Source organism: Sutcliffiella halmapala (assembly GCF_050107295.1).
In the GTDB taxonomy this organism is placed as follows: Bacteria; Bacillota; Bacilli; order Bacillales; family Bacillaceae_I; genus Sutcliffiella_A; species Sutcliffiella_A halmapala_A.
Map to the genome: position 1 here is coordinate 1 of NZ_JBNIKR010000009.1, position 56,109 is coordinate 56,109.

Below are 56,109 nucleotides of genomic sequence, written 5' to 3' on the forward strand. Positions count from 1 at the left end.
ACTATTCAACAAGAATTGGAAGAATCACAGCACCAATGCCAAACAGTCCAGCAGGAATTATTTAACTCAAACGAGCAATGCCAAACACTCCAACAAGAATTAGAAGATGCTAAACAACAATGCCAAACCTTGCAGAACGATTTAGATGACTCAAAACAGCAATATCAAGCCGTCCAGCAGGAATTAGTTTACTCAAACGAGCAATGCGAAACACTCCAACATCAATTAGATGAAGCAAAACTTCAATGCAAAACAGTGCAACTAGAATTGGATGACTCCCAGCAGCAACTCCACACAGTTCAACGAGAGCTTGTAAAATCGGAAGAGGGTCTGTCAAAATTATCAAAAGAAAATCTGGAATTAGTGCAGGAAGCAAAGAATCAAAAAGGCATTATTGCAGATCTTGAAAGCCACCTCATCCAGTCCAACCGAAAAGTAGTGGATTTAGGAAAAGAAAATGAACAGCTGCGAGAGGGAATGCAGACGGTAGTTTCCGTGAATGAAAATCTGGAGCGGGAGAATGTGGAATTTAGAAAGAAAGTAACACAGTTGGAAGAAGATTTGAAGGGTGCCCGTGAAGAAAACTCCATAGTGCATGAAGAAATGAGTAATTTGCGTGCGTTTGTCGGAAATCTCGAAAAGAAGGCAAATATTTTTTTCCCTAATCATACGGTGGTGGCAGAATGGAAGGAAGAGAAAGCCCAAGCGACATCTGATAAGCCTTCCAATAGTGAGGAACCAAAAATTCAAAGCTGGTTCTATAATAATGTGAAAAAAGAAATATAAAAGAAAAAATTGCTTCAATGAATTTGTGCAATGGCGGAAGACAAAATGGTCATCTCTGCATAATATGATATAAGTTGATTCATATTTATGACCAAGATGGAGGTTTGCGCTATGAATTATTATCACTATTCCAAGTCTCAGCCCCAAACAAGGAATATCTCTCCTAATGTAATTGTTTCCACATCTTCTTCGCCAAGAAAAAAAGTAAAGAAAACCTCTGGGTGCGGGTGCGGAAAGAAAAAAATAATAACGACTGATTAAGCTTTTTATTATAGAATCTCACTTCCTGACATAACCATGTATGGGAAGGGGGGTTTTTATTTTGGATGAATGGTATTGGTTCCTTTTATTGGGGCTTGCAAGTTTTCGTTTGACCCGGCTGATCATTACCGATAAAATAACCTATTTTTTAAGGAAGCCTTTTATTGAAGAAGTGGAAGAAGAGAATGAAAATGGTGAAATGGAAACGTATGTCCTCATAAAGGGAAAAGGGTTGCGTGGTTGGTTCGGAGAGCTCTTAAGCTGTCATTGGTGTACGGGAATATGGGTGGCAGCTGGCCTTTTTTTCTTCTTCTACCTGTACCCATTCGCAGGAAAGCCAATGCTAGTTATTTTAGCTGCAGCAGGTCTGGCAGGAATCATTGAAAGTATCGTAAATCGAATAATCTCTTGATCAAAGCGGCCATCTAAGAATGGCCGCTTTTGTTTTATTACATAATTTTCATCAGGATAAGAATATTAAAGGATAGAGTACTTTATAGGAAGGTGAAAAGATGAGATATTGGAAAGCTGTTTTTGTACTACTTTTTTTACTTCAGATTGTCAGTGCCTGTGGCGGAGGAGATTTTGATGAAAGGGTGAAAGATGCCGTAACACAGACCTCTACAAAGAAAAAAGAGAAATCCGAAAAGGAAAAAAGGGCAGAAGAAATTGCAATTGATTTCAAAGAAGTAAAGGGTGCGGTTGCATATGATGCTGAGGATGAGCTGCTTGTCGCTTTTCATGTTACCCAATATCAGAAGTTCTTCACAGAACAGATTGAAGCTAAGGTGAAAAAGGCCTTGGAAAAAGAGTTTCCGGATGAGAATGTGATTGTTTCCCATGATCTGAAAATACGTCTGGAAATAGAAAGATTGCGTAAGGACATCAAGGAAAAAAATCTCACCAAAAAAGAAATTAATAAGCGAATCAAAAAAATTGATGATCTTCGAAAAGAGAAAGCATAGAAAGGGTGGATACCTTTTGAGTAAAAAAAATAATCAGCCAACACCCGAGCAGAAAGAATACCAGCAATTTGAACAGCAAAGGGAACTAAAAAGACCGGTCTGGAAGAATTGCCTCATCGCCTTTTTGGTTGGAGGAATCTTTTGTATCGTAGGACAGGCTATTCAGCTTTGTTATATCCATTTCTTGAATTTTACAGAAGTTACAGCAGGGAATCCGACAGTCGCTACGATGATTTTCCTTTCCATGCTGTTAACAGGCTTTGGTGTATATGATCGAATTGCCCAATTTGGCGGGGCTGGCAGTGCTGTTCCTGTCACAGGGTTTGGTAATGCTGTAATCTCTGCTTGTATTGAACACCGCACAGAGGGATTTGTTCTAGGAGTAGGTTCCAATATGTTTAAGCTAGCAGGATCTGTGATTCTGTTCGGTGTGTTTTCCGCATTTGTTGTTGCACTTATTAAAACGGTCATCATGCAGATAGGAGGTTTCTGATGCTAAAAGGAAAACAATCTTGGACATTTGCAAATAAGCCGGTTATTCTCTCAGGAGCGGCAGTTGGCGGTCCTTTTGAGGCAAATGGTCTGCTTGCCGATGATTTTGATTTATTACACAAAGATCTTTGGCTGGAAGAAGATAGTTATGAAAAGGCGCATAAGGTACTGCTGGAGGATGCATGCAACAGGGCGGTGCAAAAAGCAAATCTGGAGTTGGAGAATGTGCAATTCATACTGGCTGGTGACCTAATCAATCAGATGACTCCGACGAACTTTGCTGCTGAAACTTTGGGTACTCCCTATTTAGGTGTATTTGGAGCCTGTTCAACATCGATGGAAGGTCTGGCGCTGGCAAGCTTTCTTGTGAACTATGGTGGAGCGCAGTACTGTCTGACAGGGGCATCCAGCCATAATACGGCAGTAGAAAAGCAGTTCCGTTACCCGACGGAATATGGAGGACAGAAACCTCCGACAGCACAATGGACGGTAACCGGAGCAGGTGTAGGGCTTATTGGGAATGTAGGCGTAGGACCGCATGTGACAGCTGCAACAATCGGTAAAGTGATAAATATGGGTTTAACGGACCCGTTCAATATGGGTGGTGCCATGGCTCCGGCGGCAGTTGATACATTAAAAGCGCATTTTAAGGACCTTGGAAGAGATCCCTCCTACTATGATTTGATCGTAACTGGGGATCTTGGAGAGATCGGAAGACAGGTATCGCTTGATCTCTTGCGTGAGGGTGGATTCTCGATTAATGAGCAGCAATATCAGGATGCAGGGTTGTTGATTTATAAAAAAGATCAGCCAGTGCTAGCAGGAGGAAGTGGGGCAGGCTGCTCAGCTACCGTTTTTTATGGACACCTCCTAAATGAAATGAAGAAAGGAAACATAAAGCGGCTTCTGATGGTCGCCACTGGGGCATTATTATCTCCTTTATCCTTTCAACAAAAAGAATCCATTCCTTGTATTGCACACGCTGTATCAATTGAGATGGGAGGAAATTAGCATGCTGCTATCGTTTTTTTGGGCGTTTGTCGTCGGAGGGCTCATTTGTGTCATTGGTCAAATCATGTTTGATGTATTCAAGCTTACCCCTGGCCACACCTTGAGTGCATTGGTTGTAGCAGGGGCGATTCTTGACGGAATGGGTCTATATGAACCATTGATCGCATTTGCAGGTGCAGGGGCGACGGTCCCTATTACAAGTTTTGGGAATTCATTGGTTCATGGAGCATTGGAGGAGGCATCCAAGCATGGGCTGGTTGGAGTGCTGACCGGAATGTTCGAAGTGACGAGTTCAGGTATCTCAGCAGCCATTGTCTTCGGATTTATTGGAGCATTACTCTTCAAGCCGAAAGGATAAGGGACATGGAAGAAAAATTAATTTTAAGCTATAATCTTGCTTCATTAAAGATGGTACGCAGCAGTCTTCATGTTTTTGCCATGGAAGCGGAGGATGAGGGGGCACAGCAGAGCTACCACGAATCCATGATGAAAATCGATGAACTTGTTTCTACCATCAACATGAAACTGAAAAATCAAAACCAATCGACACAAGGAAATTAAAAAAGGGGCTGGCGCGATATGCCGCAATGGACAGAGATTGCGATTCGTTCTTTCTCCATCATTATAGGACTTTTTATCATAACCAAGTTATTAGGGAAAAAGCAGCTTTCGAAGCTTTCCTTTTTTGAATATATTGTAGGTATAACGATAGGGGATATAGCAGGCACATTGTCCATGGATCCCGATCTCCAAGTGGTGAATGGGATTACCAGTATTCTTATATGGTCACTGTTTCCCTTGGTCATTTCTCAGATTTCTCTCAGGTCAAAAAGATTTCGGGATATTATTGAAGGAAATGCTACCGTTTTTATAGAAAATGGGAAAATCCTAGAACAAAATTTGAGAAAAGAAAAATATTCGATTGATGAATTGATGGAACAGCTGCGGAAGAAGGATATATTCAACATTGATTATATTGAGTTTGCTACCTTGGAATCAAACGGCGATCTAAGTGTTCTTTTAAAGAAGGAACACCAGCCGATAACCTATGGGGACATTTATTCGGACAAGCCGCATATTACCGAACCGCAGACAGTGATAATGGACGGTGATATACTCGACGAGCCGCTTGCCAAGATCGGGTTAAATCGAGGATGGCTAAAGGCTCAGTTGGAAAAAGAACAGGTGCTGCTGGAATCGGTTTTTTTAGCGCAGGTTGATTCTAAAGGGAGAATCAGTCTGGATTTGTATAATGACAAATTGACACCGAAAAAAATGAAAGAAAGACAGCTGGTGCTTTTGACTCTTGAAAAGTGCGAGGCTGACTTTTCCTACTTAGCAAAGATTACTCCCACCCATACTGAAAAGGGGTTATATGAAGATATTTCTGGACAGCTGGCGAGTATTAAAGATAGATTGAGCCCTTTATTAAAGGATTGAAGGACCATCTTTTCAACCTTTTACATAGACTATTTTGAGGTGAAAACATGGGAGATTTTGATTTCGGTGAAGAACAACTGAAGTTTATGTTTGAACGGTGGAAGGTGATGGAAAACCTGAAAGAGACGGAAAAACTCGGCAAGGATCATATTGCAAGTGCCGAAGATTTTATAATGAATGCGCAATGGTTGGAGGCTAGATTGAACAAATACATGGGAAATCTGGAAAAATGGATGGAAGGTTCACGAAGCAAATTGGATGGAATGGACCAAACGGATTAGCTTGGAAGCGGATGAAGTAAGGATCTTCCTTATTTATCATCGGCTTTTTTTATTTGAATATTCTATTCAGATGTGCCCAAACCGAATGGGAAAATACACATATAATAATAGGGAATCTTCATTAAGGAGGTGCGAGATTATGGGTTACTATGGTGGCTATCCTTATGGCGTAGGGGGAGCTGGATATCCTGGTTATGGCTATGGCTGTGGCGGCAATACTGGCGGTACATTCGTTCTGATTGTCGTTCTATTCATTCTTTTAATTATCGTTGGTGCTTCTAAATTCTATTGATAAATAGAAAAGAATGAAGAAAAGCGCGGATAACCGTGCTTTTTTTCATGTAGGGCGCTGAATTGAAACTGTATCCAAGTAACAATCCCATTCTTTTACACATACAATGAGGTATATCCGAGAGGAGGATGTATAGTGGACAATAATTTATTCAAAGGCATAGAGAAGAAAACCGGGGTAAATATGAAGGATGTATTTGAACTCGCAAATTCGATGCAAAATGCAAACTTCAAGGATGAGCAGACCGTACGTAATCTTGTCAGCCGTGTAGCCACCCTTGCCAATAAAAAGGTACCTAAGGAACTCGAAGATAAGATTGTAAATACATTGATTAATGGAAATAAGCCTGTGGACATGGGAACCATTTCTAAAATGTTAAATGAAAAGAAAAAATAGCTTTTAAAAAATCTGGCTCTCCACCGAGTGCCAGATTTTTTAAAGTTAGACTGTTTCCAAATCGCTTAATACCAAATTTCTGTCTCCAGCTTTTTCAATATGTGCAGACGCTTCATGCGCCAGGCGCAAATAGTCTTCTTTCAGTTCTATCTCGCCGCCTACACTATAGGCACGGGCCATGGCTTCATAAGCAAATGCCAAATCAAAGTCCTGTATCTTATGCTCCAGGCAAATGGCCAAATTGCGTTTTGCGTGATACAGGGAAGGCTCTGGGCGTTTCAAAACAGCATATACCCTTGAAATCTGCCATTCTCCACGAGAAAAATGTACAGGTTCCCCGATCTCATTCCAATGATAGCGTGATGCGTGTGCTTTATGTACCATCAAAAAATCTTCCTCTTCCGTACGAGATTCCTTCTCCATCAGGTCCCATACTTGATTAAAGAGGGCTATAGCAGTTTTACGATGGAATTGTGTCCATTGTTCTATGTCTTGAAGTGTTTTTGTCATAATATTCCCCTTCATTTTTAATAGTCTGTATATTTAAATAGTATCATGTATCAGGTCGCTACGTTATATTAATTTGGGATTTTTGAATGTAATTTAATGGTCTGTCTTTTTGCAATCTCTTCCTCCAAAAGCTGAATGAAGTGAAAATCTAGATTTTTCTTTCTTGCATTTTCATATGCAAATAATAATGATTCATCTGTCAATTCCGTAATGGCACAATTAGATCTAATGGATTGCATCGTTAGATCATTCTCCTTTCTTGCTTCAAAAACAGCCTGAATTTGCAGTTCCGTTCTTCTCATAAGTGGTACATACCCCAATTTGAATATTTTAAACGTTATAAAGCACACCAGGAAAATAAAAAAAGCAATCCCAACTTGAAGGGATTGCTTGGTGATTTATAGAATATCTTTAATGAATCGTGACATATAGGTTTTTTTTCCTCTTCTGTTTTCAGGGATGGAAAGAAACAATGCTTCTTGTGCACGTGTCATGGCAACATAAAGCAATCTGCGCTCTTCTTCAAGGGCCAGGTGTTCTCCATTACGAAATGCCTCCAAGGAAAAATCATGTGGGAGGCTCCCATCTACTGCACTTAGAATATACACATGATTATACTCCAACCCCTTTGAACGATGGATGGTCGAGAGATGAATAGCATTGCCGTACTTTTTGCTCAGCTTTTTCATCTCATCCGTTTTGGCGATCATATCATCGACATGCTCCAGGAAAGCGGAAATGGAATTGAATTTCTTTGCAACAACCTTTAGGTCACGAATATCATCCGAGCCCTTTTCAAGAGCATTGCCTTCATTCCCGCGTTTCTTAATATAGTCATCAAAGCCCATGTCTTTTTCAATCATTTCAAGTGCCACAAGTGGCGTCACCGTTTTCAAAGTTGAAAACAGTGGTACGATCCTTTTGATTTTCTTTAGTTGAAATGGCTGAAGATTAGATAATTTACTCATTGTTTTTACCAGACTGCAATCCTCAAGAATACTTAATGCTTTTGCATCCTGAAGGCTTGATTGCCTTAAGAATAGAGCAGGCAGTATATCAGAAAATGCCTGTACATCGTTCGGATCCCGGCTTAGACGGAGAAAACCAAGGATGGCTTTTACAATGCGGCGCTTATAGAAACTCTCATAATCCTGATCCAATGTAAACGGCAGGCCTGACTGGGAAAGGCGTTCGAAAATCGCTCTCGCTGCACTATGTGTTCGATACAATACCGCAAAATCACGTGGCTGTTTTCCCCTTTCGATCTGCTCCTTCATATCCTGTACAATCAAGGTTGCTTCTTCTTCTTCATCATAGGGAAAGAACAGCACAGGCCAGGTCTGATTGTCATATTGAGCAACCATTCTTTTTTGCTTTCGACTTTTATTCTTTTGGATAACCAGGTTTGCTGCTGAAACGATGCTGTGGGAGGAGCGGTAATTTTGAGATAGAGTGACCACTTTGGTGTTGGGGAAATCAAGGTGATAATTCAGGATGAAGTCTGGATTACTACCTCTAAAAGCATAAATGCTTTGATCATCATCCCCAACTGCACAGATGTTTCCTACAGGTGCGAGAAGCTTGATGGTTTCATATTGCACTTTGTTGATGTCCTGAAATTCATCAATCAGAAAGTAGCGGAAGCGTTCCTGATATCTGGTTAAAAGTGCGGGATTCTCCAATAAAAGCTCATAGCAGCCAATAAGCATATCATCAAAGTCAAACAATTGCTTCTCTTTTTTCCAATCCTCATAATCGTTGTACAAGCTAGCAATTTGTTCTTCAACCTGATTGCTTGGTGTAATCATTTTCGGTGTCAGCATATTGTTTTTCCAAAATCCGATCTGCTGAATTGCCTGATCAAAAGGGAAATCCTTTTCATCCAGTCCGATTTTCCTCCCCGCTGATTTCAGAAACTGTTCCTTTTGCCAGTCCCACTTGATGAGGTTATCCCCATTCCAGCGAGCGGGGTGATGATGGGCCAGCATTTTATAGAAGATACTATGAAAGGTACCTGCAACAAGGGTGGAAAAAACCCTTGCATGCTGATCTTCATACATTTGCAATCTTTCCTTCATTTCGTTAGCGGCTTTTGCTGTAAATGTAATCAGCATTATGGAGCGGGGATCTATCCCTATTTCCTGTACCATATAGGCCACCCGGGTTGTAAGAACACGAGTTTTGCCGCTGCCAGCCCCAGCAAGAACAAGAAGCGGCCCATCAATGGAGGTTACCGCTTCCTGTTGGGCAAAATCAAGGAAAATATTTTTCTTCTTAATTTGTTGGAAAAACCCACCTAAAGTAGAAAGGGGAGCCGAATTTTCTTTAATAAAGATAGGCAGCTTGGAAAGCAGCTTAGGATTTTTCCATTTTACTTGTTTGACAGCATTTGTACCGGAATCGGTCGATATTGATCTGGATTTTGGAATACGGAATCCATTACGCTCTACATAGACTTCTTCTTGGGTATTGGATTGCGGTACTGTCTCCAGTTCTTCTAGTGGCATTTCATGGACAATGGATGTATGTATATGGTGGAAATGAGGTTCATTTCGAAGACCGAGATAGAGTTTGACGCCTTCTCCACAGACCGTACATTGGAGCTCGCCTTTAACACCTGCTTCAAATATTTCCTGATAGCGTTCTCTCGTCATTTTTTCTAAATGTATGGATCGTTCATTCCAAATGGCAGACTTCATTTGTAAAACTCCTTTAACAGTCAATCCTTCTCATAGTAACACATAATATATCAATAAGACATGTGGCATTAATAGTTTGTTAATTTCTAAAAAAGGGGAAAATGAAGAAAGGAGTGATGGTTCATGGGCTATGTTTTGCCTGTTCAAATGGATGCATATACGCAATATGCGAATAGAATAAATACAACTAGGGAATCGATCAAATTGGATCCGGTAATAAGACCTGCATTCTACCGAGTTGATTCCCAGTACTCTTGGGAGGATATCCAGAAAAACATCAGAACCAGCTTGTACAGAGGAAAAAAGGGCGAAAAAGCTGCTTCACATATTTCTGAGCACTTATTGGCCGAATTAACAGGAAAGGGAAGGTATGTAAACGAATCTATATAGAAGGACATTTTTAAAGGGAAGTGCTTGATGTGGATTTTCAATGGATAACAGGATCAGTTGGTTATTTCCAAGGTGCAGTGAATATTGGATATATCAAAGTTTCCTCTCAAGAGGGGCTGTTGGTGGATGCTGGGCTTGACGAACAGGCGATGAAAAAAGTGTTGAGGTACCTTGGTGAACAAGAGTTGCCTTTGACACATCTATTCATTACACATGCTCACGCGGATCATTACGGAGGCGCCGCCTATCTTCAACAAAAACAGGTGATTCACACATATGCCCCCAATCTGGAATCGGCTATTTTAGAGAACCCGATACTAGAGCCACTATATTTATTTCATGGAGTTTATCCATTGCCTCATTGGAGAAACAAATTCCTGGAAGGGAAGCCTGTCAGAGTGGATACCATTTTAATGGAAGAGGAGAACCTGAAAGTGGGGGAGGTCTGCTTCCAAACCATTGCCTTGCCAGGTCACAGCTATAATCAGTTTGGAGTTATAGCTGAAGAGATCCTTTTTGCCGCAGACGGATACTTTGGAAAAGAATCATTGGACAAGCACGGGATTCCTTATATCGTGGATGCATCACGTACTTTGGAGAGTCTGGAGAAAATAAAAAGCCTTCCGTGCAAGGGAGCGATACCAGGACACGGAAGCTTTGAAGAGGACTATGTAAAGACGATTGAAGAAAATATCAGCGTACATAAGGAAATCGAACAATTAGTAGAAGAAAATGTTAGAGCAAGTAAAAGCGGAATCACTCTGGAAGATCTTGTTGCAGTCTGTTGCAGCAATAAATCGGTAGTCATTAAAAATGCACCTTCCTACATGCTTTTTCGAACAGCTGTAACAGCATATCTTACAAAATTAATCAGTGAACAAAAGGTTGATCTTGCAGTGAAAAATAATCAGTTGGTGGTCGAGTTGCTCTCCATGTAAGGGATTACATATAATGGCATCCCCCTTTCCCATTCAGCAAAGATCAACTCTTGTGGAGTGTGGTATCCCAGCTTCTTGATTTCTGATAATAGCCATTGCTCTGTAAGATTGATCTCTTTCAGGTTATCCGATAAGATACGGCCGTCGGTAATGAGTGGGATGGAAAGCGTGACTTCTTTGCTTTGCACATTCAAATCCCTGTTAATAGGGGTTTCATATCCATACTTTTTAAGGACGCTGACTGTACCATCGGTTTCCAGAATTGCATATTCCACTTCCCTTAGAGAGAATGCCCCTTTGGAACGTAGAAGGTGGCGAAGCTGATCAATATCAAGTTTCGCTTTTTTCAGTTCTTTTTTATTTATCTGGCCTTTATGGATGACAATGGAAGGCCGGCCTTCCAGCCATGACCTTGTGCGTCCCCATTTTTGTGTAATCATTTCCAGTAAATATATGAGTAGTCCCCATAGTATTACGGTAAAAAGTATTTTTACAACCCCAATATCTTCATCATATAAGGCGTTTCCGACAAGTTCCCCTAAAACTAAGGCTGAAATAAAATCAAATGGGGTAATCTGGGTAATCTGCGTTTTCCCCAGGAGCTGGGTAAGGGCAAATAGTGCACAAAACCCTATAATCAACTCTACAGTGATTCGTCCATATTCCATCATAATTTGGCAGTCATCCTTCACTTGTTTTCCTCCTAGTAGTGTACTCAAGTTAGGGAGAATTATGAAAAAAAGGCGAACACCCAGATTTGATGGGAGTTCGCCTTTTAACATTTAAATGGTTTTCTTCATAGTCACATGAGGTATTCCTGCGTCCAGGAAAATATAAGAAACCGTATGATAGCCGAGCTTGGAGTAAAAGCCTTCAGCATGAGTCTGAGCATTTAATTTCAGGGAAGTGACTCCTTTTGAATGGGCATATTCTTCAATGAATTTCATGATTTGTCGACCGGAACCTCTGGCAATACGGTGGGAAGGAAGTACGCAGATTCGTTCCACTTTGCCGATGTCTTCGATTACCCGAAAGCGTCCGGCTCCAACTGCCTGATCTTCATCATACAGGACGAAATGGGCAGCTTCGGCTTCAAAATCATCAATTTCTTCTTCTATTGGTACTAATTGCTCTTCTACAAAAACGATTTTTCGAACGGAATAAGCATCCTCGAGCTGTTGTTCATTTTCCACTAATTGTACGTGCAAGGTTTAGCAGTCCTTTCCAAAACGAAATGTTTCATAAACTGTCCACATGCCATCCTCAAGCTGGTAAAGCAAATGGAAGCGATCCACGATTTCTTCATGCTCAATGTCTGTCATTTTTAATGCACCAAGTACATCAGAATGTTCATCATCGGATAATTTTTGACCAATGGTTATATGCGGCACAAAAGAGAATTCACGGTTATCATTGAAATAGCCGGTTCCATTGTGCAGCTTTTCATGTAGGGAAATCAGCTCTTGATTCGGATCAACTTTTAGATAGATGACGTTATTAACAGGCGCAAAGGAGCTTACCTTATAGATATTCAAAGGGATTGGAGCAGTTTCTTTTGCGATGGAAGAAAGCTCATCAGTAACAGATTTCATGTCGTTTTCATCAATTTCAAACGCAGTCTTCAAAGTGACATGTGGCGGAATTAACGCATAATGCGCATCATACCGTTTTCGATAAGAATTTACAAAGTCCTGTAGTTTTTTTGTTGGAAAAATAGCGATTCCATATTTCATCCAATATCCCTCCTACTTATGTATTGTTTATAAGAAAAATGAATATTTCTTTTCCTTATTTTATCGTAATCTTACGTAAATAGATAGAAAAGAATTCTGATAGTTATGAAAGCATTTTTGGCAGTGCTTGTCTCAGATCTGGCTGCCAATAAGTCCAAGTATGCGTCCCTTCGAATTCCTCGTAGAATACGGAGAAGTTCTTCTCCTTCATTCGTTCATGAAGTGTACGGTTTGGGCCGATAAAATCTTTCTTTTTGCCATCGGTGGTAGGCACTTCCGTTTCCTTTGTTCCAACCACATGATACAAGGAAAGGAAGGATGTCTGATGGAAATCCTCGACCTTATTCAATACTGTTTCATCTACATATGGTGACTGCATGATGACTTTACCAAATGTATGTGGATAGGAAAGGGCAGTCAAGAGTGAAACGGTAGCACCTAAGGAATCACCGATTAACGCACGTCCCATCCCCATTTGATAAGTCGGATATTCGCGATCGATAAATGGTGTCAGTTCGTGGGCAAGGAATCGGACATATGCGCTCTGCTTGCTGCCTTCTGGATGATACTTTTCTCTTCGATCCAACACATCCTTATATGGTATCCCGATGATAATGGTGTTTTGAATTTCTTTTTTTTCTAAAAGCTGATCAGCAATTGTTCCTATTCTGCCCAATGTGAAGTAGTCTTTTCCGTCCTGGGCAATAAGGACATTGTATTTATAGAGCGGCGAATAGTTCGCAGGTGTGTAAACCATTAAGGTCATTTCTTCTTGCAGTTCATTGCTATATAGTTTCAATTCTTCGATTTTTCCTGATTGTTTTTTCATCAATTTAGCCTCCTATGATGTCTTATTCCACTCTGGTAAGCGCTTTAGTCATAATCATATCATATCTTCCTAAAAAAGTAGGTATCCTGCGCACATGACTTTATTTGAAAAAAGATAAAAATAATTTGATTTTTTGCTGTCAATATATTGACGAAAAATTCATACGTTATATAATAGTTCTTATTCCAATTAATCCGATTAGTATTATAAGAATTAAAATGAAGCAGGTGATACTTTTGTTTTTACAACTTTCTGATATAACGAAGCAATATGTACAAAACAATGTGGAAAACACCGTCCTTTCCTCCATCAATGTAAATATAGATGAAGGGGAATTTGTTTCCATACTAGGGCCTTCAGGCTGTGGCAAATCCACTTTACTTTCCATGGTGGCTGGGTTACTGAAGCCGACCAACGGTGAAATCCGATTACATGACTCGGTAATTACAAAGCCTGGTAAGGATAGGGGAATGGTGTTCCAACAAGCAGCCTTATTTCCATGGATGACGGTCGAGGAAAATGTCCTCTTTGCCATCAGAGATATGAAGAATAAAGAAGAAAGATTGAAGCGTGCCGGTCATTATCTGAAAATGGTCCAGCTTGGAAGCAACCTCACACAGTATCCTCACGAGCTTTCCGGTGGAATGCAGCAAAGAGTATCGATTGCACGTGCCCTTGCCATGGATCCCACTGTATTACTGATGGATGAACCTTTTGGAGCCCTGGATGAACAAACAAGAATGCGATTGCAGCAAGAGTTGGAAACCATTTGGTTACAAACCAAAAAGACGATTCTATTTGTGACTCACAGCATTCATGAATCCATCAAGCTTTCTGACAGAATCCTTGTCATGGGAACAAGACCTGGAACGATTATAGCAGATATCAAAGTGGGTTTGCCACGTCCCAGAATGAGAACTAGTGAAGCAGTAACCGAACTGGAGCTGGAAATCAGCAGAATGCTTGAGAAAGAGATAGATAAAGTCGTGAAAGAGGAGTTAAAGCAATGAAACCAGGAGTGAAGCGCCTTATATTTTTTGCAACCCTATTTATAGTCTGGGAGCTTGCAGTGAGAATAATCGGCTGGTCACCGGATCTCATGCCAAAGCCGACCAATGTTGCGGATGCACTAATATCTGGATTTGCCGATAAAACATTGATCTATGACCTATTGGCAAGCTTTAAACGATTGGCTGTAGGTCTCGCTATCGCTTTGGTTATTGGGACCCTGCTGGGGATTTGGCTTGCTAAATCCAAAACTGCGGATGAAACCCTTGGGACGCTCGTGCTAGCACTGCAAAGTGTACCGAGCATTGTATGGCTGCCACTTGCCATCATCTGGTTCGGTTTTAATGAAACAGCCATCATTTTCATTGTCACACTGGGTGGTACTTTGGTGATGACGATTAATATGAGAATGGGAATAAAGAGTGTACCTCCTCTTTATATAAAGGCTGCTTCCACCATGGGAGCATCTGGGATTGAAATGTTCTGGAAAATCATTCTGCCTGCATCCGTCCCATATGCGGTGACTGGTGCACGACTCGCCTGGGCATTCGCATGGAGAGCATTGATGGCCGCAGAGCTTCTGAGTATGGGACCAGGGCTTGGCTACACGTTAAAATATGCCGCAGACTTCGGACAGATGAGCCTTGTGTTTGGTGTCATCATCATTATTTGTGTCATTGGTTCCATTGTTGATTTAGTCATCTTCCAGCGCTTCGAAAAAAATGTCATTCGTCGCTGGGGCTTGGATTCATAAATAGAGAATAAACGAGGGAGGAAAGAAGAATGAAAAAAAGTTGGTTGGCAGTCAGTGCACTATTAATGCTTTTGATGGGGGTTCTAAGCGGTTGTGGTTCAAGCAGCGGTTCTGGGGATGGCAAGGAAAAAGTAGTAATCGGATATTTTCCTAACATCGATCATGTTCCGGCAATGGTTGCAAGAGAAAAAGCCCTATATGAAAAAGCTTTGGGTGACGAATATACAGTGGAATATAAAACATTCCCTGATGGTGGAGCATTTATGACAGCATTGAAAACGGGCGATATCGATGGCGGTCTCGTTGGTCCGGCACCGGTCATGAATAACTATACAAGTGGAGCGGATGTGAAGATTGTTGCTGGCGCTTCCTCAGGTGGTACGGTCATTATTGCCAGCAAAGAAAGTGGCATTACTTCTGTTGAAGAGCTTGATGGAGCAACGTTCATTACTCCGGGAATAGGCTGTACACATGATGTGCAAATGGAAACATTTCTGCAAGACTTTGGACTTTCATCTGCACGGATCGGTGGTACATTGAAGCATGTAACCGGTAATCCTGCACAATATGCGGGCATGTTCGAATCGAAGAAGGTGGATGCTGCAGCTGTACCGGAACCTTGGGCTTCAGTCCTATCCATTGAGTATGGAGCAAAGATCCTTGTGGACAGTAATGAAATATCTTTTGGAACCACTCTTCCTAATACAATTTTTGTAACGACGGGCAAACTGATTGATGAAAAGAAGGAACTTGTGGAGAAGCTGGTGGCAGCTCATCAAGATTCGGTTGACTTTATCTCAGAAAATCCGGAAGAATCAAAGGAGATAGCGATTAATTCCATCAAGGAATCAACCAATCAGGAGCTTTCCAAAGAGGTTGTAGACTCAGCATGGGAAAGAATCCGTTTTACAAATGAAGTGGATGCGGAAGTAATCCAGGAGTTTGCAAACTCTTCCTTTGACCTGAAATTTCTTAAAGAAAAACCAGATTTTAAAGATCTTATCGATACACAATTCATTAACTAGCACATAAGTGGGGTGTCGGGCTATAATAGTCTCGACACTTTTTCTTTAGTTAACTAGGGGGTCTTACTATGAAACAATTTTTTGCAACATGTATTTTTATATTATCCATTCTATTGCTTGGTGCATGCAGTGCAGATAAGGAAATAAATTTGGATGAAGAGTTTTCCATGGAGCTTGAAGTAAGTAAGCTTACAGGAAAAAACCAGGACGAAGAGGCATTTGCGACTTCTGATAAGAAAGGGGAATATTGGCTGGCCAACTTCATCTTCACAAACTGTGATACGGTATGCCCTCCAATGACAGCGAATATGGCGAGAGTACAACGCCAATTGGAAGAGGAAGGACTTGATATCTCTATCGTTTCCTTTAGTATCGATCCGGATGTAGATACTCCAGCAGCGTTAAAGGCATATGGAGATCAGGTGGAAGCGGATTATAGCAGTTGGGACTTTGTTACGGGATACTCGCAGGAGGATATTGAAAGGTTTGCAAATGTCTCCTTTATGGTACCTGCAGCCAAGGATGAGTCCTCAGACCAGTATATGCACAGTACAGGGATTTTTCTTGTAGACAAAGAAGGTTATGTACGGGAACAATACAGCGGAATGGATGTACCATTTGAAGAAATCATAGAGGACCTAAAAAAAGTAAGAGAATAAAGCTTCAATAGTATAGTATGGAAGGAATAAATATGGACGTTGTCGAACACTCATAGTGGATATGGGTGTTTTTATTTGGAGGATAAAAAATTAATTTGGAGCATAGACAAATGAATATCAAACAAAGAAACTTCTTAACACAAAAGGAATATCAGGATGTAGTCCAGCTTTTGAAAGAATGCGAGAAACATGATGGCTATACCGTAAGTGCAAGCATTAATCTATCGATGCTGCAAAAAGCGGAAGGAAGTCATTTGGACCTATTATTGAGCTATGATGAGAAAGGATCAAAGGTAATAGGATTTTTAGGAGTATATTCCTTTTTAGTCAAAACGAAGGTGGAACTTGCAGGGATGATCCATCCAGATCATCGAAAAGCTGGAAGATTTACAGAGATGTTGAATAAAGCCCTTGAAATTTGCAAAGAGCGTGATGCTGATGAAATCCTGTACGTCTGTCCGGGGACTTCGGCAGAAGCAAAAAGCTTGATGAACAAAATAGAGGCAACGTATAGCTTTTCTGAATATACGATGGAATACTCCAAGAAAGCAGAGAATGGAGATGAAAATCCAATTCTGCAACAGAAGATAGAATTCCTTTTGGCCGAGGAAAAGGATGTTGAGATTATTGGCAACTTGTTGAGCGACGGTTTTCATTTTGAACATGCCAACGACAGTGTTACCCCATTACTAGAAAGAAATCGAACACAGGAAGGATTTGAACTTTATCTCATAAAATATGAGGGGAAAGATATTGCAACGTTGACCATTTCTAATGAAGAAAGCTCGATGTATATTAGTGCTTTTACTGTCACTCCGTTAAAACGCGGAAAGGGAATTGGGAGGGAGATTCTTAGGAGAGCAATCAAAATGATAGAGAACAATTATCCCGGTAAAAAGATAAGGTTGGATGTGGACGTAAAAAATATCAATGCCCTAAAGCTGTATGAAGGAGTCGGATTCCAGAAAATAAGCGGCTACGACTACTTTTTAAATAGGGGTGAAAAGTAAGGGGTTTCATTATAAATTTGAAGAGGTGGCAGCATTGGCTACCTCTTGTTCTTGCATCATTTAGTATGGGTTTTTATATTGTTTTTTCCTGGGTGTTTAAGTGGAGCTTCTGCTTTGGAAGGTATTGATCAACCAGTTGATCAAGCTTTTGGATTTTTTTTAGTGCTGTAATCTTATCAATTTGTTTGTAGTGGTGATTTCCACCTTGTTCTTCATCCATCTCATCGGCTAGCTTGACAACCTTTTGAAGAGGGCTTCGCTTAATATCGGATTCCGGAAGATAGGAGTCGGTATGAAGCAGGATGGCTACGGAAATCTGTTTTGCGTTTTGGGGGTTCTCTCCTAAACGGATTAACAGCTTATGAGCTCGTTCTGCCCCTTTGATGGCATGGATATCATTTTCGCGATAAAGCTCATAGTCCCATTTTCCTTGGCGATACCATTCATAATGCCCTATATCATGTAAAAGAGCCGCCTTTGTGGCCAGGTCGACACTGACATTGTATTTGAACGCCAAATGAAATGCATGGTTGGCCACCTCGAGTGCATGCGCCACCCCGGAACGCTGCAGGAATTTCTGTGTAATTGGGTGTAAAAAAAGATCTGTTAAAGTTACTTCTCTCATTAAATCTCCTCTCCTTTATAGTAAAAGTGAAAAATATATTACTGTATAGAATACCACATTGGACAAAACTAAAACAATAGGACAAAAGTGGAAATTATAATGAGATATAGTTTCTTTTGTTCTTTACGGGAACAAAAGATAGAATGTTTTCCAAAAGAAACGTCCGCTTCGTTTTACGCAAATAGCAATAAGCGAAGACTGTATTTCCATTTACATGTAATACGGATATTTCCCGTTGTGTAATCTGGCCGTTTTTTGCAAGGTAGATCATTTCAATCGGCATCTGGCGTTGAGAATAAAGGGATAGTAATCTGTGCATTCAACCCGAACTCCTTTCAATTACCATTATATGCGAACATATGTTTTGTATGCAAGGTAAAACGCGAACGTATATTCTGTTTTATTCTTGGGGGTCGAGCATATACTATATAGAAGGAGTTTATTTTTCATTTTGCAGAAGGAGAGGAAGATATGAAAATTTCTACTATCTTAAAGTGGGTAACGGGGGGCTTGGAAGCCTTTCTTGCCATTCCGGTCATTGGAGGTTTAACCGTCGTCTCTTTTTTGTATGCTCCGCTTGGCATACTTCTTGTTCTACATATCGTGACGCTTGTTTTCAGTAGTAAAGAAGGCGAAAAAAGGCACGGGAGTATATGGGGTATTATCACTTCGTGTTTGGGCTGGGTCCCTATTCTTGGCTGGGCACTGCATACGGTGACTGCGATCCTGTTGATGGTGGATGCTTACGGGGCAGGGAAGAGGGAAAAAGAAGCAAATCATATTTAATGGTGGAAGCCGCTCTCCATTTAAGAGCGGTTATTAATTTTTGCAAGAATAAATAAAAAATCCTTTACAAAGAAACCTGTCCTATCTATAATTAAACTTACATCTTATAAATTGCGATCTGATAGTTCAGCGGGAGAATACTACCTTGACAGGGTAGGGGTCGGGGGTTCGAATCCCTCTCAGATCATCCGATAAAAAAGCTGCAATCCCTTGATTATTAAGGGGCTGCAGCTTTTTTGTCACGCTTTGAATTTAAATACAATAAATGCTTCAGTAGAAAGGGAGCGTCAGAAAAAGACGTACTAGATATAATACAGATTAAGCATATTTTCATCAGAAAAATTGGGAAAGTTGGCCCCATTCAAACAAAGACTTTCGCTAAGTTGAGAGAAATGGCTTCATTACATTATCAATAATTCAATACGTTAACTTCACTTTGTTATTAAATATTTGGTTTTTGTTTCTCAAAATAAAGTGTTGACCATTAAAATCAATTACAACTTCTTCGCTATAAAGATCTTCGAAATTTTTGGCAATTAAAAATTTTAATGCTCCTGTATCTTCTATTTTCTCAAATATATATGCATCTCTTCTAGGGATTACTTTCATTTCATATATATTATTTACAATATCACAATCTCCTAGTTCAAACGATAATTGGATCATGTAATTATTATCTACTTTGTGTAATGCTTCCTTTGCACTCTCTGTAACTATAAAATTCATTCTAAATCTATCCCTTCATTTTTTATTAAGAATTATCTAGATTTCCCCCCTGGATAAATAAGGTACTAGCCTTTCAGGTTTTAGAAATAGAAAGGTTGGTGCCAAACATTCCTTACGATTGTTCTCTGTAGAAGGTTCTCCCAAAATTAATATTCGATGTTGCTCCTTCATCATTTCCTTAAATTCGTTTTTCTCCCAAAGTGTTAATACTGCTTCTATGCCTAATAGCTCCACTAAATTTGCTACAACTCTATAACCAAAAAATTATCCTAATCGCATGTACATAAAGTGATTGCCACCGTTTAACGAAACCATTCTCCATATACTTGTTAATCAAAAGCCTATGAAACCGCACAATTGTTTGGCATCAAAAACTGGCGGATATTGATTGATTTGTTGCACCCATCATTTTCATAGATAAACGAGAGGGGGTAACAATTAATGCTGATAGTATAAATAGGAAAAAATCGAATGTTCTTTTTAGGTGTGTACGGCATAATGGTAAGCCTATAACGAACAACGCTATAGGCTTTTGGAATAAAAGTGATGAGTTTGATAAAGTTTGTACATTGTTACTTTTGTGAGAATAAAAATACAATATTTCGTCTAGTTAAAATCTTTAATTCGAGATATATTACCTAAAAAAAATTCTACCAATTGTAATGTTGATAAAAATAAGTATCTACATCATAACCATATTTTGCTGCGATTGTATGAAAGGAGTCGTTCGAATTTACTATGATTACATTAGTTCCGACCTCTACCCTCTCGTATAACCATTCCACATCTTCGTTATGCATTCTAATGCATCCCAAACTTGCATACTTACCAATTGAATCAGGATTATTATTTCCATGAATGGCATAAGTAGTTCCATAGGTATCATTTACTTCCAGACCTAACCACCTATTACCTAATGGGTTTCTTGGATCTCCACCGGGAATATTTTTTTTATAATATGGCCTATTTTTTATTTTATTTACAATAGGATAGATACCCTCAGGTGTGAACGATTCTGCTTTTCCGGTGGCAACTGCGAAGACTCTCACTAGTCTATAATCATCGTAAAAAGCCAACGTATTTGTGGCTTTATTAATAATGATAACTTGATTATTGACTGATGTAATGCTATCAGCATTTACAGTATGGTTGTATAAAAACAAAAAAATAAATGTTAAACAAATATAGACGGACTTTCTCATTTTGAACCTCCTGTTAATTGATTGAAAGTTTTTAAGACTGTGGCGCCTGCTTCATTTTATTAAATTTTTCTCTAAAACGCTAAGGTAATTAAAGGAATGAGATGAAAAATTCGAAATGCAATAATTAATTGAATCTTAAAAGCCAAAAATGTCAATACTCCATTTATGCTTTCCCTTTTAAAAAAGCTATAAAAATTCAGATATATCTAACAAATGGAGATTACACCATGAATTATAAATTGGTTATCCCTGTATGGGCTATTGGTTCCTTTTTGATAGTTCTTAATACTACAATGTTTAATGTATCGGTTCCAAGCATTATACACGACCTGAATATAACTTCCGAGAAAGCTTCTTGGATTGTTTCATCATATTCAATTGGATTTGCAGCGTCCTCGATTATATTTAGTCGTCTGTCAGATTTCATCCCAATACGAAAACTAATGTTGTATGGAATCATAACTCTAGGAATTTCATCAATTTTAGGCTTTATTGTCAATGGATTTAATTTACTCCTTATAGCTCGTGTTTTTCAATCGATAGGAGCTGGCTCAATACCCGGGCTAGGAATGGTTCTTTCAGCAAGATATGTCCCAGTTAAACAAAGAGGACAAGCGATATCTATACTTGCTTCAGCTAGTGCCTTAGCTTTTGGATTAGGCCCTTTATTTGGTGGGAGCATAACAGAATTTTTTGGATGGCGAACTCTGTTTCTAGTTACATGTATGATAATACCTATAGGTTCGTTCCTATATATGCTACTACCTGAAGAGAGTACAAGAAGAAATTACTTTGATGCATTCGGCGCTATAATCCTAGTTTTGAGTATGGTTAATTTGTTACTTACTTTTGCAACATTTCATTGGATGTTTCTTCTTATCAGTTCAATTTCTATTTTAGCTCTATATTTTCGTTTGTGTACCACGCAAAACCCATTTATACCACCAAAACTTTTCCAGAATACCAAATATTTTAAATTAATTACTATTGCGTTTTTTTCGTTCATTCTTAATATGGCGATGTTGTTTCTTATGCCATTAATTTTGACAAACTGGTATGGGAAGTCTCCTTTAATGGTAGGATTATATATTTTTCCAGGAGCAACGTTATCATCCATATTAGTGGTTTTTATAGGACGATTAATAGATAAATACAATAATTTAAGGTTTCTAATTATAGGACATTTTATTATTACCTTGGCACTTTTTATAGTCAGTGTCTGGATCGGGAATTCTCCATTAGTTGTTTCTATGGCATATTTACTTTTTGCACCATCATTGTCTACGATAACTGCGTCCCTGGCAAATGAGATTTCTCAAATTTTACCGGACAACTTGATTGGTTCCGGTTTGGGGCTCTCCTTGTTAATGCAGTATACAGGAGGTTCTTTGGGAGTTGCATTATGTGGCCAATTATTGGTTTGGATAAATGATTCGGGGATTCTTTATACCTATCAACAAATTTTCCATTTTCTATTAATTATATCGATTTTTCCTATCATCTTACTTGCAAATTATAATAAAACAAGAAACTAAAATAAAAAATTGGAAATAATATTATATTATTAATTATATAAAAACGGTTGACTATTGGAATTTTCATGAATATTATTATATTTAATTAAAAACATTTGAATTAAAAGTATTCAGGAAAAACTTTTTGGGAGGAGTACAAGTACACTTTTACGTTGAATTATTATAAATGTAAAAATTTTAATGGGGGTTAAGTTATGAGGAAAAGAAAGAAAACATATAAAGAGTTATTGGAAGAAAACAAGGTACAGATTTCAAATGACTCAATTAAAATGGAAGAAATTTCAAAAGTGATTGATGAAAGAAGAATGAAAGAATCGATTTTTCTCCAAAAAGATATCGAAAACGCGATTAAAGCGTGACTTTAGATAAACATCAAGAATTTTATCAATGAACAAAACCACGATCATTTTTATAAATACCGTTAGAATCAGCTTTTCCGTATCGTAATCATTGGATTAGTGTCAAGAAGGTTGATAGGTAGTAGCTGATTTTATCTAGGCATGGATATCCAAATGATTAAATATAAACTATTGAATACTTAACATATTTAGGGATACAATAGTCTGATTTCGAATTAATTTGCATATAAAAAGCCAAATTAAATTAATAATTAGGCTTTTTATTTTGAATAATATTTGATTAGGAAAGTGAATAAATTACTTTATTATGTTAAATTCCTCTAACAGAAGTTCCTCTGTTTGTGGCATTGTTAATCCCAAATGCCAACATCCCATACCGGCAAGTCCATATTCACGCACTAATTTAAATTTGCTAAGTAAACTTCTTGGATCTTCGAACCACACCTCATGTTGTAAACCTTCTTTATCTATATATCTAAACCATGGTGCAGCGGCAGCTTCGTCATAATGAACTTCGCTTCGATAACCTGTATAAAGATCAATTGCCTTTTGTGTTGAGTATGCTTTACCTTTTTTATTTTCCCCTGTAATTGTCCAATCGTAAGCATATTGAGGGATGCCTAACATAATTTTTGATTTAGGAACAACTGAAATCGCATAATCCAAGGTGGCTCTTACTTTGTTTATTGGGGCAATAGGTCCTGATGGTCCACCTGGCCAGTGCCAATCGTATGTCATCAAGAAAATTTTATCTAGATATTTCCCTAGTTCTGCAAAGTCATATGCTACTGAATGAGAGGGACTATGATCTCCTTCTTTAGGTGGGACAGCCATCATTACTTCCATTCCTGACGGATGTAAACGTTCGGTCAGCTCTTTGATAAACAAGTTAAGATTGTTTCGATCTGCTTTTCTAACCTGTTCGAAGTCAATTACTACCCCTTTATAGTCATGACTGTCAAGAAGAGAATAGATATTATTGATTAATTTTTTCCTAAGCCACGACTCACTTATCATTCCGTGTGTTAAATCAGGATCAAATCCTTTTTCACTCAAATTAGTAAGTGTTGCAAACGGTGTAAGGTTTTCTTTCCAAGCAGTTATATGCGCCTGATTTTCATTTTCTTCTATTATATTTCCAGAGTAATCGAAGCGATATTCAAAAACAAAAATACCTGATAGGGTGCGTTTATAATTTGCCAGCATCCAAGAATTGGTGTGCTTGTCTTTTGGTACAAAGTACGTTCCTGTCCAAACACTCATTTTTTTAGGTTTAGGTATAAGTAATTTTTGTCCGGATTTAAGTACTCTCGTATTTAAATTATTTACACTCATTAATCTTTTTTCACTTATCGTATGACGAGTTGCAATATTCCAAATACTATCCCCTGGTTGAACAAAATAGGTAGACCCAGGTATTAATATTGATTGTCCTAATACTAATTGAGAATTATTGGATAGTCCATTCAGCTTTGCTAGTTCATCTTTATTTACTTTATATTGATCAGAAATTTTAAACAAACTATCACCCTGCTTAACCTCATGAATAACTTGTGCATTTCCAAGTTTAGTGTTGGGTGAGAATGCTAATAAAAACATTAATACAAGAAATACTCTTTTGTACATATTTCTACCTCCTAATTATGATGAAATTAGTATCATACCAGGACTGATATTTTGATTCAGGAAATTTAGACCAAATAATTTTGTGTTAAAAAATATGAATGGCTTTATTTTATTTATTTTATTGTTGGGCAATATAACCTTATGAAATTTACTAAGGTGGGCTTTGGGAATGTGGTCGAGTATTTTTGGTAATAAACAAAAAAAAGAGGTAAAACAGTTAAAAACAGTCCTTGAAGAATCAAAAAAATCAAGCGATTTCACTTGTTTTTCTCCATCCAATATGGAAGATAAAATTTTCATTTCTTATTTTACCTCATTAGTTGATTCTGAAAAATTCCAAAGAGTTTTACTCCCATATATAAAAGCAAATATAGACAAAATAAATTCCTTAGAAAAAGTAAAGTCATCTCTACCATTTGAAAATATGGTTATTACTGAAGATGCTACTGTTATCAATGATAAATTGAATAGAGGATATATATTCATTCAAATCAAACAACAAGATAACAAAGGTTTATTGGTGAACCTAAGATTGTCCGAATCTGGATATAGGTTATCAAATGATACGGAAAATGAGTTTAGTGTAGTGGGTCCAAAAGTTGGATTTATAGAGAATTTAGAAACGAATATTTTTCTTTTAAGACAAAAATTTGTCGCTTCTAAGCTTGTTTTTGAAGAAGTGACAATTGGCAGGAAATCAAAAACAAGGGTTATGATTGTGTATATTGATGGGTTAACTAATCCTACTTACATAGAAACAGTGAGACAAAGATTATCCGAAATCGATTTCGGTGTTGTTTTTGATAGTTCCCTGCTTGACCAGATCATTACAGACAATTCCTTTACGCCTTTCCCTTTGCTGTTAACAACAGAAAGGGTAGATCGGACAACTTATGCTTTAGAATCTGGTCAAGTGGCTATCATGTGTGATGGTTCTCCATATGTAGTAACAGGTCCCTCAACTTTGTTGGATTTTTTTATATCACCTGAAGATTATTATTTGCCTTGGATTACAGGATCCTTTTTTCGGATCATTAGAATTTTCGGAGTTATTTTTTCTCTTTTTTCCACACCGGCCTATGTGGCTTTACTTTCGTTTCATTATGAGGTAATTCCTCAAGACTTATTGGGACCCATTATCAGCTCAAGAGCTAATGTACCGTTCCCCCCGGTTTTAGAAGTAATATTTTTGGAATTGACTATTGAATTCTTAAGGGAAGCTGGCGCTAGATTACCGACAAAAATAGGTCAAACTTTGGGGATTGTTGGGGGCATTGTTATTGGACAGGCATCAGTTGAAGCAGCACTTACAAGTAATATTTTATTAATCGTCGTATCCCTTTCTGCATTAGCTTCATTTACAACACCTATTTTCAAAATGTCAAATACGATAAGACTTATAAGATTCCCCTTCATTGTACTCGCCTCAATCTGGGGTGGATTCGGCATACTAATAGGTATTGTTATTATGTTATCTCATCTACTAAAATTGAAATCCTTTGGTAATCCTTATATGGTTCCTCTTTACCCATTTAGAGTGAAGGATTTCACAGATTCTTTTGTCAGATCTTCGTATGAAAAATCAACCAAACTACCAGGTTTTCTTAGGACTTTAAGAAAGACACGATATCAATCCAAGAAAAAGCAGGACATAAAAGAGGGGATAGATCATGAATAAAACTAAACAAAAAAGAAGGATGTTTCTTTATTCATTAACTCTAGTTTTATTTGTATTAATTACAGGCTGTTCAAGGTATAAAGTGGTAGATCAAATTAATATAGTGGACATTATGGGTTTTGGCTATAACGGTGTCGAGGGCAATCTTTTAGGATCTGTTCTGGTGCATGAATATCGAGAAGGGCAAGAAAAAGATTATGTCAAGCTAATTTCTTCTAGTGGGAATAATGCTACAGAATCCTTAACAAATATTAATCAAAAATCACCATACATACTAGAAATTGCTAAAACTCGAGTGTTGGTACTTGGAAAAGAATATACTAAAGAAGTTGGCATTAAAGATATAGTTAGTTCTATTTGTAGAAATGCGAAAATTGGATCGAGAGTGAAAATTGTCATTTCCGATGAACCATTACCATTACTTTTTCAAAAATTGGCAAAAGAAGAAGGAGATTATCTACCTAATTTAATCGAACAAAACATGGTTTATCATAATTTTCCTTATTCGAATTTGCATATTTTTCTTTATGACTTTTACGGTAAAGGAAGGAATGCAATCATCCCATATATAAACTTATCAAAGGATGGTGAGATAATAATTGAAAAAATGGCTGTTATTGGCTCCGATAGTAAGTTGAAAATGATTTTGGACAGAGAACATACCACACTCATGAAACTCTATATAGATAAGTCAAAAGAAATGTTTTTTACAATACCGATTGAAAAGAATAACCAAAAAGGAACAATTACGATAAAAAGTGTTTATGGCCGATCAAGAATCATTCCTAATGTTTCTGATAGTTCTATAGAATATTTTTTAGGATTAAAAAGTGTACTAGTTGATTATCCTACATGGATAAACTTAGGAAATGAGTTTCCTTTCCTGGAAAAGGAAACTGAGAAATATATTGATAACAAGGTTCAAGACCTTTTCAACCAATTCAAAGAAAACGATGTTGACCCACTAGGGATAGGCGACGATTTCCGAAGTCAAGATAAGCATTGGAAAGAAGAGGATTTTTATAAGTCAGTCTACCCATTCGTAACAATGAAAACGAATATAACTTCATCTATTTTTCAATCTGGTGTTGGGGATGATGGAAATGAGTAGAGCACAAACAGATGTCAGAGAAAATTCATTACTCTCTCCGTTTTTTATCTTTTTTTTGATTCATTCTTCCCAAACAGGGATAGGTATGCTAAGTTTTCAACGGGATATTGCAAAATATGCAGAACAAGACGCTTGGATATCTGTATTAGTAGTAGGATTTACGCTACATATTATTCTTTTCCTGATGTTTAAACTCCTTGACCAATCTCCAAATAAGAATCTAATTTCTCTTCACACGGAGTATTTTGGGAAAATTATTGGTAACGCTCTTTCTGTTGTGTTTTTAGTATATTTTTTGCTATTGATGACAACGGTTGTTCATTCCTATGTAGAGATTATAAATGTGTGGGCTTTTAATACAGTTAGACCATGGGAGTTTACATTAATTATTTCAATAGTAATTTTTTTAATTGTTTCAGGTGGATTTAGGGTAATAACAGGAATTGCATTTTGGAGTATTTTTATTCCAATCATACTTTTTTTTGTTTTAGGATTTACGTTAAAATTCAGTCATTTTTCCAATCTGCTACCTTTATTTGGACACAATATAAAGGATATTCTAAAGTCATCAAAAGAAGCTACAGTAAGTTTTCTAGGTTTTGAAACATTGTTTTTGTTCTATCCTTTTGTTAGAAAACCATCAAAGACAAAAATGTGGGCTCATGGAGGCTTACTATTTACAACCTTTTTATATGTGTTAATAACTATTATTACTTTTGCTTTTTTCAGCGGTGGACAATTGGCACATATTATATGGCCAACATTAGTAATGACAAAAATAGTCCAAGTTCCTTTTATCGATAGATTTGAATATATTTTTATCTTTTGTTGGTTACTAGTCGTTTTACCCCCGATTTGTTTGTGCATTTGGTCTATCTCTCGTGGTATGAAAGAAATGTTTAATTTAAAACCAAGTTATACATTAATTGGAATCCTTATTCTGCTGAATTTAACAACAATAGTATTAAACGAGCGAGATTCTTTCGAAATGATAAAGACTTTAGCTTCATTAAGTGGTTTTTACATACTTCTGTTATACATACCAATTTTGTATTTGTTTGTATTAATTGTAAATAAATTTTTCAGAAGGAAAGCGAATTAATTTTCCGAAAAAATCTTGCCGGGTGAAGCCCTTCTGTAAATTAAGTATAATCATTTCATAGTCAATAGGTGCAAAATTGGGCAGATTCCACCATATATTATTATGGCGATCTGTCCTTCAAGGATGGAGTCTCCATTCTATAACAACGAGCTAGCAGTCGTAATAGGATATAGCTTCCCATCAAAAGCAAATGAAACCCTACCTGTTTCTTCAGAAACCACGAGCACAAGAGCATCGCTTTTTTCTGCTAACCCCAAAGCCGCACGGTGACGAGTTCCCAGTTTTTTTTCTCCTATAACCCTGTTGGTTAAAGGGAGAACGTTTGCTGCTGACAAAATTAGATTGGAACGAACAAGTACGGCACCATCATGAAGAGGATTTCCGGGATAGAAAATTGATTCCAACAAAGAATGTGATAATGTTGCACCTATAGGAGTTCCCGGACGGATTAAAGAATCGAGTGGATTTTCACGTTCAATCACAATCAAAGCACCATGTCTTTGATTTGAAAGATGTTGTATACAAGTTGATAAATCTAAATATTTATCGGTATATGGGGATAAATAACAATTCATATAAAATGACGCAGCAAACGTTTCAATTTGTTCAAATCTTTCCTTTATACTCTCAAGTCTTCCTAACAAACAATAGTTTTCATTTTCTAATGAGTCTAATCCAATATTAATTTCAGCCGAAATCTTGTGTAACCCTTCTTTCAATTTTTGTTTAAGTGGTGAAAAGTCACAATCTTTCTGATTCATAATTAGCCTCCCAATCAGTAAACTTTATTCAGTTATTCGGGAATTGTAAATTCCTTGTCCAATCATTTTTACAGTATACCTATTCTGCTTTGAAAACCTTCCCACTTTCGTGAATTTCTCGTAAATTCAAATTGAGCGAACGAATTTGTTGTTTAGAAATGGTTTACTTTATTATTTGTAGCAGCTATTTCAGTTAGTCTTGAATAATTATACATATTTGAATTTTTATTCCTTTACAGTAAACCAGACCTAAAATGTTTGATAGTTAAACTCGACAATAATATAACAATTGTTGTTGACAATGAGGAATATAAGAAGTAATATTATCTCGTATTCAAGATATTTTAATTTATTATTCTTGAATTAAGTATTTTTCGGGGAGGTGGTTATGATAAAAAGAAGCTGTTCAAACCAACCATTCTTATTGCTTATGCAAACGGCTAGAGTAATTCAAGAACAAATCAGGGATGATATGACCAAATTCAACTTAAGTATTACAGACTTTTCGGTTTTAGAAGTCCTTTTTCATAAAGGTAAACAAACGATACAGCAAATTGGTAAAAGCATATTAATATCCAGTGGTTCAATGACTTATGTTATTGATAAATTGGAACAGAAAGGTTTATTAAAAAGAAATGCGTGTCCTGATGACCGTCGAGTTATACATGTGACCCTATCAGATACAGGACTCGAATTGATGAATGTAATTATGCCGAAACATAAAAAATTTGTGGATGATACTTTTGATTCATTAGATATTAATGAATTAGATACCTTGGTGTTACTTTTGAAAAAGTTAAAAGAAGAAGTGGTAAAATAATTTTTTATATTAACATATCTTGAAATCGAGATAAAATATGGATTTGGAGGAATTTACTATGATAGATATTGGATTATTAATCATTAGACTGGTAATTGGTGCTTTATTCATTGGTCACGGTGCTCAAAAATTGTTTGGATGGTTCGGTGGTTATGGATTAAAAGGGACTGGAGGTTGGTTTGAGTCAATTGGCATGAAGCCAGGTGTAACTATGGCTCTATTCGCGGGATTAACAGAACTAATTGGAGGATTATTGTTTGCTCTTGGACTTTTAACACCAATTGCTGGAATTATGATAGCAGTAACTATGTTAATTGCTATTGTAAAAGTACATGCTCCAAACGGCTTATGGGCAACATCAAATGGATATGAATATAATCTAACGTTACTTGTAGTGGCTGTAGGTATAGCTCTAATAGGTGCTGGTCAATACAGTCTTGATACTTTTTTATTCTAAAATATCTCGGAATAAAGAATCTCTCATGAAATAGAAAGATTTTCTACATCAGCTTTTAATTCACAACATACAAAATATGTAACCGTAACTGACCCAATTACATTTAACAAAGAGAAAATAAGATAAGCGGATAATGGGCAAAATAAATATGCTTTATGCTGGCTCTAAGGAAAAGTTAAAGTTCAAAGACCACTGGTTCCCCTAAACCAAAAGTGAATTTTTTACCTATATTTAACTTAAAATAGTAAGAAAAATAGGAGTGAAAATAAAATTGAGTAAAAATACAATGGGAATTCACCATATCACTGCGATCGTGGGTCATCCTCAGGAGAATGTTGATTTTTATGCAGGTGTGTTAGGGCTACGATTATTAAAGAAAACGGTTAATTTCGATGATCCAGGGACTTACCATCTTTATTTTGGTGATGAGGGGGGTAAACCAGGAACAATCATTACATTTTTCCCATGGGCTGGTGCGCGTCAAGGCGTTATAGGAGATGGTCAAGTAGGAGTTACATCTTTCGTTGTTCCAAAAGGTTCAATGGATTTTTGGAAAAAAAGGTTAGAAATATTCAAAGTAACATTTACTCAAATGGAAAGATTTGATGAACAATACTTGGAATTTGACGATCCACATGGGCTTCACTTGGAAATTGTTGAAAGGGAAGAAGGAGAAGCTAATACATGGAACTTTGGAGGATTAACTCCTGAAGTTGCGATTAAAGGATTTGGAGGTGCGACTTTATTATCTATTCAGCCAGATAAAACGGCGGAATTATTAGAAAAAGTAATGGGTCTTGAACTCATTGCAAAAGAAGGAGATTTTATTAGATTTCGATCTTCATCTGAGATTGGAAATATAATTGATTTAAAACAGACCCCTATTGGACGTGGGCAAATGGGTGTCGGAACAGTACATCACATTGCATGGCGAGCTATTGATGACCAAGATCAATTGGATTGGCAAAAATATATTTCAGAGAATGGCTATCAGGTAACTCCTGTACAAGATAGAAACTACTTTAATGCCATTTACTTTAGAGAACATGGGGAAATACTTTTTGAAATTGCAACTGATCCTCCAGGTTTTGCCCATGATGAATCTTTAGCGACAATGGGAGAAAAGTTAATGTTACCACAACAGTATGAACAATTTAGAGGGAAAATTGAAAGGAATTTAATACCGGTTAAGGTAAGAGAGTTGAACGAATATTTTAAAAAGGAATGATTACATTGCTATCAATTGATCCTGCCAATAATACTGAAAGAGAAAACTATAAGTTTCTTATAGGTAGCATTATTCCTAGACCTATTGCTTTTGTCACAACACTTTCAGAGGATGGCACTTTGAATGGTGCGCCATTTAGTTACTTTAATATAGTATCGTCAAATCCCCCGTTGATTTCATTATCTATTCAACGCCAAGAGGGGAGACAAAAGGATACAGCGAGAAACATTATTGATTCAAAAGAATTTGTTATTCATATAGTAGATGAACAAAATGTTGAGAAAGTAAATAAGACTGCTGCCAATCTTCCGTCATATCAAAGTGAAATAGAGTTAGGGAAATTTACTCCAGTAGAAAGTGAGAAAGTTTCAGTTCAAGGAGTAAGTGAAGCTAAAATTCGAATGGAATGTGTCCTAGAACAGTCTTTAGAATTGGGTGGTTTGGATGCACCAGGATGTGATTTTATCATTGGAAAAGTTGTTCAATTTCATATTGAAAATAACATTTATGAAAAAGGAAGAATTGACCCAAAGGGCTTAGCAGCTGTAAGTCGATTAGCAGGTGTAAATTACGCGAAAATAGGTGAGATTTTTTCCATAGAACGACCAAATTAATAGCTTGAAGAAATATTAAGAAAGGAGGATAAAAAATGCAAAAAACAATTGGTATCCATCATATTACAGCAATGGTGAACGATGCCCAAAGGAATATTGATTTTTATACAGGGGTCCTTGGGTTAAGACTTGTAAAAAAGACGATAAACTTTGATCGCCCAGAAGTGTATCATCTTTATTTCGGTAATGAAAATGGAGATCCTGGAACTGTAATTACTTTTTTTCCATGGGCTAAACAGTTAAAAGGTCGAATTGGAACTGGTCAGGTCGGAGTTATTAGTTTTGTGATTCCAATTGGGGCCCTTCCATTTTGGGAACATCGTTTACAAAAATTCGGCGTAGATTTCCAGACTTCTAAAAGGTTTGGTGAAATAAATATCATGTTTAATGACCCTGATGGGCTTCAGCTTGAGCTAGTAGAACGAAATGAGGGACCAATAAACAGTTGGTCATTTGGGAGAATTCAAGCAGAGAATGCGATTAAAGGGTTTGGTGGAGCTACATTATTTTCAGCCCAACCTAATAAAACAGCAGATGTTTTAGAAAATATTTTAGGACTTGAATGTATAGGCGATGAAGAGGGGGTTCTTCGCTTTAGAGCTGAGGAAAATGTAGGTAATATCATTGACATTAAGTTATCTCCGTCGGTTCGTGGGCTAATGGGAGCTGGAACCGTACATCATATAGCATGGCGGTCAAAGGATGAAGAAGATCTTGTAAGATGGGAGTCTCTTCTTAAAGAAAAGGAATATTATCCGACTGAAATTCATGACCGAAACTATTTCAAAGCTGTGTATTTCCATGAACAGGGAGGGATACTCTTCGAAATAGCTACTGACCCGCCGGGTTTTTCAGTTGACGAACCTATCAATGAACTTGGAAATAAACTTATGTTACCTTCGTGGCTAGAGTCAAAACGACAAGAATTAGAAGAAATCTTACCTAGTGTAGAAGTGCGTGTTCTGGAGGGGGATAAATAATGAAACATATTTTTAATAAGGGAAAAGATTTAACTAAGCCAACATTATTATTACTTCACGGTACTGGTGGAAATGAATTAGACTTGTTACCTCTTGCTGGAAGTATTGACGATGAAGCAACTGTGTTAAGCGTTCGAGGAAATGTATTAGAAAATGGAATGCCACGATTCTTTCGTAGAATAGCTGAAGGTGTGTTTGATGAAGAAGACCTTATTTTCCGTACGAAGGAATTAAATGACTTTCTTGATGAAGCAGCAGAAAAGTATGATTTCGACCGAGATAATATTATTGCCATTGGGTATTCCAACGGGGCTAATATTGCTGCAAGTTTATTATTTCACTACCAACATGCATTAAAAGGTGCCATTCTTCACCATCCAATGGTACCAAGAAAAGGAATTGAACTACCTGACTTGTCAGGAAAATCAGTTTTTATTGCAGCTGGGACAAATGATCCCATCTGCTCACCGATGGAATCTTCTGAACTACAATCGTTATTAGAAAAAGCACACGCAAATGTTGAAGTTCATTGGGAAAATAGGGGTCATCAGTTGACAAGAGAAGAAGTTGAAGTTGCTGCAAAGTGGTATCGTAACATATAGTAAAATATTTTAAAAAACTAGATTAAATATTAAATTAAAAGTCTATGGAGGTTAAATCGGTTATGTTAAAAAATGAATTAGGGGCACTTATTTTACGTGTAACATTAGGAGTATTATTCTTTATCCATGGGTTAGTGAAATTTCAAGGTGGGATTGAAAATATCGTAGGATGGTTTGATAGTATAGGTTTACCAGGTTTTCTGGCATACGGAGTTGCTTTGCTTGAGATGGTAGGCGGTATTGCCTTGATTATTGGATTGGCTACAAGACTTGTTTCTGGACTATTTGGATTATTAATGATTGGAGCAACTTTAAAAGTCAAACTTTCAGTTGGCTTATTAGGGAATGGTCAAATGGCAGGGTATGAATTAGATTTGGCATTTTTGGCTATGGCAGCTTATCTTGTGATCAATGGAAGCAAATTGTTTTCATTGAGTCAATATATTTTCAGCAAGGACAAAGCTATCTCAAAATCTATATAAAATAGGAAAATTTTAATTAATCAACAACAGTGAAGTTTATTTATCTCGGGTTAATAATATTTTAAATAAGGAAATTATGAATCCTAAATAAGCTCAGTGAGAATAAATAATTTAGCTATTAACATAATTCCATTAAGAACCCTTTGGCAACTTAATATATGGTTATGATAACCTTTTTAGGGAATTATATACAAGGATTCTTTGGAAGGGGTGGTTTTATAGACTGAAGAGTAAAAAATTAAGAAAATATTAAGAATTGGTGGTGTTGATCAATGGGTATTTTAAGTAAACTATTTGGAAATTCATCTATAAAGGAGACGGAAAATATGTCAAATGTAAAATTAGCGGTTATTTATTACAGTTCATCAGGTACAAATTACCAATTATCTCAGTGGGCAGAGCAAGGTGCAAAAGAAATTGGTGCTGAAGTAAAAGTATTAAAAGTTCCTGAAACAGCTCCACAAGCAGCAATTGATTCTAACCCAGTATGGAAAGCACACGTAGAAGCTACAAAAGATGTACCAGAGGTAAAACTAGAAGACCTAGAATGGGCAGATGCGATTATTTTCAGCATACCAACTCGATTTGGAAATATGCCATCACAAATGAAGCAATTCCTTGATACAACAGGAGGGTTATGGTTTAACGGAAAACTTGCTAACAAAGTAGTAAGTGCAATGACCTCAGCTCAAAATTCTCATGGTGGTCAAGAAGCAACTATTTTATCACTTTATACAACAATGTATCATTGGGGTGCAATTGTTGCAGCTCCTGGTTATACAGATCCTGTAACGTTTGGAGCAGGTGGTAATCCATATGGAACAAGTGTAACGGTTGGTCAAGATGGAAAAATGATTGAAGACGTCCAAGCAGCAGTTAAACATCAGGCTAAACGTACAGTGACTGTTGCAGAATGGGTAAAGAAAGGAAATCAATAACTAATAAAGAGGCTGGGACAAAAGTGTTTTAGTCTAAGAAAAACCCGAACTAATTTGAGTTTTAAGGTCAAATTAGTTCGGTTTTTTAAATGTGTTCAAATATACGTTTAGTTTTTAGGTTACTCCAGCGGTTGATTGGAGTTCAAGACGAAGATTCCTGCTGGAGAAGTGGCCAATGTGAGACCCCGCAAGCGAAGCCGAGGAGGCTTACGGGCCACCCGCGGAAAGCGAAGTCTTGCACGGAAATCAATAGCAGTTTTTAGACCCAATACTTAAATTGTTCGTCTTTTGTAAGAGTTTTTATAGTCCCATCCTCTTTTGGTTATTATTTAAATTTATTACTATAATCTTTATTAGGATAATGGAAATTGATTAGGTAATTATAATATTACATAAATCGTTTGGGAGGGATGTTTTTATGGAGAAGAAAATGTTAAATGCCCTTTTTACTTTATGCATTGTTTCCTTACCATTTTTATTCAAGGGATCAAAAATGAGAGAAAATCTAGTTGTTTTCTTTTCAAAAGGGGTTCTGGCAACACTATTAGATGCTTATGTTGTTGGTTCCAAAAGAGTTGAATATCCAGTCCGTCCTTTTCCTAAAATTTTCAAAACAAACATTATTTATGATATGTTGTTTTTCCCACTATTAAGTGTCATTTGGGTTAAACAATCTTATAATGATAATTTAGGGAACATTCTATTGAAAAGCTTGACATGGAGTATCCCTATGAGCGTCGGTCAATGGTATTTTGAAAAAAATTCTAGATTATTCAATTGGAAAAAATGGTCCCCATTACATACTTTTGTAAGTGTTAGTTTTACTTTATTTACGATAAGAGGATTTGTTTCATTGATGAGGAGATTGGATCATTTTAATGACGCGTAGCAAAAACAATATTTAACCCTTAACTAAAGGTAGAAAATATGAAAAGACACTAAAAGTTAGATGCATTTCTTTGGAGCATTGCCATACCTGGTTTTACTCATTTAAAATGGCCAGTTATTAAAAGGAATTTATTTTTATTCTTTTAGAATTCATGATTAATGTTATGAGTTCATTTAACCAAGCTATTATGTTTAGTTTTCATGGAGAAATCTCCTAGGCTGGTAGGAAGATTGATTTCCAATGGCTTATGTTTTATCCATGTGTTTATATGTATGATGCTTATAAATTTGCAGAAGGGAAAAATTCTCTATTATCATTTCTCCCATTTGCTTATTTTATATACTTAAAAATTGGTAATTTTTATATGGTAAGAGCCTATTGACAAGTTTATTTGAAAAAGATTTAATAGTAACAGACCGATTGTTCTTTTTCGGGAGGTATATTATTATGAACAAAGGAGATCGAACTAAAAAATATATTATTGAACAATCATCTTCCTTATTTAATAAACAAGGTTACAAATCAACTTCTATTTCAGATATTATGACCGCCACAAGTCTTAAAAAAGGGGGTATTTATAATCATTTTGAAAATAAGGACCGTTTAGCTAAAGAATCATTTAACTTCTCATTAAATACACTTAAACAACAGTATAAAGATGCTGTATCAGTAAGTGCATCTGCTTATAAACAGTTACATGCATTTTTATCAGTTTTTAAAACTTTATCAAATGATGAAGTGATTGTGGGTGGTTGTCCATTAATGAATGCTGCAATTGAAGCAGATGATTCAAAGGTAGAGTTTGAAGATGCAATCAAAGAAGGCTTTACCGATTTTATTGCATTTTTAACTAGGATTATTGAGCATGGTAAAAGTGAAAAAGAAATAAAAAGTGAAATTGAATCAGAACAAATAGCCGTGTTCATTCTCTCATCTATTGAAGGTGCTTTAGCACTAACTCGATTATATAAGGATACGAAATACTTGGATATGGTGGATAAACAAATTATTGAATTACTCTTTAGTAATAAATGATCATTTTTTGCGAAAAAACAGACCGATTGTTCCTTTTTGCGTGTGATTTCATTGTGTATGTGAGTTCTTTTCTTTAAATTGAAGTATCTTTTGTGGATTCAATAATTATTGTTTACTGAAAGGAGAATAATAATGGAGAATACCATTAAATTAAATTCAAAACTAGAAATTTCAGTACCACCTATTGCAAAATTAATAGGATTTTATCCCATTGAAATTCGAACAGGCGAAGCTATTTTTGAACTTGAAACAAAAGAATATCATTATAACCCAATGGGAACGGTTCATGGAGGAATCCTTTGTGATCTTGCAGATGCAGCTATGGGAATTGCTTATGCCACAACATTACAAGAAAATGAAAGCTTTACAACAATTGAATTAAAAATCAACTACTTAAAGCCTGTATGGAAAACTAAGTTAAAAGCTCATGCAGTTGTAACGAAAAATGGAAATAATATTGGCTTTATTGAATGTAATCTTATAGATGAAAAAGAGTCATTAGTTGCTAAAGCCAGTTCTACTTGCATGACATTAAAAGGAGAAAAAACAAGTAATCGATCTTTTAAATAAAATTACATGAATGTTTGGAGGCTTTAAATGAATCGTAGAGTCGTTATTACAGGATATGGCGCCATCACACCATTAGGAAATGATGTCGAGACATTATGGAATAACATAAAGAACTCAAAATCTGGTATTAAAAATATTGAATATGAAGGTTATGAAGACATAAATACTAAAATCGGAGGAAGGATTGATGATTTTTCACCTGAAAAGTATTTAGATAAAAAAGAGTTAAATAAGCTTGATAAATTTGTCCAATATGCCTACGCCGCTGCAAAACAAGCTTTAGATCAATCTAGATTAAACATTGAGAGTGAAGATGAAAATCGCCTAGGGGTATTCATCGGTTCTGGAATTGGAGGATTAAATACAGTTCTAGAGAATCATCAAACCTTATTAGAAAAAGGGGCAAGAAAAGTATCTCCATTTATGGCTCCAATGATGATTATTAATATGGCTGTTGGAATTGTATCGATAAAAACGGGATTTAGAGGTACAAGTTTTTCACCGGTATCCGCATGTGCAACTGGTAATCATGCGATAGGTGAAGCATTTTTGAATATCCGCCATGGTTATTCCGATGCCATTTTAGCAGGTGGAACAGAAGCGTCGATCAATCCATTATCCTTCGCGGGTTTCTCTAGAATGAAAGCAATGTCAACGAATAATGATTCACCAATCACAGCGAGTCGTCCATTCGATAAGGCACGAGACGGTTTCGTAATGTCTGAAGGATCTGGAATTTTGTTACTTGGGGAATATGAACATGCGAAAAATAGAGGAGCAACAATATTGGGAGAAATTATTGGGTATGGATCAACAACAGATTCCTATCATATTACTTCACCAGATTATAATGGTGCAGTTCGAGCAATGAAGCTGGCGATTGAAATGGCGAACATAGAAACAACAGCCATTGATTATATAAATGCGCATGGTACGAGTACACAAGAAGGCGATAAATCAGAGACAAAAGCGATTAAAAATGTATTTGGTGAGCATGCCTACAAGCTGAAAATTAGTTCAACAAAATCAATGACGGGACATTTATTCGGTGCAGCAGGTGGAGTTGAATCCATTATCACTCTTAAAAGCATTTCAGAAAATTTGATTCCCGCAACAATTAATTATGAATATCCTGATGAGGAATGTGACCTTGATTATGTACCAAACAATCCAATTAATGCGGAAGTAAATTACGCGGTTTCCAATGGATTTGGTTTTGGGGGACATAATGCTGTTTTAGTATTTAAGAAATTTAATGAAAATCGATAAAAAGTTAAGTAGGGGGATATATTAGACGCTAGATTTCATATTAAAGAATGCAAATTGCAATAAAAAATTAATTCGAATGATGAACAGTTTTATGACTCCAATTTAATAAAGTTGGAATTTGGGGCATTTCATTGCTATTACAGTTCAAATGATTTTCATCAATCTTACAAGAACTTTAGTTTACCAACTGGTCTCTCGGATTTCTCTAAAGGCCGCACAAAATCATCAGAATGGACAAGCCAGCCACCAACTAAGGCAGATTTGATCAATTTTCTTGAATCGCAAGTATCTAAAATGAATGAACTGTTTAACAAAAGAACATTAAATAAAAATTAGAGAATCCCATTTTCATCCGTGAAACAAAATTTGAAATAATTGGAAATGAACTAGGGTTTGTCACAATTCATGAAGTGTAACATCCAACGACATAAACCTATATTTCAAGAGAAATCCAAAGATTACAAACAAAAGAATAAACTACAAGGATGATTTCAATGAATAACATAAAAAACATAAAAGTCACTGCAGAAACGGTAGAAACTTCTTATATTGATGTAAATGGAATAAAAATTGCGTTTCGAAAATTTGGTGTTGAGTCTGGAGTACCACTTGTATTCTGCCATCGTTTTCGAGGAACAATGGACGATTGGGATCCAGCAGTAGTAAATCGATTAGCAGAACATCGAACACTTATCTTATTTGATAATGTAGGTGTTGGAAATTCTGAAGGAGTAGCCGCAAACAGTATTCCAATCATGGCAGATTATGCAATTGCTTTTATTGAAGCACTTGGACTAAAGAAAATCGATTTATTTGGTTTTTCTATGGGTGGTTTCGTAGCACAAACAGTAACAATTAAAAGACCAGATCTTGTACGTCGTCTAGTATTAGCTGGTACAGGTCCAGGATCTGGTGAAGGAATCCGAGGAATTCAACCGGAAGTATTCCAAGTTGCACTAAAACCGGTTAATGTTGATGAAGATTTCTTATATTTATTCTTCGAGCCAACTGAATCGAGTCAAGTTAAAGGAAAAGAATACCTTAAACGACTTCAAAACAGACACAAGGATCGTTCGCCTCTAGTAAAACAAGAATCGTTTATGGCACAAGCACAAGCGTTACAAAAAACAGGGGGTGAAGATTCATTATTCCCACACCTAGCTGAAATCAAACAACCTGTACTAGTTATGAATGGTGATAATGATATCATGGCTCCATCAATAAATTCATATATTATGTCACAAAAAATTGAAAATGCACAACTAATCATCTATCCAGATTCAGGTCATGGTTTCTTATTTCAATATTCAAAAATGTTTGCAGAACATGTTACGACATTTTTAAATAATGATTTGGAGTAAATGATTGAGAGAGTTTTGATGAATCATAAATTGAGTCATTTCAGTCTATAGACAAAAGGGTTTCGGAATGGTCACATTCCGAAACCCTTTAAAAATGACATTTAGGTGCATCAAATTTAAACCCTTCACTCATTATTGCACAAAAATTGCACATTCTTATTTTTTCAAGGTTAACTAAATTAACTAAAAATAAACTAGAACAACCAAATCCCTTGATATATCTAGATTTTATTTAACAACATTTATTTAATTTATCTAGATAAAACATGAGAAATGATTTTGACAGGGTAGGGGTCGGGGGTTCGAATCCCTCTCAGATCATAAACAAAGAAAAAGGCCCAGATTCCATTTATGGATTCTGGGCCTTTTCTTTGTTTATGACTTTCTTAAAAGAGGGCGGTCCTGCAGATATAACTTCAGATCAGGGCTATCGCCTTCAAGGATTTCTCTGGCAATTATTTTGGCAAGAAGTTGACTGTACACCGTACCATTGTCCCCGAAGCCAAAAAGAAAATAGCTTTCAGGATACTCATCGTATATTCCTATGATGGGAAGGCCATCTATTGTACCGCCATAGAATCCTGCTAAATAAAATTCTGGTCTTACATCTAACTTAGGGAACATATTTTTTAATTCTTCGACCAGTTTGTCTTTTTTGTGCATCAACTTACTGTCCCGCTCTTCGGCAGAAAAAGTATTTTCATCTAGTCCTCCGATGATGATCCTATTTTCGGCTGTGGTGCGCATGTATAGGTATGGTCTGGCCGTCTCCCAAATCAGTGTTTGATTATACCATTCTGAGAAGTCTTTCACTATACTTGTAGTGACAGTATAAGTACTTACAAAGGATACTTTCTTTTCTTTTTTTTGCTCTGTTCCCTCGTACCCTGTTGCAAATATCACTTTTGCTGCTTTAATGGTATTTCCGTTCTTTGTCGTAATGATCATGCGGCTTTTCCGTCTATCATATTGATGCCCATTCATTTCCGTGTTTTCATATATACGTACTTTTCTCTTTGCAGCATAGTCAAAAAGTGCATGAGTATATTTGAAAGGGTTGAGCTCACCATCTCCATAGGAATATATCGCTGCCTCCCTGCTGAAGGGGTACTTTTTCTCTATTTCCGCTTCGGAGAGTAAATCCAGCTGAAACCCACGCTGTTTAAGAAATTCAAACTCTTTTTCCAGCCGGGGTACATCCTCTTTGCAGCTTGCAAGATATAGTGTATCCCTCCTTGTGAATTCAGTATCCACTTTGACTTTTCCCGAAGCTGCTTCTATTTCATCTATCGCATCTTTCAATAATTGTAGATGCCTTGTAATATACTCATCTCCAAAGGTATGTATGAGATCGGTGAACATCTTTTCTCCGGAATATTGAATGAGTGCCGTGTTTGCACTTGTACTGCCGGAACCGATTCTGCCTTTTTCTAAGACCGCAATTTCTAAGCCTTTATTAGCCAGATAATAGGCACATTGGGCAGCAGAACCTCCTCCGCCAATAATCAGGACATCGCACTCAATATCCTCATCCAGTGATGGATATGTCGGAGCTTCCGGGAAGGTAGTGGGCCAATAATACGTTCCTGATTGTAGATTCATGTTATTCCTCCCTCTTAATGATTGCATATTGTTAATATTTCCTACTCAATGACTTGCATTCAAAATTTTTTAAAAGTATCCAAATGGGTAAAGTATACGAGGACAACAATTTTTTAGCAGGAGGAGCTTAATTTGGAAACAAAAAAGTTTAGCACAATAACTGTAAAAGATTTAGTTAGGAAAATATTTAATCATAAGCACTTATTTATTGTACTATCGCAATTGTCTTTGCCGTATATTATATATATATAATTCAATTGGCATTAGAAGAATTGAAGCTACCGAAAGTATGAAAGAACCCTAATAATAGATAAAAGATTGGACAAGCGATTATCATCCGCTTGTCTCTTTTTTATTTTTCTGATGAAACCGTACAAGCAATCTCTATCAATTTTCATACAATTTACTAGATAAGAAAGGAGGTGAAGGTTATGGGAGTAGTGTTTTTAAAGTGCTGTGAGAAAAAGCATCATGATCACCATCATCATCATGAGTGCTCATGCGAAAGATCCGAAAGTCCAGTGGCTTCACCAGCTATGGTAAATGGTGCAAGGGAATGTTTGGAGAACAGGGTTTCTCCTTTAAGATATTGGTACTATTACGACGGTCGCTGATAGTATAATATCTACACTCTGACACAAAATAGATGGAAAGAAGAGTCCGGTAATGGATTGTTTACCAGGCTTTACTTTCCATAATCCTTACATTTAAAACGTTTACAGGATAGGGAGAATATCAGTTGGAATCATCACTCAATCACACTAGGCTAACCTCTGCTGAAATCGGACAACTTTGGAGCAGCTACCTGTTTGGAGAATGAAAAAAAGAGACCTTATAGGCCCTCTTTTTGTTAAAAAACTATTTTTCAAAGTATAAATGATAATGCACTTGGCAACCCGGATTGAAAGTTGATTTGCACACTGGGCACTTGGAATGGCATTGCAAATACTCTTGAATGCTGAGCTCGGTTTTGCAGGACCCGCACAAGATAGCTTTTTCCTGGTGAGTTTCTTTGGGCCAAACTTGACGGAGGTGGTCCGCTTTTTCGTCATGGCATTGATAGCATGGGAAATATGTTTGACAGCAGTAGAATTTTATCGCAATAATGTCTTTAGCAGAGTGGTAATGGACACACCTTGTTTCCTTATCCACCGTCTGACCTAGAACCTGGATATTCTGTCTTTTATTCATATGCAGTATCGCTCCTGCCTGTAGCTTTTTCTTTCATCAAAACATAACACAAAAGAAAATATCAGTTAATTATACGGCTGCCAAACAATTTCGCCTGATTTAGACTCTTTATCGATGTCTATGTGGAAATCATGCTTTTTGTAGAAATGAACTAGGCGGTCTACGTGGTCCCAATCACGCTTGGCAATATCTCCTGTGATGTACCTGATGTTCTGCTCCTTGGCCACCTCTTTTAGGTAGTTCATACATATTGTCCCAAAACCCTTGTTTTCCGGACCTTTGATGTCACCAATAAAGATGGTATCTTCATCCTTATAGGTAGCCTGGATAGAATAGTCCCATTGTCCACGGTATGCGGAGTCGCAATCATTTAACATAATCTTGCATGATTGACTGTCATAGTTGGTGTAAACCACTACCCATGTATCGTCTTTTGTCTGATCAATGCCGATCACTTGCCACTTTTTGGCAATTTCCTTCATATTTTCTTTCATGCGAAACATCTGAAATTCTAGCTCATCCAATTCCTTTTTTATCGCTTCTTTATTTTTTGCAGTATTTACTGTCTCTTCTTCGGCTAATACTAAGCTTGTAAAAGACATCCAATTCCCCCTTTATTACCAGAAAATACTTTATTCCGTTAATATTTTTCGACGTTTTTTTTGACAATCAGCATTATATTATACAGGGGTTTAGGGGAATTATCAAATATGAATGTTTAAAGACATAATAAAAACGGGTCGTCCCAAGGATCGACCCGTTTTTATTTTTCTATTGGGAGCGCAATTAGAAATGATGTTTTTGCGCTATTAGTAACTTGCTTCATCACAAGCATTATAATTGACATAAAAGTGTTTTAATTCGTTTGCCGCGGTTAAAATTCCATGGTAGCTTTTCTTACTTAAACAACGTAAGCCCTACCTCTCATACGTCCTTACGGCTCCTAGGCCGTGCCAGTACGATTAAGCTTTGCTTAAAAAACTATATGGAACGCCAGTGCATCCTTGTGACTTGTTTGTAAAACTAAAGAATGTCATAACGTCCTTCCTTTCAATATCAAGTTACTAACTGTTTGGGACTATTGCCCAAACTCTTATTATACACCCATTGGACAAAAAGTCAAATGGATAAAGATTTAACTCGATTTTAGTATAAAAAAACCGGCAGTAGCAAAAGCTATTGGCCGGTCGATTTTATTTGGAAATATAAGCTTTGATGTCTGCCAGCTCGGAGCGGATCAATTCTACATACTCCTCTTTTCCAGCAGTCTGAAGGTCGTGTTGTATGATATTGAGCAGGTCATTGATTGTGGAAAATTTCCTGGAAGCCTGCTGTAGGTTTATATTGAGAGCAGTTTCTTCCACTTGTGTAGGAATGACTTTTTCCCATGCACCGCTTTGAATCTTTTCTTTAATCTGTTGGAATTCGAAATGAATATGATTGTAGGAATCTGATTCATTTAAACAAACAAGATGGATGATCTCTTCTTTTGGCTGATAATAGTAATGAATGGTGAACAATGTTGTAGGCGACTCTATTGTATTCAGATTTATCTCCATTTTACCAGGAGAAGGAACATTCAGGAGCCGCTTTAACTTGTTCCTGCTTTCAGAATCAACTAAATGAAGAAAGGATGTAACAGGATAAAAGAGGTGGGTTACCTCTTTGGAAACATCCAGGATGGAAAAGTCGCTTCTTAATTTAAAATAGGGTACAGGTATACGATACATTATAGGAACACTCCTTTTTGGACGAAGGAAGCTTTACTCTTGTGATTTTCCAGCCACTCATACAAAAAGGCAGCATCTTTGGCTATGATTGTATCTTCCCTACAGCAGGAGAGGAAAGCGGCTTCTTGATGGAGGCGACTTCCAACAATTATGGTTGCTTCTGGATGAATGGCTGTAAGTCTCTTGATTGTATCATTCAGTTTAGGCAACAGGTGTCTGATGGTAATGGAAATACAGATGATTTCCGGCTGCCACTTCTTCAAGCTATATTCGGCATAGTCCAAAGGAAGATTGGAACCCAGATCATACACATCCCATCCAAATTCCTCAAATAAGGAAGAAGCCATTTTAAGGCCCAGGTAATGCTCTTCTCCCTCCACACAGAAAAACATGGCTCTATTGGAAGGGTTTTGGGAAACAGGGTCCGTACCTGATAGGGCTATTTCTTTTTTTGCGAGATGATATTTAGATAGAAGAAGATCACTTACACCGGTAGCGAGGTGCTCGTCGGCAACCGTAATTTCATTTTTCTCCCAAAGCTCGCCAATGTGGTACATGGCATCCCGAAATAGAAAATCATATATATATGGGCTATTGTAGCCCTGTTCTATTGTGTCTTTTATACTAGCCCATCCTTGAATAACATTCTTTTCAAGAAAGTGGGCAGACAGCTTTTTTGCAATTTCATGCATACTAATCCCCCTTATTGGATGTCTAGTAGTTAGATACAGTATACTATATTTGGGGGTTATCGATAGACGGAAAGTTTTTGTGTCACAGTACTAATTCCTAAAAAGTCTGATTATTTCCTTATATACAGGGTATGAAAAATATTTTATGCTATAACTATTCTAAGAATGCAAAGGGAGTGCTTATTTGAACTATCAACCAAGTGTACAGGAAACCTTCACATTAATCAAAGAGCTTGTTTCCATTCCAAGTCCGTCGGGAAATACCAGCAAAGTAATCAGCTATGTAGAAAAATTCCTTCAGGAGTATGGTGTGGAAACAAGAAGGAATCGTAAAGGTGGGCTCCTCGCCACCATAAATGGAACGAACGAGAGGGAGCATCGGATGCTGACTGCTCATGTGGACACATTAGGAGCGATGGTTAAAGAAATCAAATCAAATGGAAGGTTAAAGCTTACCATGATCGGGGGCTTCCGGTGGAATTCAGTAGAAGGGGAATATTGTGAGATTGAAACATCGAACGGCAAGGTCTATACAGGGACCATCCTCATGCATCAAACTTCTGTACACGTTTATAAAAACGCTGGGGATGCAGCGAGGAATGATGAAAACATTGAAGTGCGGATCGATGAAAAAGTGTCCACACGCGAACAGGTGAAGGCGCTCGGAATAGAAGTGGGAGATTTTGTATCATTTGATCCTCGTGTACAAATGACGGAAAGCGGATACATAAAATCCAGACATTTAGATGATAAAGCCAGTGTTGCCATCTTGCTTAATATGATCAAGCATATTCAAACCGAGAAAATAACTTTGCCATACACCACGCATTTCCTTATTTCCAATAATGAAGAAATCGGTTATGGAGGGAATTCCAACATCACTCCTGAAACGGTCGAGTATCTTGCCGTCGATATGGGAGCATTGGGAGATGGCCAGTCCTCCGATGAATACACAGTTTCAATCTGTGTGAAAGATTCCAGTGGGCCGTATCACTATGGCTTGCGTAAACATCTGGTGGAGCTCGCACAAAAAAATGAAATCGGATATAAAGTTGATATTTATCCATTTTATGGGTCGGATGCATCTGCTGCAATCCGTTCCGGACATGATATCATTCATGGATTGATTGGGCCTGGGATCGAATCGTCCCATGCTTTCGAACGGACACACGAAAGCTCCATTCTCAATACACAGAAGTTGATCTATCATTATCTATTGTCTGTGATGGTGAAATATTGATTTATACAAAGAACAGCCAAATAGGCTGTTCTTTGTTGTTCCTAAGTAAAATACTCAATTCTGGCTTGGGGGAAATAGGATTGAATGTATTGGGATAAGGTTTCCTTGATTTCTGTAGCTTCATCCTTGGTGTATACATATTTGCCAATTCCGTAGCGGCCCCATTTATATTGCCTTTTTGCTTCATCCAGTTCGAGTTTGGTCATAGGATAATTTTGTTGAATTACTCGTTTGGCAGGCTTGGTGAACCGATGCTGGATCAGTTCAAAGGTTAGATCCTCAGTTGCTTGAGCCGGCAACTTATCATACAGCTTTTGGAACAAGGTTTTATAGCCATCCTGCCAGCCTTCATGTAAATAGATGGGGGCAACGATGAAGCCAAGTGGATAATCGGCGCCTGCGACTTTCGCAGCGGCCTCGATTCTTAAATCAAGTGATGAAGTTCCAGGTTCAAAATTCTTGATTACATAGTCGGCGTTGACACTAAATCGAAATCGCGTTTTCCCTTGATGGTCTGCATCAAGCAGGTGGTCGACATGGTGGAATTTGGTGACAAAACGAAGTTGGCCATGCTCCGATCTTCCGAAATATTCAATAGCCCTTTTTAACGAATGGGTGAGATGGTCAATTCCTACGATATCCGATGTACATGAAGCTTCGAATCTTGTTATTTCTGGTGCCCGCTCCTTCATGTAATTATCTGCAGCATCAAATATTTCATCCAGATTTACATAGGTGCGAATATATGGCTTGCTTCCCATCGTTGTTTGCAAATAGCAATAATGGCAATGGCCCATACAGCCTGTTGCAAAAGGGATGGCATATTCTGCAGATGGTTTCGAAGAATCAAACTTCAACGTCTTTCTTACTCCTACAACGAGCGTTGATTTAGCAATCCGATACTTTTGAAAATCATTATCCCCCGGCAGATTGCGTATCTGGTTATGGGAAGTTGTTTCCTTGATTTCAAGTCCCATTGCTTCAAATTTCTGCTTTAATTCCCTTCCAAGCTCATACTCCAATGCTTTCGGTTCAATATAGACCAGTTGAGGGACAAATGGCTTCAAAATAACACCTCCTAATCATATGTAGGCCCAAAATAGTCATTATACATAGCTTCTGCATCATCCAAAGATTTGAAAAAGACAAACTCATCTGATAGCGGATAATAGGTATCATAAAGAAATAATGCTAATTGACTTGAATCGTGCGGGTCAGGTACCACTTGCGCTTCCTGCACGGTTGCTACATTTTGGGTATGTGGGTTGCGATAGAAAAGATAAACTGAGTCACCGATCGTTAAATCAGCAGAATTGGATGGTTGAGGTATCTCCATGGTCTTCACCTTCTCAAATAAATTCTCAACTAGTGTTTATTCTTTTATGAGAGCAGACAATTATTCTTGAGAAATAATGTTAAAGGAATCATTTTTTAATATTTTTATTATTCGAAACTTTCTCGTGTTATAATCGTCTATTAGTTAAAAGGGATTTTCTGGGGGGACTATAATTGAATAACGTGGATTTAAGACCTAAGCCCAGGTCTGCTCTCCGAATTTGGCTAGGAACTCAATTCTACATAGCAAAACGATGGATAGAGTGGAAAACGGATTCTATCAAGTACACGGATCATCAGACAGATGAATTGCTGCCATATATATCTTTTAAACATTCCACTCCCACCTTAAGAAAGTTAAAGGATGTTGAAATGTGGTACCAACATAATAAAGTGATCAATCTCCGCATTGCAACACAAAAATTAAATGGTGTGGTACTGAAGCCGGGAGAAACTTTTTCCTACTGGAAGCTAATCGGAAAGCCAACCAAAGATAAAGGCTACGTGGATGGAATGGTGTTATTTTACGGAAAGTTCAAACCGGGGCTAGGTGGCGGACTGTGCCAGCTTTCAAACTTGATATACTGGATGACTTTACATACTCCTTTAACAGTGACCGAACGATATCGTCACAGTTTTGATGTGTTTCCCGACTCAAGACGAACGCAGCCCTTCGGAAGTGGGGCAACATGCTCTTACAATTACTTGGATCTGCAGATTCGAAATGATACCAATCAGCCATTTCAACTTTGTGTCATGGTCAAGGGGGATCAATTGGTCGGAGAATGGAGGATGGCCAACCCACAACTTGTAAGCTATAAGGTGTATGAAAAAGATCATCGGATAACTCCTGCATATTGGGGAGGTTATCTTCGCCATAACATCATACATCGAAAAGTATCGAACTTGCAGGGGATTGAGGTGGATGATCAGTATATTACGGAAAATCATGCTATCATGATGTATGAACCGTTGCTTGAAGCATCCGAAAACAGCGGTTAAATCTACTGCAAGGTGTGATTAAGTATATGATTAAATTGCCAAAAGAAGCAAAAGACCAAATGATCGGCAGAATCCAGACCTATTTTGAACTGGAGAGGGACGAAACAATTGGCGAGCTCGGAGCGGAAATGCTTGTTGATTTTTTTGTGAAAGAGATCGGTCTCTACTATTATAATCAAGGTGTGGATGATGCCAAGCTGATGGTCGAGCAAAGATGGTCAGCTGTGGAAGAGGATCTGGAAAGTCTGAAACGTTCAACGAGTGCAAAACGATAAAATGGTTAAAAGCCCTTCACTGACAATAGTGGAGGGCTTTTTTGAATGTGCGTTGAATAATCAAGCTTATTATCAGAGAGTTCAAAAGTTTCACATCTGAATAAAAGTGGAAAGAAATCTATAGGTGGTGACGATTATGAAGACGAATGTATTGGTGATTGGAGGAGGGGTAGGAGGTTTGACGGTCGCTCTCAAGCTTGCAAGGTGCGGAATAGGAGTAACTCTGGTGGAGCAGATGAAGGGAAGCCCCCACCTATATAAAGGAGAGCTCGTCCAGCCAAAGACTTTGCAAATCTTTGACAGTATCGGCCTTTTACCACCTGTATTGGATGCGGGGCATATCATTAACAAAATAGATCTGGTCGAGAGAAAAAAAACGGAAGATGTTAACAATGAAGAATTGCCATTTCGATCAATGAGCTATAACATTCTCCCGAAACCATACCATCATGCTCTTATGATTCCTCACGAAACATTAAAAACGATACTGCTCGAGGAAGCGGAGAAATATCCATCTTTCAAGTATATCCAGCCTGGCAGGTTCATGGGATTTGAAAATGCTCTGGCAAAAGTGAAGCTCGGGAAGGAAGAGGTTTTTATTGAAGCGGACTATTATGTGAGTGCCGAAGGAAGAAAGTCGAAGGTCCGAGATTTCATGCAGTTGCGCCGGAAAGAAAAGAAATATGACCATCATTTTCTGACTGTAACCTTTCCAAGGCCCAAAAGCCTTACCGAAGGAAAAATAATCTCAACCGACCGGACTTTCCTAGGACTCTTTCCGCTTCCAAACAACATGGTGAGGTCTGTTTATCTGATTCCAAAGGGTTCCTATAAAACAATGATAAAGGAAGGTTTGGAATCTTTTTATGAAAAATACTTAGAACTGTGTCCATCATTGGATGGGTATGTGCAAAGAATAGAATCATGGAAACAGATACAACTCATGATTCCTGTCCATTATCATGTTTCCAGCTATGTAAAAGATAATATCGTTTTATTGGGAGATGCCGCTCACAGTGTTCATCCCATGGCAGGTGAAGGGATGAACCTTGCTATCCAGGATGGGGATGTGATCGGGGAGCTCTTCTGTTGGATGTATGAACATAACCGACATTCAAGCGAACTTTTATCATTATACGAAGAAGTAAGAAGGCCACGTGTACATCATATTCTAAAACTGAGTCATTTATCTGCACTTGCCTATTCCCGGCCTTTGCGCTCGTTTGTATCGTGGAGAAAGAAAGTGATGGACCAGCTGACCAATGACCCTGTACTTCATATTAAGCATATGCTGAACATTTCCGGACTGGGTATTTGGAAGGAAACCATCATCGATAGGGCTATTCAGACGGGAGTGGCCCCTAAAAGAAAAGAAGAGATGGATTTTTACTTGGATAAGCGTCATCTATTTACAAAGAGGGATGATTATCCTTGGAGGGACATGGAGGAGGAAGTCAAGGGATGATAAGTGAATATGTTCGACTATTCAAAGCAAGAGGATATATGAAAAGGAATCTGCCTTTTTTATATAGTTGGCATGCATATGTAGGCTATGAGTTGGACTTATATGAAGCCTTCAAAAAGCCAAAAACAATAACCGAAGTTGCACAGGAATTCTCGCTGAAGGAGGATCTCCTTGTCAGGTGGGTGGAAGTTGGGGGAGTAATCGGCTACCTGAAGCAGCGCTCCAAACAGAGATATCAGACAGCCAATCGCTTCATGGTACCTTCAACCAAGAATAACCCAAAATCGACAGGCGTACTTCTGAAGGAAATGATGGAGCTTCATATCCCAACACTTATTAAGTACCCGAAAATGATGCAAGAGGATCAAAAAGAGAGCTTTAACCAGGAGAAGCACGGAATGGTGGTAGCACAAACCTCTTCCTTATTAGAACAGTTGGCTGTACCAAGAGTGATGAAGGTGATGAAGAAAGCAAACCCAAAAAGTGTAGTGGACGTCGGCTGTGGAAGTGGTGGATATCTGTTGAAGCTTTCGAAAAGATTCCCTAAGGCGGAGATGCTTGGCATAGAGTTGAACAAGGATGTTGCAGAGGAAGCAAAAAGAAATTGCAGGGAGCAGGAACAAATAGAGATACTTTGTAAAGATGTGCAGGAATGGAGGCCAGAGTCTAAAGTTGATTTTGTGATGTTGAATAATATTCTCCATTATATCTCCCCAAAAGATAGAACCACTCTATTTAAAAATATCAATGAGTGGTTGAACCGCAAAGGAACTCTTTCCATCGTGACGCCAATCCATAACTCCAAGCATGGTGGAGAGTTCTCTAGTGTATTTAACAGCTTCTTTACTGCGTTTGATAATCTCTATCCCCTTCCATCTGAGGATGATTTGGAAGAACTGGCTCGACAAGCGGGTCTAAAAGTGGAAAATATGAAGCCTGTCATCAAAGAAGGTGGCTGGTATCAGATTACTCTCACTAAAACAAAATAGTAGATTAATGGGTTCTGCGGAGAATGAAAAACTCTTCGCAGACCATTTTTTTGGTTGTAAAATCCTTTGATAGAAGAGTATTCCTTAATATTCTAATATAAGGAAACTTTGTAACAATCCCTTAATATACCCGTCACTCGTGTAACGAAACTGTTATTCCACTGTTCTTTTAATCTAGCAAAATCATGATATGATTGGAAACATTGAGTCAGAATACATAGGAGGTATTTCGTATGAAGAAAACCATGTTTTCATTAGTAACAGCAGCGGCCCTTGCAGGTACGTTCAGTCTAGGTTCAAATGCCTCTGCTGCAGAAGTAACGGTAAAAAAAGGTGATACTCTTTGGGACATCGCCAACGCAAATAGTATAACAGTACAGGAATTAAAAGACTGGAACAATCTTTCCGGTGACTTGATTCATCCGGAACAAGGATTAAAAGTGGCTATATCCGAACGCTACAAAATTGTAAAAGGTGATACTCTTTGGGGAATTTCCCAAAACTATGATGGAGTTACCTATCAACAGCTAGCGCAATGGAACTCCATTGAAAATCCTGATTTAATCTATGCAGATGATGATTTAATTATCTATACAAAAGGAAATCCAAATCCGGAACAAACAAAAGCGCCAGCTGAGGAGCCGGTAACGGAGGCGCCAGCAGAGGAAGCGCCAGCTGAGGAGCCGGTAACAGAGGCACCAGCAGAGGAAGCGCCAGCTGAAGAACCGGTAACAGAGGCACCAGAGGAAGCGCCAGTTGAAGAACCGGTAACAGAGGCACCAGCAGAAGAAACACCAGCTGAAGAGCCAGTAACAGAGGAGCCAGCAGAGGAAACACCTGCTGAAGAGGAAGTTGTACAGGAACTAACAATGTCTGCAACTGCCTATACTGCTACATGTGAAGGCTGTTCAGGGATTACTGCAACAGGTATCAACTTACTTGAAAATCCAGACATGAAGGTTATCTCCGTTGATCCAAATGTCATTCCATTAGGTTCTAAAGTATGGGTTGAAGGCTATGGAGAAGCGATTGCAGGAGATACTGGTGGAGCAATCAAAGGCAATAAGATTGATATCTTCATCCCGGAAAAGCAAGATGCAATCAACTATGGTGTTCAAGAAGTTCAAGTAAAAGTATATAAATAATAGATTTTCAGAGGCCGCCCGTATTGGGTGGTCTTTTTGTGTTGGATGAAGGCCCTTTCCATGTGGAAGGAGGCTAAAAAAGTCCATCATGTAATCTTCATTCAAAAAATCTCTTCCATGAATCACAACTCTCAAGTAAAATATGAGAATATTCTTTTTGGTTGGAATTTTCTAATCTTGAATAGGAGGAAAGATAATGATTCGACAACTAACGGAAGCTGATCATGTAGCCTGCTTCGATCTAGTGAAGGAACAAGCTGCAGAGAATTTATTCATAATAGGTGATATTGAGGGGTATGGCTATGAACAGGATTTCCAAAAGCTTTGGGGGGACTATGACGAGAACGGAGAGCTGCGTGCGGTCCTGCTTAAATACCAGGAAAATTACATCCCTTACGCAAAGCCGCAGAAGGATTTTGATGCGAAGGGTTTTACGGAAATTATGTTGCGGGATCCGGATTTCACCATGATGTCTGGCCTTAAAGAAATAACGGAAAGAATGGAGCCATTCTTAAGAGAACGCCTTAAACGCAAAAGAGAGACCTATTATGCGAAATGCACCAAACTGAATTCTTCCACAACGGAAAATGTATCAACGACAGATGTGTACCTGGCTGTCCCTGAGGATGCGGAGGAACTGGTGGAGCTGCTGAATGGCGTTCCGGAATTCAGCGACTCCATTATTACTGTCGAACGAAAGCGTAGGGGGATTGAGAAAGGGGTATCTCGATCTTACTTTATAAAAGAAAATGGAAGAATGGTTTCTACTGCTTCCACTACTGCGGAAAATTCCTTATCAGCAATGGTCGTCGGCGTTGCGACCCTGCATGACTATAAGAAAAAGGGGTATGCCACCCAATGCATGGTAAAGCTTTGTCATCAATTACTCCAGGAGGGGAAAGAATTGTGCCTGTTTTATGATAATCCAGCAGCGGGAACCATTTATAAGCGTATCGGTTTTCAGGATATCGGCTTCTGGATGATGTATTCTTATAATAAAATGTAGGGCTGAAGTTATTCATTCGTTTTGAAGGACGTTTATCAATTTTTCATAGTGGAATATAAGAAATACTATGAAAAAATTGTTGTGATAGGATGAAGCGTCTTGAAAATAACGAATGTTATGATGAAATGGCTGAATAGTGGTTATTTAAGAGAAAAATGGGTTGCCATCTTTCTAGTTCTGCTTGGTATGGCAGTCAGTGTGGCAGCCGGGTTGTTATTTCTGGAACTGGCAGAAGAGGTCCTGGAAGAGGAAAAGTTTGTGTTCGATCATGCGATCATGAGCTTCCTTCGATCGCATGAATATGATTTGGTATTTTCGAAAATGAAAATCATTACAGAAGCTGGCTCGGTATGGTGGATTGCTTCTGTTACGGCAATTACTGCAATATTCCTCTGGTTCTACAAGAAGGATAGATGGGGTGTCCTGTTTTTCATCATCGCAAATGGAGGTGGAGGACTCCTCGTACTTCTGTTGAAACATGTATTTCAGCGTCCTCGTCCCTCCTTAAATCCGGCCTATGATGGGAATGGATTCAGTTTCCCAAGCGGCCATGCTACAGGGAGTATCATCCTTTATGGCTTCTTTATATATTTGATAGCTAGGGAAAGAAAACTTATTATCGGTAGAATCGCTGCTATTATCGGATTGCTGTTCCTTACAATTTTTGTGGGATTTAGCAGAGTCTATTTGGATGTCCATTACCCGAGTGATATCCTGGGAGGATTTGCTGTAGGAACGATATGGCTGTTATTCTGCCTCTTTTCCTTGGAAGTTTCAAAGATAAAAGGAAAGCGAGCCTTTATAGGCAACTTGATTTCTCATAGAAAATGAAAAAGACGACAGGGATGTCATCATATCCCTGTCGTCTTTTTCATTTGGATTTCTCTTCTTGTTCTACTTGCTCCAGGTACTTGTCCAGCAAAATCTCTTGATCATTGGTTTCATATTTTTTCTCCAGAACCGGTATCAATTTTTCCCATGAAAGGGTTTGTTTATATAACTCACGATCGAATTCATGATTCAATTCCTCTAAAGAAAGCTTCAATGCATCTGCAAACGCTTGTTGCTGAGGGATGTCACTTTGGTCGGGGCCTGCTGATATCCACTGATCCAGTTCTTCATCTGTTACTTTCACGTCGTATTTTTCCTCTGCGACAGTTATCCAGGCTTGGTTTTCCGCCTGATTTTCCTTGGCTATTTTCAATGCCTCATCTGGTGTCAAATCCCTCTTATTTGATAGTTTCTCATCACCGAACGCTCTTATCACCCATTTTTCCAATGTTTTATCCTCTAGCTCCATAGCTTTGGCACGCCCTACCACATCTTCAAAAATAAAAACATATTCCCCGTAGTTGAGTTCAGTATTAGCAAAAATATTATCCAGAGGGGCATCGGTAGAAGGTTCATTTTGTTCCTGACAACCTATTAACAATAGTAAAAAAAGGACGATAATAAAGATAGTTGATTGTTTTTTCATAAGTTCTCACCTGTTGTTTTTCTTTTATCCTACCAAGAAACAGGAAGATGAGCAAAAAGAAACCTATTAATTATTCGAATGAAAGGGAGTGACTTCCTTGTTAAAATTTATGTTGAATCTATTATTTATTTTAATATTAGGCTTAGTGGGTTATCATTTTTTCGATTTTATCGATGAAGGGTCCCTATTTTCCTCCACCACTTTAGCTTCTGTACAGGAAATAGAACATAAGGAATATGAAGAAAGTGTCGTCTATCAGCCTGATCGCGAGGTAACCACTTTAGAGACATTAAGCATCCAGCATAGCTATCTAAATGATATTACAGGATGGGGAGGCGTGGAAACGGCGAACATCCGTAATCTGATTACCTCTGACGAGTGGAAGGAACTTAAAGCTGCTGTTAATTGGATGAAGACAGAAGGATTTGCCCCATCCAAGATACTCAATGATATGGAAAATGCTCACGGATTTATTTTGCTTGTGGAAAGGGAGGGTGACAGAACGGCCCTTCGTTACCTCCACCGAATTTTTCATGACCTAGATGTGACATTAAATGAGGTGACGGAAGAAGAGGGTGATACAACCATTTGGGGTGTCACACATGCCTTTGGGAATAACCGCGATATAAGGAAAGCAAATAACCATTTAAAGAATAATTTCTGAGGAGGGCGACAAGTTTCACGCCTTCCTTTTTTAGATTGAAAAGTTTGAAAAATTAGATAAA

Annotated in this window: 68 protein-coding genes and 1 tRNA gene; 48 read left to right on the top strand and 21 right to left on the bottom strand. The window is 37.8% G+C overall.

Annotation, left to right across the window (positions count from 1 at the left end):
* From ACQCT5_RS15115 to spoVIF, 11 genes are all read left to right on the top strand, one after another.
* A partial coding sequence (locus tag ACQCT5_RS15115; protein WP_499642833.1) for a hypothetical protein occupies positions 1-786 on the top strand: 786 nt, incomplete at its 5' end.
* 319 nt (positions 787-1,105) lie between these two features.
* Positions 1,106-1,459, top strand: a complete 354-nt coding sequence (locus ACQCT5_RS15120; RefSeq protein WP_499643105.1) for a DUF1360 domain-containing protein — start codon at positions 1,106-1,108, stop codon at positions 1,457-1,459.
* Between the two features lie 100 nt (positions 1,460-1,559).
* Complete coding sequence (locus ACQCT5_RS15125) at positions 1,560-2,012, top strand: YhcN/YlaJ family sporulation lipoprotein (RefSeq protein WP_499642834.1); 453 nt, start codon at positions 1,560-1,562, stop codon at positions 2,010-2,012.
* Between the two features lie 16 nt (positions 2,013-2,028).
* Positions 2,029-2,505 carry a stage V sporulation protein AC gene (gene spoVAC / locus ACQCT5_RS15130; protein WP_499642835.1) on the top strand — a complete coding sequence of 159 codons (477 nt, stop codon included), beginning with the start codon at positions 2,029-2,031 and terminating at the stop codon, positions 2,503-2,505.
* Positions 2,505-3,515 carry a stage V sporulation protein AD gene (spoVAD, locus tag ACQCT5_RS15135; protein WP_499642836.1) on the top strand — a complete coding sequence of 337 codons (1,011 nt, stop codon included), beginning with the start codon at positions 2,505-2,507 and terminating at the stop codon, positions 3,513-3,515. The genes spoVAC and spoVAD overlap by 1 nt, the downstream gene beginning before the upstream one ends.
* A gap of 1 nt (position 3,516) precedes the next feature.
* Positions 3,517-3,873, top strand: coding sequence for a stage V sporulation protein AE (spoVAE, locus tag ACQCT5_RS15140; RefSeq protein ID WP_499642837.1), 357 nt, complete (start codon positions 3,517-3,519; stop codon positions 3,871-3,873).
* A gap of 5 nt (positions 3,874-3,878) precedes the next feature.
* Positions 3,879-4,076: a DUF1657 domain-containing protein gene (locus tag ACQCT5_RS15145; protein WP_499642838.1), complete on the top strand. Its 198-nt coding sequence runs from the start codon at positions 3,879-3,881 to the stop codon at positions 4,074-4,076.
* Positions 4,077-4,094: 18 nt separating this feature from the next.
* Positions 4,095-4,955, top strand: a complete 861-nt coding sequence (locus tag ACQCT5_RS15150; protein ID WP_499642839.1) for a DUF421 domain-containing protein — start codon at positions 4,095-4,097, stop codon at positions 4,953-4,955.
* 47 nt (positions 4,956-5,002) lie between these two features.
* Positions 5,003-5,236, top strand: a complete 234-nt coding sequence (locus ACQCT5_RS15155; RefSeq protein ID WP_499642840.1) for a hypothetical protein — start codon at positions 5,003-5,005, stop codon at positions 5,234-5,236.
* A gap of 139 nt (positions 5,237-5,375) precedes the next feature.
* Positions 5,376-5,528: a YjcZ family sporulation protein gene (locus ACQCT5_RS15160; protein WP_386641807.1), complete on the top strand. Its 153-nt coding sequence runs from the start codon at positions 5,376-5,378 to the stop codon at positions 5,526-5,528.
* Positions 5,529-5,663: 135 nt separating this feature from the next.
* Positions 5,664-5,924: a sporulation-specific transcription regulator SpoVIF gene (gene spoVIF, locus ACQCT5_RS15165; protein ID WP_499642841.1), complete on the top strand. Its 261-nt coding sequence runs from the start codon at positions 5,664-5,666 to the stop codon at positions 5,922-5,924.
* 45 nt (positions 5,925-5,969) lie between these two features.
* On the opposite strand, the gene ACQCT5_RS15170 is transcribed toward spoVIF, so the two are convergent.
* The 3 genes from ACQCT5_RS15170 to ACQCT5_RS15180 form a co-directional block, all read right to left on the bottom strand.
* On the bottom strand, positions 5,970-6,434 hold the full coding sequence (locus tag ACQCT5_RS15170; RefSeq protein ID WP_499642842.1) for a hypothetical protein: 465 nt from the start codon (positions 6,432-6,434) through the stop codon (positions 5,970-5,972).
* Positions 6,435-6,502: 68 nt separating this feature from the next.
* Positions 6,503-6,736, bottom strand: a complete 234-nt coding sequence (gene sda / locus ACQCT5_RS15175) for a sporulation histidine kinase inhibitor Sda (protein WP_499642843.1) — start codon at positions 6,734-6,736, stop codon at positions 6,503-6,505.
* Positions 6,737-6,832: 96 nt separating this feature from the next.
* Positions 6,833-9,133, bottom strand: a complete 2,301-nt coding sequence (locus ACQCT5_RS15180; RefSeq protein WP_499642844.1) for an ATP-dependent helicase — start codon at positions 9,131-9,133, stop codon at positions 6,833-6,835.
* A 123-nt stretch (positions 9,134-9,256) separates the two neighbouring features.
* Here ACQCT5_RS15180 and ACQCT5_RS15185 point away from each other — a divergent pair, with 123 nt between their 5' ends.
* Both ACQCT5_RS15185 and ACQCT5_RS15190 read left to right on the top strand, forming a co-directional pair.
* Entirely contained in the window at positions 9,257-9,523 is a 267-nt protein-coding gene (locus ACQCT5_RS15185) for a hypothetical protein (RefSeq protein WP_499642845.1), read from the top strand.
* Positions 9,524-9,552: 29 nt separating this feature from the next.
* Positions 9,553-10,461, top strand: coding sequence for an MBL fold metallo-hydrolase (locus ACQCT5_RS15190; protein ID WP_499642846.1), 909 nt, complete (start codon positions 9,553-9,555; stop codon positions 10,459-10,461).
* Here ACQCT5_RS15190 and ACQCT5_RS15195 read toward each other — a convergent pair.
* The 4 genes from ACQCT5_RS15195 to ACQCT5_RS15210 all read right to left on the bottom strand — a co-directional run bounded on the left by ACQCT5_RS15195 (position 10,431) and on the right by ACQCT5_RS15210 (position 13,023).
* Positions 10,431-11,132 carry a DUF421 domain-containing protein gene (locus tag ACQCT5_RS15195; RefSeq protein ID WP_499643107.1) on the bottom strand — a complete coding sequence of 234 codons (702 nt, stop codon included), beginning with the start codon at positions 11,130-11,132 and terminating at the stop codon, positions 10,431-10,433. The two genes, ACQCT5_RS15190 and ACQCT5_RS15195, sit on opposite strands and share 31 nt — an antisense overlap.
* A gap of 111 nt (positions 11,133-11,243) precedes the next feature.
* Positions 11,244-11,669, bottom strand: coding sequence for a GNAT family N-acetyltransferase (locus tag ACQCT5_RS15200; protein ID WP_499642847.1), 426 nt, complete (start codon positions 11,667-11,669; stop codon positions 11,244-11,246).
* Between the two features lie 3 nt (positions 11,670-11,672).
* Complete coding sequence (locus tag ACQCT5_RS15205; protein WP_499642848.1) at positions 11,673-12,194, bottom strand: YjcG family protein; 522 nt, start codon at positions 12,192-12,194, stop codon at positions 11,673-11,675.
* Positions 12,195-12,297: 103 nt separating this feature from the next.
* Positions 12,298-13,023, bottom strand: coding sequence for an alpha/beta hydrolase (locus tag ACQCT5_RS15210; protein WP_499642849.1), 726 nt, complete (start codon positions 13,021-13,023; stop codon positions 12,298-12,300).
* A 236-nt stretch (positions 13,024-13,259) separates the two neighbouring features.
* On the opposite strand from ACQCT5_RS15210, the gene ACQCT5_RS15215 reads away from it, so the two are divergent.
* The 5 genes from ACQCT5_RS15215 to ACQCT5_RS15235 all read left to right on the top strand — a co-directional run bounded on the left by ACQCT5_RS15215 (position 13,260) and on the right by ACQCT5_RS15235 (position 17,479).
* On the top strand, positions 13,260-14,033 hold the full coding sequence (locus ACQCT5_RS15215) for an ABC transporter ATP-binding protein (RefSeq protein WP_499642850.1): 774 nt from the start codon (positions 13,260-13,262) through the stop codon (positions 14,031-14,033).
* Positions 14,030-14,785 (top strand): ABC transporter permease, encoded by a 756-nt coding sequence (locus ACQCT5_RS15220; RefSeq protein WP_499642851.1) that lies wholly within the window; start codon positions 14,030-14,032, stop codon positions 14,783-14,785. Before ACQCT5_RS15215 ends, ACQCT5_RS15220 begins: the two co-directional genes overlap by 4 nt.
* Before the next feature lie 29 nt (positions 14,786-14,814).
* Entirely contained in the window at positions 14,815-15,810 is a 996-nt protein-coding gene (locus tag ACQCT5_RS15225; RefSeq protein ID WP_499642852.1) for an aliphatic sulfonate ABC transporter substrate-binding protein, read from the top strand.
* Positions 15,811-15,878: 68 nt separating this feature from the next.
* Positions 15,879-16,469, top strand: coding sequence for an SCO family protein (locus ACQCT5_RS15230; protein ID WP_499642853.1), 591 nt, complete (start codon positions 15,879-15,881; stop codon positions 16,467-16,469).
* 110 nt (positions 16,470-16,579) lie between these two features.
* Positions 16,580-17,479 (top strand): GNAT family N-acetyltransferase, encoded by a 900-nt coding sequence (locus ACQCT5_RS15235; RefSeq protein WP_499642854.1) that lies wholly within the window; start codon positions 16,580-16,582, stop codon positions 17,477-17,479.
* Between the two features lie 73 nt (positions 17,480-17,552).
* Here the strand turns inward: ACQCT5_RS15235 and ACQCT5_RS15240 are convergent, their stop codons facing one another.
* Positions 17,553-18,104, bottom strand: coding sequence for an HD domain-containing protein (locus ACQCT5_RS15240; protein WP_499642855.1), 552 nt, complete (start codon positions 18,102-18,104; stop codon positions 17,553-17,555).
* A gap of 94 nt (positions 18,105-18,198) precedes the next feature.
* The gene (locus ACQCT5_RS15245) at positions 18,199-18,423 is read right to left on the bottom strand and encodes a hypothetical protein (RefSeq protein ID WP_499642856.1); all 225 of its coding nucleotides are present in this window, start codon (positions 18,421-18,423) and stop codon (positions 18,199-18,201) included.
* A gap of 152 nt (positions 18,424-18,575) precedes the next feature.
* Here ACQCT5_RS15245 and ACQCT5_RS15250 point away from each other — a divergent pair, with 152 nt between their 5' ends.
* A complete protein-coding gene (locus ACQCT5_RS15250; RefSeq protein WP_499642857.1) occupies positions 18,576-18,890 on the top strand; it encodes a hypothetical protein in 315 nt (104 codons plus the stop codon).
* 115 nt (positions 18,891-19,005) lie between these two features.
* Positions 19,006-19,077 (top strand) — tRNA-Val (locus ACQCT5_RS15255).
* Between the two features lie 230 nt (positions 19,078-19,307).
* Here the strand turns inward: ACQCT5_RS15255 and ACQCT5_RS15260 are convergent.
* Together ACQCT5_RS15260 and ACQCT5_RS15265 are read right to left on the bottom strand one after the other, a co-directional pair.
* Positions 19,308-19,616, bottom strand: coding sequence for an iron-sulfur cluster biosynthesis family protein (locus tag ACQCT5_RS15260; protein WP_499642858.1), 309 nt, complete (start codon positions 19,614-19,616; stop codon positions 19,308-19,310).
* Positions 19,617-20,266: 650 nt separating this feature from the next.
* The gene (locus ACQCT5_RS15265) at positions 20,267-20,818 is read right to left on the bottom strand and encodes a L,D-transpeptidase (protein WP_499642859.1); all 552 of its coding nucleotides are present in this window, start codon (positions 20,816-20,818) and stop codon (positions 20,267-20,269) included.
* A 227-nt stretch (positions 20,819-21,045) separates the two neighbouring features.
* On the opposite strand from ACQCT5_RS15265, the gene ACQCT5_RS15270 reads away from it, so the two are divergent.
* Positions 21,046-22,353 (top strand): MFS transporter, encoded by a 1,308-nt coding sequence (locus ACQCT5_RS15270; RefSeq protein ID WP_499642860.1) that lies wholly within the window; start codon positions 21,046-21,048, stop codon positions 22,351-22,353.
* A gap of 194 nt (positions 22,354-22,547) precedes the next feature.
* On the top strand, positions 22,548-22,712 hold the full coding sequence (locus tag ACQCT5_RS15275; protein WP_499642861.1) for an FbpB family small basic protein: 165 nt from the start codon (positions 22,548-22,550) through the stop codon (positions 22,710-22,712).
* A gap of 297 nt (positions 22,713-23,009) precedes the next feature.
* Here the strand turns inward: ACQCT5_RS15275 and ACQCT5_RS15280 are convergent, their stop codons facing one another.
* Positions 23,010-24,338 carry a glycoside hydrolase family 18 protein gene (locus tag ACQCT5_RS15280; RefSeq protein WP_499642862.1) on the bottom strand — a complete coding sequence of 443 codons (1,329 nt, stop codon included), beginning with the start codon at positions 24,336-24,338 and terminating at the stop codon, positions 23,010-23,012.
* A gap of 169 nt (positions 24,339-24,507) precedes the next feature.
* Between ACQCT5_RS15280 and ACQCT5_RS15285 the strand changes: the two genes are divergently transcribed.
* The 3 genes from ACQCT5_RS15285 to ACQCT5_RS15295 are packed head-to-tail and all read left to right on the top strand — an operon-like array spanning position 24,508 to position 28,229.
* Positions 24,508-26,016: a spore germination protein gene (locus tag ACQCT5_RS15285; RefSeq protein WP_499642863.1), complete on the top strand. Its 1,509-nt coding sequence runs from the start codon at positions 24,508-24,510 to the stop codon at positions 26,014-26,016.
* A complete protein-coding gene (locus ACQCT5_RS15290) occupies positions 26,009-27,127 on the top strand; it encodes a Ger(x)C family spore germination protein (protein ID WP_499642864.1) in 1,119 nt (372 codons plus the stop codon). Before ACQCT5_RS15285 ends, ACQCT5_RS15290 begins: the two co-directional genes overlap by 8 nt.
* Positions 27,120-28,229 (top strand): GerAB/ArcD/ProY family transporter, encoded by a 1,110-nt coding sequence (locus ACQCT5_RS15295; protein WP_499642865.1) that lies wholly within the window; start codon positions 27,120-27,122, stop codon positions 28,227-28,229. Before ACQCT5_RS15290 ends, ACQCT5_RS15295 begins: the two co-directional genes overlap by 8 nt.
* Before the next feature lie 137 nt (positions 28,230-28,366).
* Here ACQCT5_RS15295 and cdaS read toward each other — a convergent pair whose 3' ends face one another.
* Positions 28,367-28,990: a sporulation-specific diadenylate cyclase CdaS gene (cdaS, locus tag ACQCT5_RS15300; RefSeq protein ID WP_499642866.1), complete on the bottom strand. Its 624-nt coding sequence runs from the start codon at positions 28,988-28,990 to the stop codon at positions 28,367-28,369.
* 388 nt (positions 28,991-29,378) lie between these two features.
* Here cdaS and ACQCT5_RS15305 point away from each other — a divergent pair, with 388 nt between their 5' ends.
* The 13 genes from ACQCT5_RS15305 to ACQCT5_RS15365 all read left to right on the top strand — a co-directional run bounded on the left by ACQCT5_RS15305 (position 29,379) and on the right by ACQCT5_RS15365 (position 40,235).
* The gene (locus ACQCT5_RS15305; protein WP_499642867.1) at positions 29,379-29,810 is read left to right on the top strand and encodes a MarR family winged helix-turn-helix transcriptional regulator; all 432 of its coding nucleotides are present in this window, start codon (positions 29,379-29,381) and stop codon (positions 29,808-29,810) included.
* A 58-nt stretch (positions 29,811-29,868) separates the two neighbouring features.
* Positions 29,869-30,267, top strand: coding sequence for a DoxX family protein (locus ACQCT5_RS15310; protein ID WP_499642868.1), 399 nt, complete (start codon positions 29,869-29,871; stop codon positions 30,265-30,267).
* 271 nt (positions 30,268-30,538) lie between these two features.
* A complete protein-coding gene (locus tag ACQCT5_RS15315) occupies positions 30,539-31,495 on the top strand; it encodes a ring-cleaving dioxygenase (RefSeq protein WP_499642869.1) in 957 nt (318 codons plus the stop codon).
* A 5-nt stretch (positions 31,496-31,500) separates the two neighbouring features.
* A complete protein-coding gene (locus ACQCT5_RS15320) occupies positions 31,501-32,109 on the top strand; it encodes a flavin reductase family protein (RefSeq protein WP_499642870.1) in 609 nt (202 codons plus the stop codon).
* Positions 32,110-32,144: 35 nt separating this feature from the next.
* The gene (locus tag ACQCT5_RS15325) at positions 32,145-33,089 is read left to right on the top strand and encodes a ring-cleaving dioxygenase (protein ID WP_499642871.1); all 945 of its coding nucleotides are present in this window, start codon (positions 32,145-32,147) and stop codon (positions 33,087-33,089) included.
* A complete protein-coding gene (locus tag ACQCT5_RS15330) occupies positions 33,086-33,691 on the top strand; it encodes an alpha/beta hydrolase (protein ID WP_499643109.1) in 606 nt (201 codons plus the stop codon). The genes ACQCT5_RS15325 and ACQCT5_RS15330 overlap by 4 nt, the downstream gene beginning before the upstream one ends.
* 62 nt (positions 33,692-33,753) lie before the next feature.
* A complete protein-coding gene (locus ACQCT5_RS15335) occupies positions 33,754-34,173 on the top strand; it encodes a DoxX family protein (protein ID WP_499642872.1) in 420 nt (139 codons plus the stop codon).
* Positions 34,174-34,445: 272 nt separating this feature from the next.
* Positions 34,446-35,111 (top strand): NAD(P)H:quinone oxidoreductase, encoded by a 666-nt coding sequence (gene wrbA, locus ACQCT5_RS15340; RefSeq protein WP_499642873.1) that lies wholly within the window; start codon positions 34,446-34,448, stop codon positions 35,109-35,111.
* Between the two features lie 418 nt (positions 35,112-35,529).
* Positions 35,530-36,000 (top strand): CBO0543 family protein, encoded by a 471-nt coding sequence (locus tag ACQCT5_RS15345; RefSeq protein ID WP_499642874.1) that lies wholly within the window; start codon positions 35,530-35,532, stop codon positions 35,998-36,000.
* Positions 36,001-36,447: 447 nt separating this feature from the next.
* Positions 36,448-37,035, top strand: coding sequence for a TetR/AcrR family transcriptional regulator (locus tag ACQCT5_RS15350; protein WP_499642875.1), 588 nt, complete (start codon positions 36,448-36,450; stop codon positions 37,033-37,035).
* 132 nt (positions 37,036-37,167) lie between these two features.
* Positions 37,168-37,605 carry a PaaI family thioesterase gene (locus ACQCT5_RS15355; protein WP_499642876.1) on the top strand — a complete coding sequence of 146 codons (438 nt, stop codon included), beginning with the start codon at positions 37,168-37,170 and terminating at the stop codon, positions 37,603-37,605.
* Between the two features lie 27 nt (positions 37,606-37,632).
* The gene (fabF, locus tag ACQCT5_RS15360; RefSeq protein WP_499642877.1) at positions 37,633-38,874 is read left to right on the top strand and encodes a beta-ketoacyl-ACP synthase II; all 1,242 of its coding nucleotides are present in this window, start codon (positions 37,633-37,635) and stop codon (positions 38,872-38,874) included.
* A gap of 494 nt (positions 38,875-39,368) precedes the next feature.
* Positions 39,369-40,235: an alpha/beta fold hydrolase gene (locus ACQCT5_RS15365; RefSeq protein WP_499642878.1), complete on the top strand. Its 867-nt coding sequence runs from the start codon at positions 39,369-39,371 to the stop codon at positions 40,233-40,235.
* Positions 40,236-40,610: 375 nt separating this feature from the next.
* Here the strand turns inward: ACQCT5_RS15365 and ACQCT5_RS15370 are convergent, their stop codons facing one another.
* Positions 40,611-41,837 (bottom strand): NAD(P)/FAD-dependent oxidoreductase, encoded by a 1,227-nt coding sequence (locus tag ACQCT5_RS15370; protein ID WP_499642879.1) that lies wholly within the window; start codon positions 41,835-41,837, stop codon positions 40,611-40,613.
* A 431-nt stretch (positions 41,838-42,268) separates the two neighbouring features.
* On the opposite strand from ACQCT5_RS15370, the gene ACQCT5_RS15375 reads away from it, so the two are divergent.
* Positions 42,269-42,451: a hypothetical protein gene (locus tag ACQCT5_RS15375; protein ID WP_499642880.1), complete on the top strand. Its 183-nt coding sequence runs from the start codon at positions 42,269-42,271 to the stop codon at positions 42,449-42,451.
* A 244-nt stretch (positions 42,452-42,695) separates the two neighbouring features.
* Here ACQCT5_RS15375 and ACQCT5_RS15380 read toward each other — a convergent pair whose 3' ends face one another.
* The 4 genes from ACQCT5_RS15380 to ACQCT5_RS15395 all read right to left on the bottom strand — a co-directional run bounded on the left by ACQCT5_RS15380 (position 42,696) and on the right by ACQCT5_RS15395 (position 45,450).
* Positions 42,696-43,028 carry a CHY zinc finger protein gene (locus ACQCT5_RS15380; RefSeq protein ID WP_499642881.1) on the bottom strand — a complete coding sequence of 111 codons (333 nt, stop codon included), beginning with the start codon at positions 43,026-43,028 and terminating at the stop codon, positions 42,696-42,698.
* A 65-nt stretch (positions 43,029-43,093) separates the two neighbouring features.
* Entirely contained in the window at positions 43,094-43,630 is a 537-nt protein-coding gene (locus ACQCT5_RS15385) for a hypothetical protein (protein ID WP_499642882.1), read from the bottom strand.
* 591 nt (positions 43,631-44,221) lie between these two features.
* Entirely contained in the window at positions 44,222-44,758 is a 537-nt protein-coding gene (locus ACQCT5_RS15390; RefSeq protein ID WP_499642883.1) for a hypothetical protein, read from the bottom strand.
* A complete protein-coding gene (locus ACQCT5_RS15395) occupies positions 44,758-45,450 on the bottom strand; it encodes a cobalamin B12-binding domain-containing protein (protein ID WP_499642884.1) in 693 nt (230 codons plus the stop codon). Before ACQCT5_RS15395 ends, ACQCT5_RS15390 begins: the two co-directional genes overlap by 1 nt.
* Positions 45,451-45,634: 184 nt before the next feature.
* Here ACQCT5_RS15395 and ACQCT5_RS15400 point away from each other — a divergent pair, with 184 nt between their 5' ends.
* Positions 45,635-46,690, top strand: a complete 1,056-nt coding sequence (locus ACQCT5_RS15400; RefSeq protein ID WP_499642885.1) for a M42 family metallopeptidase — start codon at positions 45,635-45,637, stop codon at positions 46,688-46,690.
* A gap of 41 nt (positions 46,691-46,731) precedes the next feature.
* Here ACQCT5_RS15400 and splB read toward each other — a convergent pair whose 3' ends face one another.
* Positions 46,732-47,760 (bottom strand): spore photoproduct lyase, encoded by a 1,029-nt coding sequence (gene splB / locus ACQCT5_RS15405; protein WP_499643111.1) that lies wholly within the window; start codon positions 47,758-47,760, stop codon positions 46,732-46,734.
* A gap of 8 nt (positions 47,761-47,768) precedes the next feature.
* Positions 47,769-48,026 (bottom strand): transcriptional regulator SplA domain-containing protein, encoded by a 258-nt coding sequence (locus ACQCT5_RS15410; protein ID WP_499642886.1) that lies wholly within the window; start codon positions 48,024-48,026, stop codon positions 47,769-47,771.
* A gap of 173 nt (positions 48,027-48,199) precedes the next feature.
* Between ACQCT5_RS15410 and ACQCT5_RS15415 the strand changes: the two genes are divergently transcribed.
* The 7 genes from ACQCT5_RS15415 to ACQCT5_RS15445 all read left to right on the top strand — a co-directional run bounded on the left by ACQCT5_RS15415 (position 48,200) and on the right by ACQCT5_RS15445 (position 54,738).
* Positions 48,200-49,027 (top strand): VanW family protein, encoded by an 828-nt coding sequence (locus ACQCT5_RS15415; protein ID WP_499642887.1) that lies wholly within the window; start codon positions 48,200-48,202, stop codon positions 49,025-49,027.
* 26 nt (positions 49,028-49,053) lie between these two features.
* Positions 49,054-49,302 carry a DUF2164 domain-containing protein gene (locus tag ACQCT5_RS15420; protein ID WP_499642888.1) on the top strand — a complete coding sequence of 83 codons (249 nt, stop codon included), beginning with the start codon at positions 49,054-49,056 and terminating at the stop codon, positions 49,300-49,302.
* 136 nt (positions 49,303-49,438) lie between these two features.
* Positions 49,439-50,767: an FAD-dependent monooxygenase gene (locus tag ACQCT5_RS15425; RefSeq protein ID WP_499642889.1), complete on the top strand. Its 1,329-nt coding sequence runs from the start codon at positions 49,439-49,441 to the stop codon at positions 50,765-50,767.
* A complete protein-coding gene (locus ACQCT5_RS15430) occupies positions 50,764-51,756 on the top strand; it encodes a class I SAM-dependent methyltransferase (protein ID WP_499642890.1) in 993 nt (330 codons plus the stop codon). Before ACQCT5_RS15425 ends, ACQCT5_RS15430 begins: the two co-directional genes overlap by 4 nt.
* A 233-nt stretch (positions 51,757-51,989) precedes the next feature.
* Complete coding sequence (locus ACQCT5_RS15435; protein ID WP_499642891.1) at positions 51,990-52,901, top strand: 3D domain-containing protein; 912 nt, start codon at positions 51,990-51,992, stop codon at positions 52,899-52,901.
* Between the two features lie 196 nt (positions 52,902-53,097).
* Entirely contained in the window at positions 53,098-53,907 is an 810-nt protein-coding gene (locus ACQCT5_RS15440; protein ID WP_499642892.1) for a GNAT family N-acetyltransferase, read from the top strand.
* Positions 53,908-54,006: 99 nt separating this feature from the next.
* Entirely contained in the window at positions 54,007-54,738 is a 732-nt protein-coding gene (locus ACQCT5_RS15445; RefSeq protein ID WP_499642893.1) for a phosphatase PAP2 family protein, read from the top strand.
* 40 nt (positions 54,739-54,778) lie between these two features.
* Here ACQCT5_RS15445 and ACQCT5_RS15450 read toward each other — a convergent pair whose 3' ends face one another.
* On the bottom strand, positions 54,779-55,384 hold the full coding sequence (locus ACQCT5_RS15450; protein ID WP_499642894.1) for a hypothetical protein: 606 nt from the start codon (positions 55,382-55,384) through the stop codon (positions 54,779-54,781).
* 97 nt (positions 55,385-55,481) lie between these two features.
* Between ACQCT5_RS15450 and ACQCT5_RS15455 the strand changes: the two genes are divergently transcribed.
* Positions 55,482-56,048, top strand: coding sequence for a hypothetical protein (locus ACQCT5_RS15455; protein ID WP_499642895.1), 567 nt, complete (start codon positions 55,482-55,484; stop codon positions 56,046-56,048).
* Positions 56,049-56,109 lie beyond the last annotated feature (61 nt).

Coding starts and splice junctions, on each gene's coding strand:
- ACQCT5_RS15125 (WP_499642834.1), top strand. CDS start 1,560: ATGAGATATTGGAAAGCTGTTTTTGTACTACTTTTTTTACTTCAGATT.
- spoVAD (WP_499642836.1), top strand. CDS start 2,505: ATGCTAAAAGGAAAACAATCTTGGACATTTGCAAATAAGCCGGTTATT.
- spoVAE (WP_499642837.1), top strand. CDS start 3,517: ATGCTGCTATCGTTTTTTTGGGCGTTTGTCGTCGGAGGGCTCATTTGT.
- ACQCT5_RS15145 (WP_499642838.1), top strand. CDS start 3,879: ATGGAAGAAAAATTAATTTTAAGCTATAATCTTGCTTCATTAAAGATG.
- ACQCT5_RS15150 (WP_499642839.1), top strand. CDS start 4,095: ATGCCGCAATGGACAGAGATTGCGATTCGTTCTTTCTCCATCATTATA.
- ACQCT5_RS15155 (WP_499642840.1), top strand. CDS start 5,003: ATGGGAGATTTTGATTTCGGTGAAGAACAACTGAAGTTTATGTTTGAA.
- ACQCT5_RS15160 (WP_386641807.1), top strand. CDS start 5,376: ATGGGTTACTATGGTGGCTATCCTTATGGCGTAGGGGGAGCTGGATAT.
- ACQCT5_RS15170 (WP_499642842.1), bottom strand. CDS start 6,434: ATGACAAAAACACTTCAAGACATAGAACAATGGACACAATTCCATCGT.
- sda (WP_499642843.1), bottom strand. CDS start 6,736: ATGAGAAGAACGGAACTGCAAATTCAGGCTGTTTTTGAAGCAAGAAAG.
- ACQCT5_RS15180 (WP_499642844.1), bottom strand. CDS start 9,133: ATGAAGTCTGCCATTTGGAATGAACGATCCATACATTTAGAAAAAATG.
- ACQCT5_RS15185 (WP_499642845.1), top strand. CDS start 9,257: ATGGGCTATGTTTTGCCTGTTCAAATGGATGCATATACGCAATATGCG.
- ACQCT5_RS15195 (WP_499643107.1), bottom strand. CDS start 11,132: ATGATGGAATATGGACGAATCACTGTAGAGTTGATTATAGGGTTTTGT.
- ACQCT5_RS15205 (WP_499642848.1), bottom strand. CDS start 12,194: ATGAAATATGGAATCGCTATTTTTCCAACAAAAAAACTACAGGACTTT.
- ACQCT5_RS15210 (WP_499642849.1), bottom strand. CDS start 13,023: ATGAAAAAACAATCAGGAAAAATCGAAGAATTGAAACTATATAGCAAT.
- ACQCT5_RS15220 (WP_499642851.1), top strand. CDS start 14,030: ATGAAACCAGGAGTGAAGCGCCTTATATTTTTTGCAACCCTATTTATA.
- ACQCT5_RS15225 (WP_499642852.1), top strand. CDS start 14,815: ATGAAAAAAAGTTGGTTGGCAGTCAGTGCACTATTAATGCTTTTGATG.
- ACQCT5_RS15230 (WP_499642853.1), top strand. CDS start 15,879: ATGAAACAATTTTTTGCAACATGTATTTTTATATTATCCATTCTATTG.
- ACQCT5_RS15235 (WP_499642854.1), top strand. CDS start 16,580: ATGAATATCAAACAAAGAAACTTCTTAACACAAAAGGAATATCAGGAT.
- ACQCT5_RS15240 (WP_499642855.1), bottom strand. CDS start 18,104: ATGAGAGAAGTAACTTTAACAGATCTTTTTTTACACCCAATTACACAG.
- ACQCT5_RS15245 (WP_499642856.1), bottom strand. CDS start 18,423: ATGCACAGATTACTATCCCTTTATTCTCAACGCCAGATGCCGATTGAA.
- ACQCT5_RS15250 (WP_499642857.1), top strand. CDS start 18,576: ATGAAAATTTCTACTATCTTAAAGTGGGTAACGGGGGGCTTGGAAGCC.
- ACQCT5_RS15260 (WP_499642858.1), bottom strand. CDS start 19,616: ATGAATTTTATAGTTACAGAGAGTGCAAAGGAAGCATTACACAAAGTA.
- ACQCT5_RS15265 (WP_499642859.1), bottom strand. CDS start 20,818: ATGAGAAAGTCCGTCTATATTTGTTTAACATTTATTTTTTTGTTTTTA.
- ACQCT5_RS15270 (WP_499642860.1), top strand. CDS start 21,046: ATGAATTATAAATTGGTTATCCCTGTATGGGCTATTGGTTCCTTTTTG.
- ACQCT5_RS15275 (WP_499642861.1), top strand. CDS start 22,548: ATGAGGAAAAGAAAGAAAACATATAAAGAGTTATTGGAAGAAAACAAG.
- ACQCT5_RS15280 (WP_499642862.1), bottom strand. CDS start 24,338: ATGTACAAAAGAGTATTTCTTGTATTAATGTTTTTATTAGCATTCTCA.
- ACQCT5_RS15285 (WP_499642863.1), top strand. CDS start 24,508: ATGTGGTCGAGTATTTTTGGTAATAAACAAAAAAAAGAGGTAAAACAG.
- ACQCT5_RS15290 (WP_499642864.1), top strand. CDS start 26,009: ATGAATAAAACTAAACAAAAAAGAAGGATGTTTCTTTATTCATTAACT.
- ACQCT5_RS15295 (WP_499642865.1), top strand. CDS start 27,120: ATGAGTAGAGCACAAACAGATGTCAGAGAAAATTCATTACTCTCTCCG.
- cdaS (WP_499642866.1), bottom strand. CDS start 28,990: ATGAATCAGAAAGATTGTGACTTTTCACCACTTAAACAAAAATTGAAA.
- ACQCT5_RS15305 (WP_499642867.1), top strand. CDS start 29,379: ATGATAAAAAGAAGCTGTTCAAACCAACCATTCTTATTGCTTATGCAA.
- ACQCT5_RS15310 (WP_499642868.1), top strand. CDS start 29,869: ATGATAGATATTGGATTATTAATCATTAGACTGGTAATTGGTGCTTTA.
- ACQCT5_RS15325 (WP_499642871.1), top strand. CDS start 32,145: ATGCAAAAAACAATTGGTATCCATCATATTACAGCAATGGTGAACGAT.
- ACQCT5_RS15335 (WP_499642872.1), top strand. CDS start 33,754: ATGTTAAAAAATGAATTAGGGGCACTTATTTTACGTGTAACATTAGGA.
- wrbA (WP_499642873.1), top strand. CDS start 34,446: ATGGGTATTTTAAGTAAACTATTTGGAAATTCATCTATAAAGGAGACG.
- ACQCT5_RS15345 (WP_499642874.1), top strand. CDS start 35,530: ATGGAGAAGAAAATGTTAAATGCCCTTTTTACTTTATGCATTGTTTCC.
- ACQCT5_RS15350 (WP_499642875.1), top strand. CDS start 36,448: ATGAACAAAGGAGATCGAACTAAAAAATATATTATTGAACAATCATCT.
- ACQCT5_RS15355 (WP_499642876.1), top strand. CDS start 37,168: ATGGAGAATACCATTAAATTAAATTCAAAACTAGAAATTTCAGTACCA.
- fabF (WP_499642877.1), top strand. CDS start 37,633: ATGAATCGTAGAGTCGTTATTACAGGATATGGCGCCATCACACCATTA.
- ACQCT5_RS15365 (WP_499642878.1), top strand. CDS start 39,369: ATGAATAACATAAAAAACATAAAAGTCACTGCAGAAACGGTAGAAACT.
- ACQCT5_RS15370 (WP_499642879.1), bottom strand. CDS start 41,837: ATGAATCTACAATCAGGAACGTATTATTGGCCCACTACCTTCCCGGAA.
- ACQCT5_RS15375 (WP_499642880.1), top strand. CDS start 42,269: ATGGGAGTAGTGTTTTTAAAGTGCTGTGAGAAAAAGCATCATGATCAC.
- ACQCT5_RS15380 (WP_499642881.1), bottom strand. CDS start 43,028: ATGAATAAAAGACAGAATATCCAGGTTCTAGGTCAGACGGTGGATAAG.
- ACQCT5_RS15385 (WP_499642882.1), bottom strand. CDS start 43,630: ATGTCTTTTACAAGCTTAGTATTAGCCGAAGAAGAGACAGTAAATACT.
- ACQCT5_RS15390 (WP_499642883.1), bottom strand. CDS start 44,758: ATGTATCGTATACCTGTACCCTATTTTAAATTAAGAAGCGACTTTTCC.
- ACQCT5_RS15395 (WP_499642884.1), bottom strand. CDS start 45,450: ATGCATGAAATTGCAAAAAAGCTGTCTGCCCACTTTCTTGAAAAGAAT.
- ACQCT5_RS15410 (WP_499642886.1), bottom strand. CDS start 48,026: ATGGAGATACCTCAACCATCCAATTCTGCTGATTTAACGATCGGTGAC.
- ACQCT5_RS15420 (WP_499642888.1), top strand. CDS start 49,054: ATGATTAAATTGCCAAAAGAAGCAAAAGACCAAATGATCGGCAGAATC.
- ACQCT5_RS15425 (WP_499642889.1), top strand. CDS start 49,439: ATGAAGACGAATGTATTGGTGATTGGAGGAGGGGTAGGAGGTTTGACG.
- ACQCT5_RS15430 (WP_499642890.1), top strand. CDS start 50,764: ATGATAAGTGAATATGTTCGACTATTCAAAGCAAGAGGATATATGAAA.
- ACQCT5_RS15435 (WP_499642891.1), top strand. CDS start 51,990: ATGAAGAAAACCATGTTTTCATTAGTAACAGCAGCGGCCCTTGCAGGT.
- ACQCT5_RS15440 (WP_499642892.1), top strand. CDS start 53,098: ATGATTCGACAACTAACGGAAGCTGATCATGTAGCCTGCTTCGATCTA.
- ACQCT5_RS15450 (WP_499642894.1), bottom strand. CDS start 55,384: ATGAAAAAACAATCAACTATCTTTATTATCGTCCTTTTTTTACTATTG.